Origin of the sequence: Brochothrix campestris FSL F6-1037, from assembly GCF_000525915.1 — a bacterium.
Classification (GTDB): Bacteria; Bacillota; Bacilli; order Lactobacillales; family Listeriaceae; genus Brochothrix; species Brochothrix campestris.
In genome coordinates this window covers 1-52,780 of record NZ_AODH01000019.1, presented here as the reverse complement: position 1 = coordinate 52,780, position 52,780 = coordinate 1, and the positions used below count along the sequence as shown (strand labels likewise).

Here is a 52,780-nt window from a genome sequence, read left to right as displayed (position 1 = left end):
TCAATTGCTATTTTTCGAGTGACATATTCAATGAAGGCAACGCAGGAAATCCATTTGTATTTACGGCCACAATTTTTGCGCTTGAGTTCATAACAAGCTTGTCCCTTTTTATGCGAGTAAGAACGAACAAGAAAGACGGTGCTTTGTTTTTTGTTTACTTTCAATCGAAATCTTTTCGTGATCATTCCCCTTTTAACTTCGTTGTTAATTGTTTGAGGTGACCGATTGAGTAAATAAGCAATTGACCGATGTGATTCTTTCTTGCGGAGTAACATTTGTATCATCCTATGTTCGGCAACAGAAAGGTGTGTATGTTTTGTTTTAAATGTGTCATTCTTTATGAGTGTCATAGCAAAATCATCCTTTATTGTTTGGTGTCGTAACCTCAATAATACATGATTTTTCGCTAAGGCACTTTTTTTATAAATTCAGGTGGCTAACTTGATTATACAATTCGCCATTAGTTTTTTTTTGTCTATCTGTTAGCCAAAAAAGCAGTAAATGTTACAAAATAGTTAAAAATGTAAGCAATTTCATTGTTTTAGCATACACGTTAAATTTGATATGGTACACTATTGGTATAGCTTAAATAAGTCGATTTTTTTTTTCGGAAAAGGAGTGCAGGAATGATTAATAAGATGTCAAAACTGCCGATTTATCAGCAGATTCAAAATGAAATAAAAAAAAGATATTGAAAATAAAAAATGGATGGTACATGAAGCAATACCAGCCGAACGACAACTTGCGCTCCTGTTTAATGTCTCGCGGATGACAGTTCGACAAGCGATTCAAGCACTTGTTGATGAAGGGATTCTCTATCGACGAATTGGTTCAGGTACATATGTGTCTGAAGAAAAAGTGATTGAAAATATGGATGCCGTGACGAGTTTTACAAATTTAATGTTGAAACAAGGCAAACAGCCGACATCGCATATTGTTTCATTTGCAATGAAGCCAGTTACGCGAAGTGAAGCGAAGGCACTCAAACTAGCCGAAGATGCTGAAGTGCTTCGAATTGAGCGAATCCGTTATGGCGATAGCACACCGATATTATTCGAAGTGGCTGCGATTCCGATGAACATCGCCAGTAAATTGACACGGGATGAATTGACCAATTCGTTATTTCAAACTGTTAGTGATAAATTCCACCTAACAATCGGTGATGCACAGCAGACGATGGAAGCGGTCGCTGTTTCTGAAAAAATTGCGCCGTATCTTGAAGTGCCACTCGGCACACCGGTGATGCGTTTGCGTCAAACAACAGCGCTTAGTGATGGAACATTATTTGAATATGTCGATTCGCAATATGTCGGTAACCGCTTTAAATTTTCAACGCGCATACATGCCAATTAATTTAAATAGAGGAGACGATGGACATGAAAGCAATCGTAACAGTAATAGGACGCGATGGTACAGGGATTATTGCAGGAGTGAGTGCGTTGCTTGCAGCTGAAAAAATCAATATTTTAAATGTGTCTCAAACAATTTTGGATGGGAATTTTACGATGATGATGACTGTTGATTTGGTAGAAGCGGACAATACGCTTGAAACAGTGAAGGCGAAAGCCTCCGTTTTAGCCGAAACCTTAAAGGTTCACATTGTGATTCAAAATCAAGCGATTTTTGATCGGATGCATCAAATATAAGGGGGCTAACGCAATGGAAACAGCACAAGTATTAGAAACAATCCGCATGATTGAAGAAGAAAACCTCGATATTCGAACAATTACGATGGGGATTTCTTTGCTTGATTGTATTGATAGCGATGGTGAGAAAGCCCGTCAAAAAATATACGATAAAATTGTGACGAAGGCAGCCAATCTGGTCGCAGTTGGCGAACAAATTAGTGCTGAGTTTGGGATTCCAATTATTAATAAGCGTATTTCAGTTACCCCGATTGCACTTGTAGCAGGCGCTTCAGATGATAGTGACTATGTCGCCTATGCTAAAACATTAGACGAAGCTGCTAAGGCAGTGGGTGTTAACTTTATCGGTGGCTTCTCAGCCCTCGTTGAAAAAGGTTACAGTACGGGCGATCGCAAGTTGATTGCTTCAATTCCTGCAGCATTAGCCCAAACCGAACGCGTATGTTCTTCGGTCAATGTCGGCACAACGCGAGCGGGGATTAACATGGATGCTGTGAAACAAATGGGTGAAATTATTAAAGAAACGGCGGAGTTAACGAAGGATAATCAAGGACTCGGTTGTGCAAAACTCGTTGTTTTTGCGAATGCTGTCGAAGATAACCCGTTTATGGCAGGTGCTTTTCACGGTGTTGGTGAAGCGGATTGTGTCATTCATGTTGGTGTGAGTGGACCTGGTGTGGTCAAACGCGCCCTTGAAAAAGTGAGAGGGGAATCATTTGATGTCGTGGCTGAAACAGTGAAGCAAACGGCCTTCAAAATTACCCGTATGGGGCAGCTGGTAGGCGTTGAAGCCTCTAAACGACTCGGTGTACCGTTTGGGATTGTCGATTTGTCGTTGGCGCCAACACCTGCGATTGGAGATTCAGTCGCACATGTTCTTGAAGAAATGGGACTTGAAGTGGTCGGAACGCATGGAACAACAGCAGCCTTAGCGCTTTTAAACGACGCAGTTAAAAAAGGTGGCGTCATGGCTTGTGGTCATGTTGGTGGTTTGAGTGGGGCCTTTATTCCAGTATCTGAAGATGCGGGAATGATTGATGCAGTCATTAATGGGTCGCTGAGTTTAGCGAAGTTAGAAGCGATGACAGCAATTTGTTCAGTGGGTCTAGACATGATTGCAATTCCAGGTAATACACCATCAGCAACCATCGCGGCGATGATTGCTGATGAGGCGGCGATTGGTGTTATTAACCATAAGACAACAGCAGTCCGTTTAATTCCGGCACCAGGAACAGACGTGGGGGATACGGTGGAATTTGGTGGTCTGTTAGGCTACTGTCCGGTAATGCCGGTCAACCAATTTGCTTCAACTGACTTCATCCAACGGGGCGGTCGTATTCCAGCGCCAATCCACTCGTTTAAAAATTAATGAGGCTATTAAAAAAAAAGAATCAAGAAGTCTGCTTAAAGAGTCGGAAATGTGGTAAAATAATCCTATAGTATCTAGTCTAAATTAAGCGAGGAGGACAGCATGATGAGTAAAAATAGCCAGATAGTCGAAGCTAATCTAAACAGTGTTATTCAAAAACTGAAACAACAGGGGATTTCTGTTGCGAAAACTAAATCTCGTCATGATGTTTGGCAAAGCATCGTTCAAAGAGGAACAGCTTTAGCGATTGTGCCAGCTCGAACAAAATAAGCAGATCGATAAATAATTCATGTTGGGTCAGGTGAGCGTGGGTGGCAAAAAGAGAGCGTAGTAGCGAAGGAAAAATAGTTATCTATTTAGATACGGTAACAAACAGTGTTATTTCTAAAGGAATCTCATTGACTGACTTTATGCATGGAATTGGTAATAAACGGTTGCCGAGTGCACTATTATTATTAAATAGTAAATTTGATGTCGCGAATTTAAATCCGCATACAAAATTCAGTTTTATTGATGAGGGTGAAAAGACGAAAGCGTTGGCAATAGCGTTAGAAAAACAGACAACCGCTTTTTCGTGGCTTGATTTCGAAGAAGAAGAGATGCTTAATCAATTGACCGGGCAAGAAATTGCTGAAATTTTATATTTAGGTCACCGCGGAACACATTTACGTTCGCCTTTTTACTATAAGCTACAAAATGAATATGTATACTTGACCTTAGATGAGGGTGAACGTAATAAGGTCTACTACCGTGATATTACACGTTTTTATGAAATGCTAGCAGCGGTCATTACGATGCGGGTGAACGCAGTCCAACATAAGAAAAGTTTGTTCGGGAAGATTCGTCCGACAAGAGCAAACAAACTACCTGTTGGTTTGATTCGGACATTACGTCCGTTACTAAAAGAGGGCTGTGTTTTTGACTTTGGTTTAAGTGAACGTACTAAAACAGAAGTACGGATACCCATTATTATTAAAAATAGCGATGATGATAGCGCTAGTATTTTTGACGAAGAGATGACAGAGGTAAACATTGAAAAATGGCTTACTTACTCATTGAAAAATGATGAATGGTCATTGAAGTGAGACATAAGTAAAACAGTTGTGGTGGTTTTTGCTACGGCTGTTTTTTTTTTTAGCTATAAACGACGCGGTACCAGTTTATGATAGTACCAGAATTATTAGTTAAAGTGATGATTTTCTTACATATTTTTTAGAAATTCAGGGTGAAACATGGTAAAATAATAAACGTATGTTGGCTCGAAGTCAGCTTCTAGGAGGAATCAGAATGAAACAAACAGTCGTGGTTTTTTATGGTGGGAAATCTGCTGAACATGAAGTGTCGGTTGTGTCTGCTTTTTCAGTAATTAAAGCATTAGATTATAATCAGTATCATATTCAACCGATGTATATTAGTTATGAAGGCGTATGGATAAAAGGGCCGTTATTACTTGAGCCAGTCGCTAACGCTGAACAATTGAAATTTACGATTAGTGATACCGATGAAATGTTATTAGGCGATGGTGTTAAAACAGCCTCAGTGGGCGTTAAAACAACGATTGGTGAGTTAACGAAAATTGCTAACGTGATTGCTTTTCCAGTTTTACATGGACCGAACGGTGAAGATGGAACGATTCAAGGGTTGTTTGAAACGCTAAACATCCCCTATGTTGGGGCTAATGTCATTGCATCAGCAGCAGGAATGGATAAAATCATCTCGAAAGAAATCTTCACAGCTGTGAAGATTCCACAAGTTCCGTATGTTGCGGTCCGTAATGTTGATTGGGAAGATCGTCGTGCGGATATGGTAGCAGCTATCGCGGCATTGACGTATCCTGTTTTTGTGAAACCGGCTAATATGGGATCAAGCGTCGGTATTTCAAAAGTGACCGCAGAGGCTGAATTAGAAGCGGCAATGGCAGAAGCATTTTTATATGACCGTCGTATCGTCGTAGAACAGGGCGTAACCGCACGAGAGGTCGAAGTAGCCGTCTTAGGTAATGAACGACCTGAAGTGTCTGTAGCGGGTGAAATAACCCCAGAAGGAGAGAGTCACTCCTTCTATACGTATAAAGCGAAGTATGCTGATTCATCAACTCAGTTAGTCATACCAGCGCCATTAGATGAAGGCGTTTATGAGCAAATTGTAGCCTATGCAAAAAAAGCCTACATTGCCTTAGATGGTACGGGAGTATCGCGAGCGGATTTCTTTGTAACAGCAGATAACAGTATTTACCTTAATGAGTTAAATACAATGCCCGGTTTTACACCAGTGAGTATGTTCCCATTGCTTTGGGCTGAATCAGGCTTACCTTATGATCAGTTGCTTAATCGGATGATTGAGTTGGCGCAAGCACGGTTTGCGCAAACAGCACAATTGCAAAATAAAAGCGAATAACTAAAACCCCTAAGCCGATGGCTTAGGGGTTTTAGTTATTAAAACAAAAAAAAGAACGTATTTCCGAAGAAATACGTTCCAATCAACAATTAGTCTTTAACAACGTTAGCTGCTTGAGGACCGCGTTGACCATCTTCAACGTCGAAAGAAACTGCTTGTCCTTCGTCTAAAGATTTGAAACCTTCAGATTGGATAGCTGAGAAATGTACGAATACATCATCGCCATCTTCGCGTTCGATAAAACCGAAACCTTTTTCTGCGTTAAACCATTTTACTTTACCGTTTGCCATGTTATAACAAACCTCCTTATGCCTATAGGCGTGTATTGATTCCTGTTGGACATAAATTATGGAAGTGAAACACTTACATATTACTCCTACAAAAATACTATATACCTAGAATAACACACTTTCGCTTGAATTCATAATACATTTTTTAAAATTATACAATAAAAAATTTTAAAATGATTGTTTAGCTGTCACAAATAAAGGTATGAATAAAGGGTAATAGCAGCGATACTAGCCAATATTGGGGCTGCGACGGGTACCCAAGAATATCCCCATTGAGAACTGCCTTTATTTTTCAAACGTAATAAACTATGCAAAATACGTGGCATTAAATCACGAGCCGGGTTCAATGCGGGACCGGTTGATCCTCCGACACATAATACAAGCGCACAGACGAGAAAACCTAGTGCTAGGTGAGCTGTTCCCGCATTGTCAGCGAAAAAGGGTGCTCTGGTAATACCGATGGCACCAAAGAACAGAATGAAACTTCCAATAAATTCATTGATAAATCCATTTACGTTGCTGTTTGCATTATTATTCGTTGCAAAGGTGGCAAAGATTTTTTCGGATTCTTTTGTTTGATCATAATAGGGTTTGAAAGCAGCGACGACTAAAAGTTGTCCGATGAAGGCGCCGGCAAGTTGAGCACAAATATACGGCAATACTTCAGACCAAGGAAACAAATCGTTCATCGCCAACCCAATAGTGAAAGCTGGGTTAATGTGATTGCCACTAATACCACCAAAGATGAGGGCGGGCATCATTACGGCAAAACCATAGCCTAAAGCGATAATAATCCAGCCGGCATTATTGCCTTTAGTACCTTTGAGTTCAACATTGGCAACGGCCCCGTTACCAATAATAATTAAGAGTGCTGTACCAATTAGTTCTGAGATGAGTCGGGTTGTTAAGTCATAGGGCATAATGAAACCTCCAAAGTTATAGTTATCTGACAAATGCTAATTAAAAAAAATAAGCTAAATCGATAAGTTCATCTTACACAATTAGAGCAACAACAAGCATCTATAAAGCCGTTTGTCTAAAAATGGACAAAAGAAAAAGGAAAATTTGTGACAGTTTTCATAAAAACGCTTTCATTTTTACGTAAAATAGTATGAGAAAAAGTATTTTGTGAACGTTATTTATAGGTTATACTGAAATAAATCAAAAAGGAGCGATAAAATTACTATGGCAAACAAAAAACGGACACAAAGATTAACGAAAAAAGAGTTGAAGAAGCTATCGAAGATGAAACGTTCGACATTACTTATTATTATTATACTCGTTGCAATCTTTCAAGGATACAACTATTTTTTTTGAAAAAAAATGAAAAAAACGGATGATACTTCAATCGTTACAGAGCGTACTATAAGTGAATCCACTGTGCATTCAGAAACGGAGACTAAGACAACGACGAGTTCTTCGAGTCGAGCGGCCAAATACGATAAAGCAACAACAGCCAATCATCTCGTTGAAGAAGAAAAAACAACGTTTACAGCGGCAGATTTAAACACCAATCAAGCAAGCTACATCAAATATGGTGAACTGGATCGTTTAGGTCGTGTGACGACAGCTAATGCAGTCTTAACAAAAGAGATGTATGATACAGGTACGAAGGCGGAATATAACATTAAACCAACAGGGTTTATTTCAGGGAATGCTCCCTATAATCACTCACGTGGGCATTTGATTGGTAAACAACTGGGTGGGAGTGGCACTGATCGCCGTAATTTAATGACGATTTATCAATATCCGGTTAATTCGCCAGATATGACAAATTATGAGAATGCGATTCGTCGTTCGTTATTAGCGGGTGATAAAGTACGTTACCGTGTGACACCTGTTTTTGAAGGCGATGACTTGATGCCAGCCTTTGTGAAAATGGAAGGGCAAAGTTTAACTGAAGCTGGTGATATCTTATTTAACGTTACAATAAAAAATGAAAAGTAGGTGGAGCTAATGGACTGGATGGACTACCCGGATACGCTGAGTGCAGATGAGCTACTTGAACAATTAAATCAAGCAAACATTAAGGATTTTAAAGGTTACCTCTTATTTAATGCCTATCATTTTCAAGCAAAACTTGTCTCCATTTATCACGCGTTACAGGCCAGTGACACAATCGTACTCGATTTGTATAATCCCAATACCGATACCGGTGAAGATCTCCTCATTGCAATGACAATTGATGGTGATTATATCATTGAACAAAATAAAACGACACTGGTTGTACCAGTGTCGTTAGAAGCTGTGCAGGTCGAACGTTATCCGTACCCAGCGGTGGTCTTTTTAAAGGCTTATACAGCTAAAAAAATCACGTCAACTATTTTAGCAGACGTTTAAGCTGATTTTGTCCTAATTGCAAGCGTACAGCGACTAATAGCGATGAGGTGTTCTTCTTCATCCACTACACGAACGTCCCATACGTGGCTGCTACGGCCGATATGAATGGGAGTGGCGGTGGCGATCACAGCGCCTGTTCTGACGGATCGCAGGTGATTGATGTTGATTTCGAGCCCAAAGGCAATCTGTGTGGATGCGAGATGACACATTGCACCAACGCTCGCCACTGTTTCTGCTAAGGCAGCTGTTGCACCGCCGTGTAAAAAGCCAAATGGTTGTGTTGTTGCCTCATTGACCGGCATCTTATATATGACAGCTTCTTTCGTCACGCTGACAGCTTCCATTTGTAAGCTTTGCATTAACGTCATCTTAGCACCTCCCACTATTAAGTAAGGCCCCGAATGGGATTCGAACCCACGACACATCGTTTAGGAAACGAATGCTCTATCCGACTGAGCTATCGGGACTAATGCAATTAGTATACCAAAAAAAGACTATCTTTTACAAGAGGCTAACGTGAGCTAGTGTTAAATATTGCTTGAGCGAAGATGACACGAGTGTTATGCTAATAGTGGGATTTGTATACGAGGAGGATTTAAACATGTCAGTAGCCAAAATGATTGACCATACCTTATTAAAACCAGAGGCAACACAAACAGAAATCGAACAATTAATAACAGAAGCCAAGCAACATGATTTTGCAGCGGTGTGTGTGAATGGAGCGTGGGTAAAACTAGCTGCGGCAGCCTTGCAAGAGTCGGAAGTCGCTGTTTGTACAGTCGTTGGTTTTCCATTAGGTGCCACCACAACAGCCGTAAAAAAATTCGAAACAGCAGAGGCCTTAGCTAATGGGGCAGATGAAATCGATATGGTTATTAATGTTGGTGCGCTAAAGGCACAACAGGATGAGGCCGTTAAAGCGGAAATTGCTGCGATTGCTAGCTTAGTACACGAAGAGCAAGCTGTGCTAAAGGTAATCATTGAAATAAGCCTGCTTGATGAGGCTGAAATTGTTCGTGCCTGCCAGTTGGCAGTCAGCGCGGGAGCAGACTTTGTTAAAACATCAACTGGTTTTTCAACGAGTGGTGCGACGGTTGAAGCAGTCAAGTTAATGCGTCAAACAGTCGGTGAAAAAGTTGGTGTTAAAGCCGCTGGTGGTATTCGAACAAAAGAAGATTTACAACAGATGATTGTAGCGGGTGCGAATCGCATTGGTGCAAGCACGAGTGTGATGCTCATCAACTAAAAAAAAAACTTCGTTATCGAGCTTAATCAATCGATAACGAAGTCTTTTTTTTTAGCGTTGCTGCTGTTCTTCACGTTTAAAGACGAGGTAATAAATAACAGCGGCAATCAGTGTTAATAAAGCCATCACAATAAACGTCGGGAAGTAACCAATGCCGACCGATAAGGTCACCATTAACGGTGCCACAACCCGTCCGATGGTATTACGTAAGCCTGAGGCACTAAAGTAGATTGCTCGATTTTCGACCGGGGCAATCCGTGCGACAAAACTTTGTTGGAAACCTACGACCATAACTTCAGCGAAACTAAAGATAACCATCGCGATGAAAAATTGCCAGACAGAGATGGAACTGCCAAAAAGCAGAAGTCCGACAGCATAAAAGGTACAGGACAACACGAAAATCAGCCCTTCTTTATAACGTGCCAGCCATTTGGTCATCACAATGGCGGTTAAGGCAACAATGAAGCCATTAATCGCTAACGAAATGGCGAAAACTTGCTCACCATTTAAGGTTAAACGTAAGAGGTTGACGGTTGTTGGAATAACTTCCTTAATGTAAATCGGGAACAACATGTCGATTTGCATGATTGTTTGGGTCGTTAAAATTCCAGCAACGATAAACCAAAGAAATAATTTGTCGCGTAAAACAACCTTGTAACTACTGAATTGTTCTTTTAAGACAGTAGCAATTGTTTGTTTACCAGCTGGTTGTTTTGTTGCTGTGTGCGGTAAGGTTTCGTGAGTCAACTTCGCGAGTGCAATGAGTAAAATTGTTTCGAAGAAAATAATCGCACAAATTGTTTGCACCGGATAAGTAATGAAAAAGACAGCGCCAAGCAGTGGTCCGACGACGACCGCAATATTTAACATCGTGAAAAAAATCGAGAAGATATAAGCGCGATCTTTTTCGGGAACCACATCAGCAATCATTGCTTGAGCGGCTGGTTGGTATAATGAACCAGAGATACTCACACCAGTAAAAGCGACCAATACAAGAATCGGTGAGTCAATCAAGGAGCTCCGGGCAAAGGCGAATAAAATAAATGACGCGATTTCGCCACTAATCGCCACGAGTAACATACGCTTGCGACCGTATTTATCAGCTAAGAAACCACCGAGTAAACCAGTAAAAGCTGTAATGATTTGCGAAATAATCAGTAAGAGACCAGCAGTCGCTCGGCCTAATGTTTCAGAAAAATATAATGTTAAAAAGGGGAAAATCATCCAAAAAGAGACGTCGACAAATGCTTCGCCGTACAAGCGTACTTTGAGGTTAATATCCCAAGTTGAAAAGCGCATCAAAAACCTCCAATCACGAATGTATTATAGTTAAGCATAAAGTATGAGTCCGACGAATTCGTCGGACTCAAAAAGGGACTTCCTTACGAGAGCACTGCGTTTAAAACGCCCAGTCACCCTTGCGGAAAACAGGAACAACAGTACCATCGGCTTTAATGCCGTCGATGTCCATTTCACCCGATCCAATCATGAAATCAACGTGAACAGGCCCTTGATTGATGCCTTCAGCCTCAAGTTGTTCAGGTGTCATCTCTTTACCACCGTCGATGTTAAACGCATAGGCGCTCCCAATGGCTAAGTGGTTCGCAGCATTTTCATCAAACAGGGTCGTGTAATATAAAATCCCTGATTGTGAAATGGGTGATGGATGTGGTACGAGGGCCACTTCACCAATGTATTTGGCGGCTTCATCAGAATCGATGAGATGGCGTAACACTTCTTCGCCTTGTTTCGCAACAACATCGATAATACGGCCATTTTCAAAGGTCAATTTAAAGTCGTCAATGACTGTTCCACCATAACTAAGTGGTTTCGTACTGCTAACAAAGCCATTAACGGCTGTTTTTTCAGCGGCCGAGAAGACTTCTTCAGTTGGGATGTTGGCAGTGAAACGCGTGCCTTTGGCATTGACACTTCCAGCTGCCACCCAGAGGTGTTTCGCAGGTAAGCCAATCGTTAAATCTGTCCCTGGTGCAGTGTAGTGGAGTGTTTTTAAGTGCAAGTCATTTAAAACAGCGGCCTTGTCGGTCAATGTTTTTTCATGCGCGTACCACGCTTCAATATGATTCTCATTATCGATTCGCATTGTTTTGAAAATCGCTTCCCAAAGCGCCGGAATCTGTTCTTCAGTCGGTAAGTTAGGAAAGACTTTTGCAGCCCAACCAGCTGTTGGTGCACCTAAGACGGTCCAGCTGATTTTGTCAGCTTGTGCCAATTGTAAGAATGGGCGCATCACCTTGCCAGAGGCCTTGTTGTTAGCCGCAATTTTAGCCGCATCGATACCATTTAATAAATCAGGGTCTTGACCAGTAATCGAAATGAAACAGGCATTTTCGTTCGCGAGTTCAATTCGTTCGTTTGCAAAATGCGTGGGTTCTTCTTCGAAAATCGCCAACGGTGCATGTTCATATTTCAAACGAGCTAAGGTTGAATCGACATATTTAACAATGACGTTACTCGCACCTGCTTTATATGCTTCTGCAGCAATTGCATGCGCAACTTCGGTATTTTCGATTGTACACGTTAAGTATACTTTTTGGTTGGGTTGGACATTGACACCAACTTTAACAGCAAGTTCGGCATATTTTTGTAAACGTTCTTTAAAGTTTTTCATCGGTCATTTCCCCTTTTAGTAAATTATTTGTTACTTGTTTTTTCAGGCACAAAGACTTTTAAATGAGAGGGTAGTACTTCTAAGTGGAGCGGCAAGTGATCATCAGGATCGCCGTCGACGTTAGATTTTAAAATCGCATCATCAGAAGCGATGGCTACTTTATTCGTTTGAAACGCGAGTAAGCCTTCATTTTGACTAACTTGTCCACTAAATAATTGTGGTAAAAGTTTCGTCCGTTCAATTAAGGTACTATCAGATACGACAAACACATGGAATAACCCATCATTGACTTCTGCTTCAGGTGCTAGCTTTTCGAAACCACCGACAGAGTTCGTCAATGAAACGATAATTAACTCTGATTCAACCGCGTAGGATTGTTCAGCTGATTCGATATGAAAATGGTATTTTTCTTTACGGGCATAGGCTTTTGCAGCTTCGATGAAGTAAGCCATTGCACCTAGTTGTGTTTTTTTGTTTGACACTGACGCGGTCAACAGCTTCAGGAATACTCCCGATTGCGACCACGTTCATAAAATAATGCCCATTAATTTTACCAATGTCTAAATCAGATTCGTCAGCATGAGCGAGCATTTTAATTGCTTGCTTCGGTTGCTTTGGTATTTTGAGCGCGCGCGCCAAATCGTTGACTGTTCCGAGTGGAATTAAGCCGAAGGTCGGACGGTGTGCTTGATTGGCTAAGCCGTTAATGGTTTCATTAAGCGTCCCGTCACCACCCATTGCGATACAGGCATCGTAATGTTTTTTTGCCGATTCACGGGCAAAAATCGTCGCGTCGCCACCTTTTTCGGTTAAACGGACATCGACCCGGTCAAAGCGTTTTAATAAGGTTTCTTCGGCAAATTTTAAATATTTTTTTCCTTTTTCTTTTCCTGACGATGGATTGACAATCAACATTGCTATTGAACTCATCCAATCACCTCACTTACTCTTTTATTTAGGCATTCACTTGGGCGACAATGGCTTCGCATAATGTTTCGATGGCGGCGATATCATCTGTGTCGGGATCCAAATCAACCTTAATGCCTTCGCCTGCAATCGTCCCCCCTTGCTCTTTAAAGCGGGTTTGAATGAAGTCGACGAGTAAGCAATAGTCATCGTAGAATGTATCACCTGAACCAAATGAAGCACATACTTTACCGCTGAAATCGACTTCTGCCATTTCTTCATAAAAATCAACAAATTCATCGGGAATCTCGCCAAAATCATACGTGTAAGCTCCCACGAGACAAATATCATAATCGAGTAAATCTTCGGGAGAGACAGTGACGCATTCCTCGATATCGACTTCGATTCCATGTTTTTCTAATGTTTCACCGAAAATATCGGCGATTTCTTCCGTATTACCAGTCATACTGGCATAAACAATTTTAGCAGTAGTCATCGAATATCACTCTTTCTTATTTCTATATAGTAATCTGATGTTATTCTAACATACTAGAGCTGTAATTTGACATGTTAATGTTACAAATTGTCAGTTTATTATCAAAAAGATAGTGAAAAAGTTAAAAAAATGACTATGAGATGTTAAAAGATAACGAAATCATTAGAGTTTTTGCAATAGCCTTTTAAAAAGTAATATTTATGTTTATAATATAGTAGAAAAGCAATTGAAAGGATGAATAGAATGATTACAATTAAGTCACCGCGTGAAATCGAAGCAATGCGTCGCTCAGGCGAGTTGTTAGCAAGTATTCACATCAAATTAAAAGAGATGATTAAACCAGGTATTACAACTTGGGAATTGGATAAGTTTGTTGAAAAAGAAATTATTGCCGGTGGAGGGATTCCAGAGCAAATCGGTTTTGAAGGTTATGAGTATGCGACGTGCCAAAGTTTGAATGACGAAATTTGTCATGGCTTTCCAACGAAAAAACCATTGAAAAATGGCGATTTAATTACGGTTGATACAGTCGTAAATCTTGATGGCGCGATGAGCGATTCAGCTTGGAGTTATTTAGTAGGAGATGTCTCAGACGAAGTACAACGTCTGTACGATGTGACACATACAGCGCTTTATAAAGGGATTAAACAAGCTGTTGTCGGCAACCGGATTGGCGATATTGGTCATGCGATTCAATCGTATGTTGAACCCGAAGGTTTTAGTGTTGTTCGTGAATTTATTGGTCACGGTATTGGACCAACAATGCATGAAGCGCCAGAAGTACCGCATTATGGCTTACCTGGCAAAGGCTTACGTCTTAAAGAAGGTATGGTTATTACAATTGAGCCGATGGTAAATACAGGTGCATGGCGTGCTAAAATGGATAAAAATGGTTGGACAGCACGCACAATCGATGGTGGATTAAGCTGTCAATTCGAACATACATTAGCGATTACGAAAGATGGGCCTGTTATTTTAACAGACCAAGGTGAAAAACGTTAAAGTGAATGAAACCGTTTAGAAGGGAATAACTTGGAAGTGAAATGAGAGCGACTATTTTCCGTCGCAAGCATTTAACTGAAAGTTGAGAGCTTCTGGTTGAAGTAACTGGAAAAAATTAAAGTGAATGAAACCGTTTAGAAGGGAATAACTTGGAAGTGAAATGAGAGCGACTATTTTCCGTCGCAAGCATTTAACTGAAAGTTGAGAGCTTCTGGTTGAAGTAACTGGAAAAAATTAAAGTGAATGAAACCGTTTAGAAACCACCCAAGTACCATTAAATGAGTTCATCTTATAGAACTTAGTTTAAATAAAGGAGTCCTCCGTCTAACAGAGGACTCCTTTATTACTTACGAGCGGCTAATAGTTAGCTGACCAAGTTCTTCAGCAATCATATTTAATTCATTGGTACTGAAGGTTGTTCGTTTCATTACAAATGTATAAATATCGTGGAGTTCTTCATAATCGTTCAAATCAATTGTCCGGTGCGCCATGACTTCTGCATTGATCATTTGCAGTTTGGTTGTAATCGTTTGTAACATCACCGTGACGTTTTCTGGTGTAGCTTCGTTCATCGACATAACTCCCCTTCTTAATTAGTATGGGATAAATTGTAGCATAAAAATGTTTTGCTGTGTAATGTGTTGGGAATTATAACAGAAAGAAGGTGTGCAAATGACAAAGGTAAAACTGTTTTTTAGTTATTTTTTTTAAAAATCTAACAAAGGTCGATATTACGGCCGTCGGTGGGCAATTAGCCTATTTCTTTTTTCTCTCATTATTTCCGCTCTTATTATTTTTCTCAGCTTCAATTTCATACTTACATATCAATGAAGAAAGTGTTTATAAAATGATGGCGGAGCTCGTTCCCCATGAAATGTATGATTTAATTCATGGCTTGGTTGAAAGTTTGTTAAATCATCAAAATGCGAGTTTATTATCACTCGGGATTTTAGGGACGATTTGGTCAGCTTCTAATGGTGTAAATGCAATCGGAAAAGCGTTGGATCATATTTATAACACGACTGAACCGCGTCATTTTATTATGCAGCGCATCATGTCGATGGTTTTTATGGTTTTTTCTTTTTTTTCTTAGTCGGTATCGTTGCGATTGTCGGTGTATTCGGTCGACAAATTGGTGTGTTCATCTCGAAACGTTTGCAATTTGATGTTAATATTTTTGAACGCTATGATATTATGCGTTGGGGCATCGTTGTGCTCGGTATTTTTGTAGCCTTAGTTTTATTGTATCGCTTTTTGCCACATCATAAAATTAAATTTAGAGAAACACTAATCGGTTCAGCCTTTACATCGATTGGTTGGTTAGTGTTCTCGTATTTATTCTCAATTTTTATCGATAATTTCAGCAATTACTCAGCAATTTATGGTAGTATTGGAGCGGTCATCATTTTAATGTTATGGTTTTATTTATCAGGCATTATTGTGTTAATCGGAGGGATGATCAATGCAGCCTATGCAACGTATCGCAAAACGTTATTATCTAAAAAACAATTATTTGATGTTAAAACGCATGAATAAAGCGTAAATTTAATGAGATATAAGTCACTTGTTAGTTATGGTTTTAGGAGGAAATGAAAATGAAAGAAGTAAAAACGCAACAATTTAGTGTCGGCCAAAAAATGACAGTTATTATTAAACGAATTGGTATTAATGGCGAAGGGATTGGCTACTTTGATAACACGATTGTGTTTATAAAAGGAGCTTTACCAGGCGAACGTGTCGTTGCTCAAATTAGTAAGGTGTTTCCAAAGTATTTAGAAGCTGAAATGACAACTATCGAACGGGAGTCACCCGATCGGATTCAACCACTTTGTCCCATTTATGAAGAATGTGGTGGTTGTCAGTTGCAACATTTAATTTATGATAAACAGCTTGTAATGAAACGTGACATGATACGTCAAGCGTTTCAAAAGCATACGAAAATTCCAATGGATAAGTTAAAAGTTAAACATACGGTCGGGATGAAAAACCCTTGGGCTTATCGCAATAAGAGTCAGTTCCAAGTGCGTGAAGTTGATGGTGTTATTAAAGCGGGACTTTATCAACAAGAATCGCATCATTTAATTGATATCGAAGAATGTGTTGTTCAGCAACCACATACAACACAAATCACAGCCTTTATTAAACAACAGTTGCAACAATTAAATGTGCCTATTTACGATGAAGAAAAAAACAGCGGCATTGTTCGGACGATTGTTGTACGCGAGGCGAAAAATACGGATGAAATTCAAGTCGTCTTTATTACAAACAGTAAAAAACTACCGCGTAAACGTGAGTTAATTGAAAACTTACGCACAGCTTTTCCGCAAATTGTATCGGTGATGCAAAATGTTAATCAAGAAAAGACGTCGCTTGTATTTGGGGAAGAAACGTTTGTTTTAGCGGGTAAAGAAACGATTTCTGAAACGATGACAGGCATTAGTTACGATTTATCAGCGCGTGCTTTCTTCCAATTGAATCCTGAACAAACTGAAAAGTTATATCGTAAAGTGGCAAATGTCCTCGAACTAAAAGGAACGGAAACAGTCGTGGATGCGTATTGTGGTGTCGGAACAATCGGTCTTTCATTAGCGCACGCAGTTAAAGAAGTACGAGGAATGGATATTGTTGTTGACGCGATTGAAGATGCGCAACGCAATGCCGCTCGTGCCAACATCACGAATGTTCAGTATGAGGCTGGTAAGGCTGAAGAGATTATGCCACGCTGGGTTAAAGAAGGTTTTAAACCGGATGTCGTAATTGTCGATCCGCCGCGTTCAGGCTGTGATGATGCCTTATTAGACACACTCAAGCAAGTACGTCCGCAAAAAATTGTTTACGTTTCATGTAATCCGTCAACCTTAGCGCGAGACGTGCAACAATTAACACATCATTATACGATTAAAGAAGTGACACCGTACGACATGTTCCCGCAAACAGCACATGTGGAGTCGGTGACATTACTCGAATTGAAATAAAGCAGCAACACATCGAAACTTGTTTTCGATGTGTTTTTTTGAATGTGTTGAGCTGTCAAAAAAGACCGTTTAGTTCGCTTTTTTTGAGCTATATGTTATAGTGTTTTTTTGTTATAGTAGATAAATGTTTATTAATAAGGTGCAAGGAGCGGTTAGATGATTAGGTTAGCAACTGAAGCAGATATTAAACCAATTATGATGATAGTGAAAAAGACAATTGCAATGATGCAAGCTGAAAACAATTTACAATGGGATGAGACATATCCAAGCTATGAGGTATTCGAAAATGATATTAGACGAAATGAATTATATGTGTTTGAAGCGGATATGGAAGTGCTTGGATTTATTTGTATTAGTCCAGAGACAGATGATGAATATGCAACGATTGAATGGGCGAGTAAACAGCGCGCAACGGTCATTCATCGTTGCGCGGTTTCGACTAAAAGTCGTAGCCAAGGAATTGCCTCACAGTTATTTGCCTTTGCTGAACAAAAAGCGGTGACAACTAGTCAAGGGTATTTGAAAAGCGATACGTATGTGACAAATGAGAAAATGCGTGCATTTTTTGCCAAGAAGGATTACGATTTCAAAGGCATCATGAAACGTCCAGAATTACCGTTTGAATTTTATTGTTACGATAAGCAGTTATAACGAAAAGCTGTCCTACACATGATTAGGACAGTTTTTTTTATGCCTTTAAAACTTTTAATTCTATTGACCATCGTATATAATTTTAGGAAACGGTAGGTGATATAAAGGAGGCCAATGATGTTTTATGTGTATTGTCAACTTGAAAATGAACGCCTGAATAAAATAATCAATCGCCAAATCATCCAATGGTTTTATTCAATTGATCATCAAGAGGTTAAAATTAGCAAGTTTCCCAATGCATTCTGTTATGGCGATACGGTTATTCAATTTATCGATGAACATCATAGTGAGCAACTAGCTATAAGTTTGGCAAGGTGTTATACGGTTTATGTCTATGAAAAGGAACGTGAGATTTTAGCGTTATTACAGAACAGCCATGAAATATATACAATCATTGATGAAAAAGAAAACGAACAGGTTATAAAGTCAACTGTTGCTTTAGTCGTTGAGAAGTTATTGTGTCAATATGTTTTAGTAGGTGACTTCAATCGACGGAAATTAGCGATTAAACAAGCTAATCATGTGTATTTGGTCGACTTCAATGATATTTTTTATTTTGAGCATGTCATGCATTTACGAAAAATAAAGGTTGTGTGTCGTCAACGGAATTACTTATATCGTACGAGTTTAGCAGCGGTATCTGATAAATTACCCTCCTCATTTTTTAGATGTCATCATGGTGTGATTGTGAACTTAAAACAAATAATGTCGGTTAATCGGCAAGAACAACAAATTTATTTTCCGCAAAATAAAAAAGTACACACATCGGTCCGCGGTTACTATCGTTTGATGAAACGTTTAAAAGAAGAACCATAAACAACAATCCCCAGTCATTGCAATTTCATGACAGGGGACTGTTGTTTATGGAAATGAGCGAGAAGCAACTTAAGCGTGCTGTTATTGTGAAATGATTTGTAATTCTTTTGGATAGGTTGTTAATGAAATAACGCCGTCTTTAGTGACAACAACATCATCTTCAATTCGAACACCGGCAACGTTAGGTAAATAAATACCAGGTTCAATCGTAAAGACCATGTTTTCTTCAAGAATCATTTCGTTGGTATCAGTAATTGACGGGAATTCATGGCAGGTAATACCTAAACCATGCCCAAGTCGATGCGTGAAGTAATCACCGTAGCCGGCATCGGTAATCGTTTGACGAGCAGCCATGTCGATTGTTTTCGCGGAAACGCCAGCTTTAACGGTATTCATTGCAGTTAATTGCGCTTTTAAAACAGTATTGTATATTTCTTCTTGTTCTTGTGTAATCGACCCAAAGGCTACAGTCCGAGAAATGTCGGACGCATAACCTTTGTGCATCACACCAAGGTCGAATAAGACCAAATCACCATTTTGAATTTGTGTTAAGCCGGGATTACCATGAGGCGAAGCGGCGTTAACACCTGTTAAGACCATCGTTGCGAATGACATTTCAGTGACGCCTTTTTTCTTCAATTCATATTCGATTTCAGCAATAATATCAAGCTCAGTTTTACCTTCAGCTAAGGCAGCGACACCAACTTCAACGGCATAATCAGCGAGCGCTGCGGCTTCTTTCATGATTGCTAATTCATCAGGAGACTTAATGACACGCATGCCATTAATCAAGTCATTACCATTACTAAATGTAGCATTTGGAAAAGCGGCTTGTAATTTCAAGTAGCGTTCAACAATCAGATGATCTTTTTCAATCATGATGGCGTTAACATCGGTCGTACGAGATTTAATAAGGTCAGTAATTAAGTCAAATGGTTCTTGGCTATCAGTGTAACCATTAATGTCAAATTCCCAACCGGATGCTTTTGCATCACTAACATCAAGTGCTGGTGCAAATAGTAACGGAATCGTATTTGCGAAAATAAAAAGCGCCAATACGCGTTCGTGTGGATCGCTATGGAAACCTGTAATGTAACCAATGTTATGCGGATTAGAAATATAAGCAAAATCTAAGTTGTTATCTCTTAAGTGTTGTTGGATTGTGTCAAGTTTGTTTAGCATAGTAAGTCCTTTCTTGTTACCTATAATCTGATAAATTACCGTTTCAGTGTACCATAAAATAGAATGTAATGCATTATGTTATGAGCATGCGTCGGACTGCTGTTCTGTGTTATAATTTTAAATAAATCAAACTATAACAGAAACGCGGCAAAAACAAATGAAAACGAGTGTGACGAGAGGGGTTGTTAGTTGGTGACTACGAAACACGAATTGATTATGTCGTATATAGAAAAACTGCCAGTAGGAGACAAGATTTCTGTAAGGAAAGTTGCGCAAAACATGCGCGTCAGTGAGGGGACTGCTTATCGAGCGATTAAGGAAGCTGAAAATGCAGGTTACGTCAGTACGATAAAGCGTGTTGGAACGATTCGAATTGAACGAAAAATCAAAGAAAATATCGAAAAATTAACCTATGCTGAAATTCTGAACATGACTGACGGCCAAGTGTTAGGTGGGCGGACAGGACTCCACAAAACGTTGAATCGTTTTGTGATTGGCGCGATGACGATTGAAGCAATGGAACGTTACGTTGAAGCGAAACATTTGATAATCGTCGGAAACCGTGTCAATGCTCAAAAATTGGCACTCGAAAAAGGCGCAGCAGTTTTAATTACGGGCGGATTTGGCACGAATGATGAGGTCATAAAATTAGCGAATGAACTCGAATTGCCAATTATATCCACCTCGTACGATACTTTTACGGTAGCGACGTTAATCAACCGTGCGATTTATGATCGTCTCATTAAAAAAGAAATTTTGTTTGTGTCTGATATATTAAAGCCGATCACAGAGGTGACCGCGCTTCAAAGTACAAACACGGTGGCGACCTATTATCAATTACAGGAATCAACGGGACACAATCGTTACCCTGTTATTAATAAAAATGGTCGTTTGGTTGGTGTCGTATCACCAAAGGATATTAGTGATCACCCAAGTACAACAGCGATTGATAATTTAATGACACGTCACCCCATTGTCGTTGGTGAACAAATGACGGTGCCTTCAGTTGCGCATATGATGATTTGGGAAGGGATTGAACTAATTCCCGTCGTGAAAGAAAATCAAACGTTAGTAGGGATTGTTAGTCGTGAAGATGTCTTAAAAGCAATGCAATTAATGCAACGTCAACCACAAATCGGCGAAACGCTAGACGATACGATTGTGAATCAATTTATTTTTCCCGAAAGTAGTTACAGCAAAGATGAAACCTTTAAATTTAAAGTAACACCCCAAATGACAAATCATATCGGAACTTTGTCGTATGGTGTATTATCGCAAACGTTATGTGAAGTAGTACAACAAATGATGACAAGTGCGAAACATCAAAATATGATGATTGAATCAATGACAATTTACTTTTTGAAACCGATTCAAATGGATAGTTTATTAGAATTCGAACCCTTGTTACTTGAGCAAAGTCGTAAAACGGCAAAAATAGATATTACTGTTAAAGTTGATAATCAAATTATGAGCAAGGCATTAGTGTCTGTTCAAATTATTGAAAGGTAAGTGAAGCTGATGAAACAACAGATTTTAAATAAAATCAAAGCGTATGATACTATTATTTTACATCGACATGGGAGACCAGATCCTGATGCCTACGGTTCACAATGTGGCTTAGCTGAAATTATTATGGCAAGTTTTCCCTCGAAAAAAGTTTATCGTGTCGGACAGCCTGAAGAATCATTAGCCTTTTTAAGTGATCTTGATGAAATTGATGATAGCATATATCAAGAGGCACTTGTCATTGTACTAGATACAGCGAACGCACCTCGGATAGATGATGACCGTTTTAACTTGGGTAAAGAGTTGATTAAGATTGACCATCACCCAAATAATGATGTCTACGGTGATATCGTTTGGGTCGACACAAACGCTTCGTCGACGAGCGAAATGATTTGTGAATTCCAGGCAGAGTTTGCGGACGAATTACAAATGACAGCGACAGCAGCGCGGTTATTATTTACAGGAATTGTCGGCGACACAGGACGTTTTATGTTCCCAAACACAACATCGCGTACGTTTAGTTATGTCTCAACTTTGGCGTCTTATGATTTTGATCGCTCGGCTATCTTTAATACAATGTATAAAAAAGACATTCGTGTCTTACGTTTCAGTGGCTATGTCTTGCAACATTTTAAGCTGTCTGAAGCAGGAGTTATCTATTTGAAAATTACGCCTGACCTGCTAGAGCAATTCGCGATTAGTTCGGATGAAGCCGCGATGCTCGTTAATTCAGTGGCACAAGTTGAAGGCGTGAAAGTTTGGGCCTTTTTCGTCGAAGAACCAGAACGTATTCGTGTGCGTATTCGCTCTAAAGCGATTACCATTAATGAGATTGCTGCAAAATACAACGGTGGAGGACATAATTTAGCTTCGGGTGCAACAGTCTATTCATGGGCAGAAGCCGATTGCTTAATTGCTGATTTAGAAGCGGTGTGTCAATAACTGTCTGTTTATCCGCTTAAGTTTATAGAATAATTTAAAAAAAAGGCCTCGACGAATTAACGTCGAGGCCTTTTGGATTGTAGACAAAGTCCAAACAGACTTCATTTTCTTTCGAATGCGATTACAGTAATTTTGTGTATCAGATGATGAGATTGAATAGAGATACTGTTATATCCTCTAGCTTAATCAGCCAACAGCTAGTAAGTTTCACTCCCTTACTTGCCGATAGTAAATAATCGGAAAATGCGGTAGTTCTAATTTATACGCGGTTAAACGAGCTGCTATCACTTTCGTTTCTCCAGTTCTATCTGTTTGCTGTCACGTCGATATCTAATTCAACCGGGCAATGATCAGAGCCAAGAACATCGGCGTGAATGGTAGCGGATGTCATCTGTGATTTAAGTGCATCGCTTACTAAAAAGTAATCAATGCGCCAACCAGCATTGTTTGCCCGGGCATTGAAGCGGTATGACCACCAAGAGTAGGCACCGGTTAAATCGGGGTAGAAATGACGGAAACTGTCGGTAAAACCTTGCGCAAGTAAATAGCTAAAACAATGACGTTCATCATCAGAAAAGCCGGGATTATGACGGTTGTTTTTCGGATTTTTTAAGTCGATTTCCTTATGAGCAACGTTTAAATCGCCACAAAGGATAACTGGCTTTTGTTCTTTAAGAGCGACTAAATAGTCGGTTAGGTCATGTTCCCATTTAATGCGGTATTCTAAACGTGCCAACGCTTGTTTGGAGTTAGGTGTGTATACCGTGACGAGATAGAAATTAGCATACTCAAGCGTAATGACACGTCCTTCATGGTTATGTTCATCTTGCTCAATACCGTAACGAACAGAAAGAGGCTCATGCTTCGTAAAGATGGCTGTTCCCGAATAGCCTTTACGATCAGCGTAGTTCCAATAGCTGTGGTAGCTTGGAAAAGAAAGGTCGATTTGACCTTCTTGCAGTTTTGTTTCTTGTAGACAGAAAAAATCGGCCTCACTGTTGATGAAATACGCTTCGAAATTTTTTTTTGACAACCGCTCGTAAGCCGTTGACGTTCCATGAAATAAACTTCATTTTATCACCTCGGTTAATTGTTAATGCAAGACTGCATGTGTTGCTCTTAATATAGCATTTTAAACTTGAAAATTACAATAATCAAAATATCATTTGAACGTCCTTTCCCTTTTGTGAAAATATTGCGTATAATGAAGATGAAAAGGCGGATGGAAACATCGCTCAGAAGATCAGAACGATTAGGAGGCTTTTAACATGACCAATTATACTCATTTGCAGGTGGCAACTGCCTTCGATTTGCTATCGAGCACATTAAAAATAGAAGAACTTGTAAAAACAGCAGCTCAGTTAGGCTATCAATCGCTCGCAATGACCAATCAAAATCACTTATATGGTGCCTTAAGTTTTAAGAAGGCATGTGAAGCTTACGGGATCAAACCGTTATATGGCATGCAGATTGAGGTTGAACAACCAATCGGTGAAGTGGCGTCACTACCGATGCTTGTTATCGCTCAAAATACGGCAGGTTATCACGACTTAATGAAAATGACAAGTGCGTTGCAAACAGAAGAATGCGCTTTTTTACCGAAAAAATGGTTCGATGCTTATGCCGAGAATATGAGTGTTATTTTACCCGTATCACCCGCGCTCGAACAACTCATCGAAGAAGAGCGACTAGCAGTCTTAAGTCAATTTCCAACAGCCTACTTAGGTGTTTCTCAACCGGAAGCTGAGGTTACGCAATGGGCGTTTGCGGCGGAGAGCGATACAGTTGTTGTTAGTGATGTGCGTTATTTAAAGCCGGAGGACGTTAAAAGTTTAGCCGTATTAGAAGCGATTCGTGACAACACGATTATAAATTGGGAAACACTGGCTCCTACAGGAACGCATTATTTTACGAGTCCAACAGAATTAGAAGCGTTATGGCAAACACCAGCACAACGTGAAGCACTTGAACGAACCGCCACAATCGCAGACCTAAGTGAGGTGACGATTGAACTCAATCAAACGTTGTTACCGAAGTTCAAAACGCCAGATGGTCTTGAGGCAAAGGTGTATTTACAACAATTAGCCGAAGAAGGCTTACGCCAACGCTTTAGCAATCCCGCACAACGTTATGTTGAGCGACTGCACTATGAACTCGGTATTATTAATGAGATGGGCTTTAATGATTATTTCTTGATTGTATGGGACCTCATGCATCATGCACAAACAAATGGGATTTTAACAGGTCCAGGCCGAGGGTCAGCAGCAGGTTCACTTGTATCCTATGTATTGCGGATTACCGATGTTGATCCGATTGCGTATCAGTTACTGTTTGAACGTTTTCTTAATCCCGAACGGGTGACAATGCCCGATATCGATTTGGATTTTCCTGATAACCGTCGTGACGAGATGATTGCGTACACAGTTGAAAAATATGGCGTACAGCATGTCGCTCAAATTGGAACATTTGGTACGTTAGCCGCCAAAGCTGCTATTCGTGATACCGCCCGTGTGTTTGGTTTGAACCGGGTTGAATTAAGTGAATGGTCGAATTTATTGCCTCAGCAAGTCGGACTCACTTTAGCGGGTGCGCAAACAGAATCAAAAGCACTGAGTCGCCATATTAATAGTAGTAAGCGCAATGAAGAAATTTGGCGGATTGCACAAACGATTGAAGGGTTGCCTCGTCACATGTCGACTCATGCCGCCGGTGTTATTATTAGTGATGCCCCATTAATTGATTATGTTCCGTTGCAAAAAGGGAGTGCCGATGCGTTACTGACACAATATCCAATGGGTGATCTAGAAGAAATAGGTCTGCTGAAAATGGATTATTTAGGTTTACGCAACTTGACGATGTTGGCAACGATTATTAAAGCGGTCCGTTACGAACAGCCTCAGTTTGATATTGAAAAAATCTCACTCAATGATACGGAGACGTTAAGGGTGTTTCAAGCGGGTGATACAAACGGTGTTTTTCAATTTGAATCGCCTGGTATTCGCCAAGTGTTGCGACGCCTAATCCCGACCTCATTTGAAGATGTCGTCGCTGTGAATGCCCTTTACCGTCCCGGTCCGATGGAACAAATCAGCACGTTTATTGCACGTAAACATGGCAAAGAACAGGTGTCTTATGCACATCCAGCCCTCGAGGATATTTTAGCACCGACTTATGGTGTTATCGTCTACCAAGAGCAAATCATGCAAATTGCTTCAGCCTTAGCTGGTTTTAGCTTAGGTGAAGCGGATATGCTCCGCCGTGCAGTCAGTAAGAAGAAGGCAGCTGTATTGCAACAACAACGTGAGCGCTTTGTCGCCGGTGCGATTGCACAACAGGTAAGTGAAGCGGTTGCCGAGGAGGTGTACGATCTGATTGTTCGGTTTGCCAACTATGGTTTTAACCGTTCACACTCAGTCGCCTATGCCAAAATCGCCTTCCAATTGGCCTATTTGAAAACCCATTACCCAGCTGCTTTTTATGCTGCCTTAATGACGTCTGTGACGGGTGATGAGTCGAAGTTGACAACTTACATAGCGGAAGGACGTAAACGTGATTTGACGATTTTACCACCATCGATCAATCACAGTTATCATTTTTTCTGCAATGAAGCCGGTGCAATTCGTTACAGTCTGAGCAGTATTAAAAAAATCGGATCACAAACAGTGAAGGTGATTGTGGCTGAACGAAAACGAGCGGGAGCCTTTAAAGATTTATTTGATCTATGCCGCCGTTTACCCGCTAAAATAGCAACGCAACCAATTTTAGAAGCGCTTATTTTAGCAGGAGCCTGTGACGAATGGGATAAGACACGTTCGACCTTATTGGCGACGATTGATTCAGCGTTGAATTTAGCCGACCTCAGTCGCAAGGGCGATTCACCAGTTGATCTATTTGATGAAATCGGTGGTTCGACTTTAGCACTCAAACCGAAATATACCGAAATGCCCGAAATGCCAGCCATCGATCGGTTAACTCAAGAAAAAGACTATTTGGGGATGTATTTATCGAAACACCCACTAACAAGTTACCCGCATCAACTGAAACGTGCGCATGTACAACAATTACAAACGGTTAAATTAGAGCAAACAGCCAATTTCGGGGTGTATGTACACCAATTGAAAGAAACTCGAACTAAAAAAGGCGAGTTGATGTGTTTTATTACGGTGAGTGACCCTAGCACTGAACGTTCAGGTGTGGTATTTCCGCAAGCGTATCGTGCAATGAAAGGTGTTCTTGTCGAAAATAAAGCCGTCATTTTAAACGGAAAAATGAGTGAACGTCAAGGTAAGCAACAGCTTGTTGTAAATAGTATGACGTTGTTAGAAGAAGATGATGCGCCGTTTGCCCCAGCCCAACGATTGTATGTTAACTGTGAGTCAACGCAAATTATTGCCCTAAAAGAAATTTTAGCAACGGAGCCAGGAACAGTGGAAGTGATTGTTGTGGATAAAGCAACCCGCCGTGGTATTGCCTTGAATAATTCATTTAATATTGTAATGACAGAGTCGTTAGCGAAGGCGTTAGATACATTATTATCCCCTTCAGGTTGGGTGATGAAGTAATTGACGATTGCTTTAATTAATGATTAGATGAATCGTCAACAGCTTTTTTTTTTTAGTATATTTGCTCATTTAACTATAATAAGGTATAGTTTTTTAGTGAACAATTAACATTGAGCGATAAAATGGTGCTTAATTAAAGTATCTAGGAGGTAGTTTATTTTGCTAGGAGAACTTTTTTTCGAAACCTAAGAAGAAAAAACATATGATGTCGAACAGCGAAGCTGCGGCACAAGACATCCCAGAAGGCATTATGAAAAAATGTCTTGGCTGTCAAAAAATTATGTATGCAAAAGAGCTTGAAAAAAACGAAATGGTTTGTCCACACTGTGGCTACCATCATAAAATACAAGCACGGGCACGGATTACAACCTTAGTGGATCCTGATACATTCGTAGAAACGAATCCTCATATGACAACAACAAATCCGCTTGAATTTCCTGGTTATATGGATAAAATTCAAGCAGATAAAGCAAAGTCAAGTCTTGATGAAGCCGTTGTAACAGGCTATGGTGAAATTGAAGGCAACGGCTGTATGCTTGCTGTGATGGATTCAAGTTTCCGAATGGGGAGTATGGGGAGTGTCGTTGGTGAAAAAATCACACGTGCGATTGAAGACGCGCAAAAAAGAATGGTACCGGTCATTATTTTCACAGCATCAGGTGGGGCACGTATGCAAGAAGGCATGCTCTCGCTAATGCAAATGGCTAAAACATCTGCCGCCTTAGAACGTTTAAGCGCAGCTGGAGGGCTGTCAATTATCGTGATGACCTATCCGACTACTGGGGGTGTATCAGCCAGCTTTGCGTCATTGGGTGATTTCAACTTGGCTGAACCGGGTGCCTTAATTGGCTTTGCAGGTCGTCGTGTGATTGAACAAACCGTCCGTGAAAAACTGCCGAAAGATTTCCAAACAGCTGAGTTCTTACTCAAAACAGGTCAGCTTGATGCAGTGGTGCCACGTCTTGAAATGCGTTCGAAACTAGGTTTCCTTGTGTCATTCCATCAGAAAGTGAGTGATAAATAATGGGAGCAGATTTACAGTTCGAAAAGCCGATTTTAGAACTTCGTAAAAAAATAAGTGAATTAAAACAATATACAAAAGATAATGATGTGGACTTAACCGCAGAAATCGTTAAATTAGAGTCGCGTCTAGCGAAGGTCGAAACAGAAGTTTATAGCCATATGACTTCATGGGACCGTGTGCAAGTTGCACGTCATCCAGAACGTCCAACAACATTGGATTATATTCCGTTATTATTTACCGATTTTATGGAGTTGCATGGCGATCGTCGTTTTGGTGACGATGCAGCGATTGTCGGGGGAATTGCCCGTTATAAAGGTATGCCTGTCACAGTCATTGGTCATCAACGTGGGAAGGATACAAAAGAAAACCTTGCTCGTAATTTTGGCATGCCACATCCTGAAGGTTACCGTAAGGCTTTGCGTTTAATGGAACAGGCAAATAAATTCAAGCGTCCGATTATCACGTTTATTGATACAAAAGGGGCTTATCCTGGTAAGGCGGCCGAAGAACGTGGCCAAAGCGAAGCGATTGCTCGTAACTTATTTGAGATGGCTGGTTACGAAGTGCCGATTATTTGTATCGTTATTGGTGAAGGTGGTAGTGGTGGCGCCTTAGGTATCGGTGTTGGTAACCGTGTCTTAATGCTCGAAAACAGCACTTATTCTGTTATTTCACCTGAAAGTGGTGCGGTTATTTTGTGGAAGGATGCTTCCTTAGCGAAGAAGGCGGCGGAACATTTACACATTACATCACCTGACTTATTGGAACTCGGTGTGATTAACGGTGTTATTCCTGAAGTTAAGGGTGGTGCGCATCATGATCAAGTGCAACAAGCACAATTGATTGATGCTGCGATTGCAGCAAACTTAGCCGAATTGCTGGCTTTAGACGGTGTAACATTACGTGAACAGCGTTATGAACAACTACGCAAAATTGGGCAGTATACTGAAAATTAAGCAAACCACCTTGTCTCGATAAAATGGGGCAAGGTGGTTTTTGAAATGCTACTGAAGAAGTAAGTGAGATAATCGTCGAATTCGTGACGTAGCAACTCTTATTGCATTTTTTATCTGGGCGATAGATTGCTCAAAGTTGTTAATTATACTATAATAGTTGTGAAAGATAGCAGGTCGTTTACATAGAATTGTTATCCAAGTAGCACATAAGAGAGGACGATGAAAAAAATGAAACGCATTGCAGTATTAACAAGTGGTGGAGATGCTCCGGGGATGAACGCCGCAGTCCGCGCCGTTGTACGTAAAGGAATCTATGAAGGTCTAGAAGTTTATGGTGTTAAATATGGTTTCCGTGGTTTAGTTAACGGCGATCTTAAAAAAATGGAATTAGGCGATGTAGGTGACTACATTCAACGTGGGGGAACTTTTTTACATTCTGCCCGATACCCTGAATTTGCGTCTGAAGAAGGCCAACTTAAAGGGATTGAACAACTCAAAAAATTTGGGATTGATGCCTTAGTTGTTATTGGTGGCGACGGTTCTTATCATGGTGCTGAAGCCTTAACTAAACGTGGTTTTAATGCGATTGGTTTACCAGGAACAATTGATAACGATATTTCAGGGACTGACTTCACAATCGGTTTTGATACGGCATGTAATACGGCTTTAGATGCAATTGACCGTATTCGTGACACAGCTTCTTCGCATGACCGTACATTCATTATTGAAGTGATGGGTCGTAACTGTGGCGATATCGCACTTTATGCGGGTATTGCTGGTGGTGCTGATGCAATTATCGTTCCTGAAGAAAAATTTGATATTCACAAAATCGTTGAACAATTAAACGTTCGTCGTGCACGTGGTAAAGCGCATAGTATTATCGTTTTAGCTGAGGGCGTTATGTCTGGTCCAGAATTTGCAGCTGAACTCGATAAATATGGTGATTTTGATAGTCGTGCGTCTGTCTTAGGACACATTCAACGTGGTGGTAACCCTACAACAGCTGACCGTGTGTTAGCAAGTCGTTTAGGTGCTCGTGCAGTTGAATTATTACTTGAAGGTAAAGGTGGTTTAGCTGTCGGTATTGTAGCAAACCAAATTGTTGAAAATGATATTACAGCAGTTCTTCAAAACAAAAGTGAAATGGACCACCGTCTCTTTGAACTTTCAAAAGAACTTTCAATCTAGTCTCAAAACTCGAAGTTTAAGTACTTCGGGTTTTTTGTCGTCTTTATGAAAATTAATGAAAGTGAAAAGATAACTTTTGAAAAAAGATGAAAAAAATCCCGAAGTAGGTTATAATGGTAGAGGCGTAATTATTAATTTAAGGTTACATAATATATTTTAGGAGGATTTTATTTATGAAAAAAACGAAAATTGTTTGTACAATTGGACCTGCAAGTGAATCAGTCGAAAAATTAGTAGAGTTAATGAACAACGGTATGAACGTTGCTCGTCTTAACTTCTCACACGGTGACTATGCAGAACACGGTGCTCGTATCGAAAGCATTCATGCAGCAGAAAAAATCTCTGGTAAATCAGTTCCGATTCTTTTAGATACAAAAGGTCCTGAAATCCGCACACATAACATGGGTGGAACTGGGATTGTTGAATTTGAAACAGGTGACGTTGTTCGTGTCTCAATGACAGAAGTAAGCGGAACACGTGAAAAATTCTCAGTTTCATACGATGGTTTAATCAACGACGTTGAAATTGGTGGCCTTATCTTATTAGATGATGGTTTAGTTGCTTTAGAAGTAACTGAATTAGATCACGCTAATGGCGATATCGTAACTAAAGTATTAAATCCTGGTATCCTTAAAAGTAAAAAAGGTGTTAACGTACCAAACGCTAGCATTAAATTACCTGGTATCACTGAAAAAGATGCTGAAGATATCCGTTTTGGTGTTCGCAATGGTGCAACATTCATCGCTGCTTCATTCGTACGTACTGCCAGCGACGTTTTAGAAATCCGCAAAATTCTTGATGAAGAAAAAGCAGATCACGTTGCAATCATTCCTAAAATCGAAAACCAAGAAGGCGTTGATAACATCGACGAAATCTTAGCTGTATCTCAAGGCTTGATGGTTGCTCGTGGTGACCTTGGTGTTGAAGTACCTGCAGAAGAAGTTCCAGTTATCCAAAAAGCGTTAATCAAAAAATGTAACCTTTTAGGTAAACCTGTTATTACTGCAACTCAAATGTTAGATTCAATGCAACATAACCCACGTCCAACACGTGCGGAAGCAAGTGATGTTGCCAACGCTATCTTTGATGGTACTGACGCAATCATGCTTTCAGGCGAAACTGCTGCTGGAGCTTATCCTGCAGAAGCTGTTGCAACAATGGCTCGTATCGCTGAACGTTCTGAACATGCATTAGAAGATCAAGATAAAGCGTTCTTGAAAATCAACGTTCAATCTTCAACTACAGAAGCAATCGGTAACTCAGTTGCACACACTGCCCGTAACTTAGGCGTTAAAGCAATCGTTGCTGCTACTCGTGGTGGACATACTGCACGTATGATTTCTAAATTCCGTCCTAAAGCACCAATCTTAGCATTAACATTTGATCCAAAAACATATAACAACTTAGCAATTTCTTGGGGTGTTTATCCTAAATTAGTTGAAGCGCCATCTAACACAGATGAATTATTCGAACTTGCAGATAAAGAAGCAGTAGCAAGTGGTCTTGTTGAAAAAGACGACTTAGTAATTGTAACTGCTGGTATCGTTGGTTCAAACGGTGAAGCTGGAACAACTAACTTACTTAAAATCTCAAAAATCTAAGATATCGTCAGTTTGTGAGCACTTACCCTTGGGTAAGTGCTTTTTTCAATGGTTATTAAGCTGAAATAAGATGCGAATATGATATAATGACACCATTAAACAGAGGTGAGAAAATGAAAAAATTATTGAAATATTGGTTGGGATACTGTGTGATTGAAACAATTGGTTATGTCATCGCAGGACAGTATTTGCCATTTAGCAAAATCTTTTTAATCGAGTTTATCTCAACTGTGATTGGGATTGTCATTATCGTCCGACAATGGCGTTCGTTGCAATTTTTTGTAAAGGATATTAAAAAGACGACATCAGTAACGAGTGGATTGGCACAACAATTAGGTGTTTTTATCGCAGGTCTCCTCTTAATTATTCCAGGCTTAGTGACTTCGGTTATTGGTGTGCTACTTTTAATGCCATTCGTTCGTTCGCTAATCGCACCCGTCATTGTTGCCAGAGGAACTCAAGTTCTGACGCAAAAATTCACGATGCATACAGCTACAACGCAGCGACAAAACACAGTGAAAAAAGAGACGTTTGATTACAAAGAATAAGGAGAGTGTAAATGTTTACTCAAGCTTTTTTTATTTTTTAAGTTGTATATTGGTGATTGCACTCGTTGCCAAAAATCAATCCTTATTAATTGCAGTGGCAGCAGTAATGATATTGAAATTATTTTTTGACGGTACAAAGCTGATGGCGCTCATTCAAACGAAAGGGATTCATTGGGGTGTCACCATCATTACAATTGCGATTTTGATTCCGATTGCAACGGGTCAAATAGGCTTCAAAGACCTATACGAAGCGTTTAAAACACCAGTTGGGTGGGTTGCGCTTGCCTCCGGTATTGCAGTTGCGATTTTAAGTGCTCGAGGCATTAAATTGATGGGAACAGATCCGCAGGTGACGGTCGCGCTCGTGATGGGAACGATTTTAGGCGTTGTTTTCTTAAAAGGTGTAGCCGCAGGGCCTGTAATTGCTAGTGGGATTACATATGTTATTATGCAGGGGCTTTCTTATTTTATAAAGTAACAGTTCTATGCAACTATTAAGCCTTATCATCTTGTAGACAAAGGAGTTTAATGCGACTTTGCCTACAAGCTAACACGATTCCTAAAGGAATCGTGTTTTTTCGTATAATCATAAAAACTTTAAAATAATGCAGAATTAGATAAGTATAACTTATGTTACAATGGAATTAACCTAAGTTATTGTAAAGTACCGTTAATTACTGTACTATTATAATTATAATATTTAGAATATTCGAACCATTGCTTATTAGCAAAGGGAGAGACATAGAGGAGGTATTACCCCATGACTGAAATGAATAAAGGCTTAGAAGGCGTTATTGCCAGTCAAACAAAAATAAGTTCAATTATTGATGACCGTCTCACGTATGTCGGTTATGATATCGGTGATTTAGCAGAACATGCATCATTTGAAGAAGTGATTTATTTATTGTGGTATTACCGTTTACCTAACAAACGGGAATTGGCGATTTTTCAAGAACAACTAACAAAAGAAATGAAATTGGGACATAAAATTATTGCTAGTTTGGCAGTGATTGCACATGAAAAGGTTCATCCAATGAGTGTGATGCGCACGATGGTCTCGATGCTTGGTGTGTACGATAAGGATTCAGAGGGTGATTCGAATTTATCGAACTATTCAAAGGCGATGAAACTTGTTGCCAAAATGCCGACGTTAGTGGCAGCCTATGCGCGCATGCGTAAGGATGAAGTTCCACTGCAACCTCGTGGGGACTTATCACTCGCGGGTAATTTTTTATACATGCTCACAGGTACAGAACCAACGCCTTTACATGTGAAGGCAATGAACCGTGCGTTAGTGCTACATGCCGAACATGAGATGAATGCCTCGACGTTTTCGGCGCGGGTATGTGTCGCGACATTATCAGATATTTATTCGGGTGTGACCGCCGCAATCGGTTCGTTAAAAGGGGCTTTGCATGGTGGCGCAAATGAACAAGTCATGGTGATGTTAGCTGAAATTGGCGATGAGAGTAATGTGGTGGCGTATCTTGATGCGAAGCTTGCTAAGAAAGAGAAAATTATGGGGTTTGGGCACCGTGTCTATGAAAATGGTGACCCACGAGCGCAATATTTACGTGATATGTGTGAAGAATTGACGACGGTAACCGGTGATACGAAATGGTATGACATTAGTCGCGCGGTTGAACAATATGTCTGGGATAAAAAGCAATTGAAACCGAACGTCGATTTTTATTCAGCGACCGTTTATCATTGTCTTGGTATCGATCAAGACTTGTTTACCCCGATTTTTACTGTTAGTCGTATTGCCGGTTGGTCGGCTCATATTTTAGAACAGTACGAAGATAACCGCTTAATTCGCCCACGGGCAGAATATGTTGGTGAAACGAATAATACATACATACCAGTTGAAGAACGTTAATAAGGGGGAGTATCATGGGAGCAACAACAGTGAAAATGACAGCAACAGGTTTACACGTACCAGATGAGGTAATCGTGCCCTATATTGAGGGAGACGGTATTGGCCCTGATATTTGGCGTGCGAGTCGACGTGTAATTGAAACAGCGGTAAAGATTGCCTACAATGGGCAGCGACGGATTGAATGGGAAGAAATACTAGCAGGGGAGAAAGCGTTTAAGGCAACAGGTGAATGGTTGCCGGCTGCGACAGTTGCGACGATTAACGAAAAGTTAGTTGCCTTAAAAGGACCATTGACCACACCGATTGGTGGTGGGATTCGTTCGTTAAATGTGGCCTTACGCCAGCAGTTGGATCTATACGTTTGTTTACGACCGGTCACTTATCTGAAAGGGGTACCGTCGCCATTAAAAGAACCTGAGAAAACAGACATCGTTGTCTTTCGTGAAAACACAGAAGATATTTATGCGGGCATTGAATTTAATGTCGGCACCGCTGAAAATGACAAGTTGAAACGTTTTTTAATCGATGAGTTAGACGTGAAATCGATTCGTTTTCCTGAGACATCTTCGTTCGCGATTAAACCAATTTCACGTGAAGGCTCTGAACGTTTGGTTAAGGCGGCGATTGAGTATGCGTTAGCGCACAATCGTAAAAGTGTTACCCTCATCCATAAAGGTAATATTATGAAGTATACAGAGGGCGCTTTTAAACAATGGGGTTATCAATTGGCTGAACGCGAGTATGGCGAACAGGTCTTTACGTGGCACCAGTATGAAACAATTAAAGCTGACACCAATCAGGCAGCGGCAGAAGCCGCTTTAACGGCGGCGGTTTTGGCCGATAAATTAATTATCAACGATATTATTACCGATAATTTTCTCCAACAAATTGTTTTGAAACCCGAACAATTTGACGTCGTGGCAACGATGAACTTAAATGGCGACTATGCTTCAGATGCTTTGGCGGCACAAGTTGGAGGAATTGGTCTATCACCAGGCGCGAATATCAATTATCAAACAGGCCATGCGCTCTTTGAAGCAACACATGGCACAGCACCCACCTTTGCTGATCAAGACCGTGCTAATCCAAGTGCAATGCTCCTATCCGCTGTGATGCTGTTGCAACATTTGAACTGGCATGAAGCAGCAGAACTGATTTTGTTAGCGCTACAACAGACGATTTCTCGTAAGGTTGTTACTGAAGATTTAGCTGAACTTATCAACGTGAATCCTGTGTCTACAAGTGAATTTGCAGACGAGTTAGTCAGTTATCTCACAAACAAAAACAATTAGATAACGTCGCTGCAATAAAATGAAGTCTTTCTGACTTTGTCTACAAGCTGGAGCAATCACACGAATGAAACGTGTGATTGCTTTTTTGTCGTTGTAATTAAAGTGTGTTTAGGGCTAATAAATGCTAAAATGATACTAGATATCCATATAAACGAGGAGCGATTGAATTGAAAAAATTAGTATTGTTTGATGGCAACAGTTTGGCCTATCGTGCCTTCTTTGCACTGCCACTTTTAAATAATGATAAAGGTGTTTATACAAACGCTGTGTATGGCTTTGCGATGATGTTGACGAACGTAATGAAAAAAGAACAACCGACCCATGTGATGGTGGCGTTTGATGCAGGAAAAACGACGTTTAGACATGCCCAGTATCAAGACTACAAAGGTGGACGTTCAAAAACACCGAGCGAGTTAGGTGAGCAATTTCCCTTTATTAAAGAATTGTTAGAGGCGTATCAAGTGAAACACTACCAACTGCCAAACTATGAAGCCGATGATATTATCGGTACATTGGCACAACAGGCTGAACGCGATGGCTTTGATGAAGTGCTCATTATTACTGGAGACCGCGATTTAACTCAACTTGCTAGTGATAAAATTACTGTCAATATTACGAAAAAGGGCATCACAGAAGTGGAGGCGAATACGCCAGCTTCATTGCGTGAAAAATATGACCTCACACCGCAGCAAATCATTGACTTAAAAGGCCTGATGGGCGATAGCTCTGATAATATTCCAGGTGTTAAAGGCGTTGGAGAGAAAACAGCCCTTAAATTATTACACCAATACGACACCGTTGAAAACGTCTTGGCGCACATCGATGACGTATCAGGTAAAAAGTTAAAAGAAAACTTAACCACCTATCGCGAAGATGCCATAATGAGTAAGGCATTAGTGACGATTAAGGTCGACACACCGATTGAAATCACACTCGATGAAATTGCATACAGCGGTTATGAACCGAATGATGTCATCCCAACCTTACGCGAATTAGGTTTTAAGGCCTTGCTCGAAAAAGAACTCGGTGACCAACCAGAGGCCAAAAAAGAACCATTGGCAACGCTAGTCGTTGAAACGGTTAGTGATATTCCTGTGGAACAATTGACGACAGGCATGGCTGTGTATGCCGAAACAAAAACCGACAACTATTTAGCCTCAGCTTGCTTAGGGTGGAGCTTTTATAACGGAGAGACTGTCTACTATATGAGTCATGAGGCTGTACTTGCTTCCATAGCAGTGACGCAGTTTCTGACGGATGCGTCGCTTTCAAAAAAAAGTATATGATGCCAAACGAGTGGTGGCACTGTTAAGTCGTGATGGTGTTGCCGTAAAGGGGATTACCTTCGACTTAATGCTTGGTTCTTATTTGTTAGATCCTTCGTTTGCAATTACTGATTTTGCGAGTGTCGCCCGTTTACATAGTTACGAAGCGATTGAAAGTGACGAGGCGATTTATGGTAAGGGCGCGAAATGGGCGCTGCCAGAAACAGCGATTGTGGCGCAACATTTAGGACGGAAAGCTACGCAATTGCAGCGCTCGAAGAAGCAGTGCGGATTGCCTTAACCAATAATGAACAACTGGACCTCCTAACAGAATTGGAGCTGCCCTTATCACTCGTACTCGCACAGATGGAAGTGCAAGGAGTGGTCGTTGATACACAGGCATTAGAAAAGATGAAAACCGATTTGCAAGGTCGCTTAGATACGTTAGTGGCGGATATTCATGCCGCAGCGGGTGAGCCTTTTAACGTCAATTCACCGAAACAACTCGGAGTGGTCTTGTTTGAAACGCTCCAACTACCCGTCATCAAGAAAACAAAGACAGGGTATTCGACCTCTGTTGACGTGTTAGAGCAATTGAAAGACCAACACCCAATCATTGAGTTAGTCATGACGTATCGAACGCTAGTGAAGCTACAATCAACCTATATTGAAGGCTTGTTGAAGGTGACTGACCAACAGACGCAAAAAGTGCACACCCGCTTTAACCAAACATTAACGCAAACCGGCCGACTCAGTTCAGTCGATCCAAACTTGCAAAATATTCCCGTGCGTCTGGAAGAGGGGCGTCGCATTCGTTCTGTCTTTAAAGCCTCGCAACCGGGATGGAAAATTTATGCGGCCGATTACTCGCAAATTGAATTACGTGTTTTGGCACATATTGCCCAAGACGAGAACTTGATTGCAGCCTTTAAGGCAGACATGGACATTCATACGAAAACAGCGATGGATGTTTTTCATGTGGCAGCGGCGGATGTGACAAGCAACATGCGTCGCCAAGCGAAAGCCGTTAACTTTGGAATTGTGTATGGTATTAGTGATTATGGATTGTCACAAAACTTAGGCATTACTCGCGCTGAGGCTCAAACCTTTATCGACCGCTACTTTGAAAGCTATCCAAAGGTTAAAAGCTTCATGGAAGATGTTGTCATTGAAACGCGTCAACGTGGTTATGTTGAAACGATTCTCCATCGCCGCCGCTATATTCCTGAAATTACAAGCAAAAACTTCAATATACGTGGTTTTGCTGAGCGCACAGCGATGAACACACCGATTCAAGGGAGTGCCGCTGATATTATCAAAGAAGCAATGGTCTTACTCGCCGCTGAATTAGCTGTCTCAAACCTTGCCGCTAACTTATTGTTACAAGTACACGATGAGCTTATCTTTGAAGTGGCCGAAGGCGATCTTGCCCAACTTGATACACTCGTTAAAACAGTGATGGCAAATGCGGTTGAACTCGATGTACCGCTAAAAGCTGACAGTGCCTTTGGTGAGTCGTGGTACGACGCAAAATAACCAAATTGAACGAACTGAAGATAGAGGGGGAAACACAGTGCCAGAATTACCAGAAGTAGAAAATGTCCGAGCAACACTTGCCGAATTGGTGGTCGGACGTACGATTAAAGCCGTCGACATCGGTGTACCAAAAATGATTCGTGGCATCGAAGCCGATCAGTTTGCGACTGATTTAACGAATGAAACCTTTGTGGCGATTCGCCGTCGTGGCAAATTTTTATTGCTAGATACGACGAATTATACGATTTTGTCGCATTTACGGATGGAAGGCAAGTATCGTTTAGCGCCTCAAACAGAAGCGCGGACGAAACACACACACATCGTTTTTCAATTAACAGATGAGGACGAACTGCGTTATTTGGATGTGCGTAAATTTGGAACAATGGAACTGGTTGCCCGCGGTGATGAAGGCAGTACGCGTGCGATTCAAAAACTGGGGCCAGAACCGTTCGGTGATGACTTTCAATTAGCAGCATTTAAGGCGGCATTAGCACGTTCGACTCGCGGTATTAAAAATGTCTTACTTGATCAAAAAGCAGTCGTCGGCTTAGGGAATATTTACGTCGATGAAGTGTGTTTTCAAGCGCAGGTGCATCCAACAAAAGCGAGCAACAGCCTAACAGCAGCAGAGGTAACCCGTCTTTATGATGTGACCCGGTCCATCTTAACTGAGGCGGTACGACTCGGCGGTTCCACAATCCGGACGTACGTTAACTCACAAGGGAAAATCGGCAACTACCAAGATAAACTGCTTGTTTATGGTCATAAGGGTGAGCCGTGCCCGCATTGTGGGAGCTTGATTGAAAAAATCCAATACCATGGTCGTGGCACGCATTATTGCCCGTCGTGTCAACCGAAATAGGGATGTGAGCGTATGACCGTCATAATTGGCTTAACAGGAGGCATCGCTAGCGGCAAAAGTTTGGTAAGCACTTATATCGCGGCAAAAGGCATCCCAGTCATCGATGCCGACCAAGTGGCCCGCGAAATAGTTGCTCCCGGTGAACCGCTCTTATTACACTTACAGGCTCAATTTGGCACTGCAATTGCAACGACTGCCGGGTTGAATCGTGCCGCATTAGCAGCCGTGATTTTCAACGATGCACACCAACGTCAGACACTTAATAACCTGATGCATCCGGCTATTTTTGAACGGATGAATGCCCAATTAACAACATACCGTCAACAAAACGAAGCGGTTGTTTTTCTTGATGTACCTCTGTTATTTGAAAACAATCAACTCGATCGCTACGATGCGATTTGGGTCGTCAGTGTCAGTGAAGCGCTCCAACTGGAGCGCTTAATGGCACGAAACCAGTTGACCAAACGAGCAGCACTCCAACGAATACAAGCGCAACTATCACTTGCGCAAAAACAGGAACAGGCTGACGTCATCATCGACAACAGTGGCACGAAGCAACAAACCTTTGCCCAAATTGACCATCACTTACAACAACTCTAAAAAAGTGGTGTAATCGTGTCTGTCCGTAAGAATTACCGTATAGGTTGGCTCGTTATCTATGATATAATGACGATATAAAAACATTCGAATATTTAAAGGAGGTAAGTCAATGCGTTGTCCATCTTGTCAATCAAATGATACAAAAGTTATTGACTCACGACCAACAGACGAAAACCGTTCAATTAGACGTCGTCGGGAATGTGAAGACTGTTCATTTCGGTTCACAACATTTGAAAAAGTCGAAGAAAGTCCGCTAATTATCGTCAAAAAAGACGGTGTCCGTGAAGAGTTTTCACGTGATAAAGTATTGCGTGGCTTGGTGCGCGCATGTGAAAAACGTCCTGTTTCATTAGAAAAATTAGAGACAGTCGTGAACGAAGTCGAACATGACATTAGAGCACAAGGTACGAGTGAGATTGAGTCGACCATTATTGGTGAATTTGTGATGAATAAACTGGCTGATATTGATGAAGTATCATACGTGCGTTTCGCCTCAGTTTACCGTCAATTCAAAGACCTCAGTGTGTTCATTGACGAATTAAAAGAAATTATGGAGAAACAAAAATAAATGATGTGTATAAAGAAGGTGCGATTATGAGACAACAGCAATTAGAAGGAAGCCATCAGCCCGATCCAGGCGATAGCTATGTGGTAGAAACAACGGGATTGTTAACAGCGGTCGATCGTCGTGTGTTAACCCAACTGTATCTGCCCTTGATTAATGTTGATGCTTATACGCTCTACCAAACACTATTCGACCATCTGCCAATCATGGGAACGCAATCAGAGCAACACACCCATTACCAACTCCAAACCTTACTTGGGGACATGAGCCAGCAACGGCTAGTGCAAGCACGTCTGATTTTAGAAGGTGTGCGGTTGCTGAAAAGTTATGTGGTTGATAAAGGGGAGTCGCGTCATTACGTCTATGAACTGGCGGCACCGATGAACCCGCAGGCCTTTTTCACGGACGGTGTGCTTAACTTGTTCTTATACAGCGCGATTGGCGAACGCCGTTATAACGAGTTAAAAAAAGGCTGGTTCCGTGAGGTGACAGATAAAACAGCAATGACTGAAATTACAACCTCGTTTACTGAAGTGTTCCAATTTCCGAAAACAAAGGTGAGTGATCGCGCGAAAGCAGATACCGATAAGATCGTTACACGCGTGCAACCATTGCAGTTTGAAATTCCTGATTCATACTTCGATTTTGAACGCTTTTATAATGAGTTATCACCGACATTCGTAACGTTAACTGCGATTACTGACGAGGTGAAAGAAACGATTCGTAAACTGTATGCCGTCTATCATATTAATGAAGACGACATGGTGAGCCTTGTTTATCGTTCGGTGCAGTCAGATGGTAATATTAACCAAGCACAATTACGGAAAGTAGCCCGCGACTTTTATCAATTGAATATGGGCGAAGGCGCCTATCCAACCCTCAAATTAAAAGCAGCGCCAACTACGCAGGTTAATGTGGTGCAATCAATTGGTGATATTCAAAGTGAAGAACAGTTAATCGCCTTTTTAACACAGATTGATACCTTCAATCTCATTAAAGAATTATCAACCTATGGTGCTGACCCAACGGCTAAAGAATTAGCCGCAGTTGAAACGGTGATGGCGAAACGAAAAATGCCATTACCCGTCATGAACGCATTAATCTATTACACACGTCTACAAGGCAATAGCATTGATAGCCCCGAATACATGGAGAAAATTGCCCGTGATTGGGATATGAAAGGTGTTGTTACAGTCGCCGATGTGTTGCAGTCAACCAAAGCCTTCGTTGATAAAAAACAAGAAGATTATGAAAAATGGCAACAACGACAAAACAAATCGTATCGCAAAGTTGATGGCAAAGCCAACGATATTATTCCTGACTGGCTCCAAAAACAATTGGCAGTTGAAGATGGTAAAACAGTTGCAGAACCTGAGGGCGTGGCCGACAAAGTCATCGTCCCTGAAATTATTAAGAAAAAACCCGAAATCACAACAGATCCGGCAATGCTCGAAAAAATTGCCCAGTTCCGTAAAGATTTAAAGGAAGGTAGGTGATAGCATGGACCCCATACAGCAGTCTTTAAAAGGCTTAGCAGCCAAAAACAGTCGTTTAACAGCACTCTATGAAGAAACATTAATGACCGTCATGAATTACGAAGCGATTAAGGTCTTTCAACAAGAAAATCCATCGTTAACGCCCGAAGTCATTAAGCAAAATATTACGAAACTGTATGAATTTGTGACAGAACATCAAAAATATGAGAAAAAAGAAAAAGGGTTGTTGCCTGGCTATCGCCCGGAACTGTCTTTAACAAAGGATATCATTGAAGTTCGTTATGCTGCGACGCCTGAAAAAATTCGTGCCGATCGTGAACGCGAACGCCGCAAACGGATTCACTCGTTGCACATGCCAAAACAAATTCTGAATGCGAGCATGGAAAATCTCGATATGAATACACCACAGCGAATGGAACTCGTTAATGCCATGTTCCCATTAGTAAAATCGATTAAACAAGCCGGTGATACAATGGTACAGGGTTGGTACATCCACGGCTCATACGGCACTGGTAAATCATACATTTTAGGGACGATTGCGAACATGTTAGCCGATAATGACGTTGAAACAACGATGATTTATGTGCCTGAGTTTATGCGTGAAATCAAACAAGCGATTAACGATAACTCCGTGGGAGAAAAAGTCCAGATTGCGAAAGAAACACCCGTGCTCATGTTGGATGATATTGGGGCTGAGTCGTTAACGAGTTGGACCCGTGACGAGGTGCTCGGTGCAATTTTACAATATCGGATGCAAGAAGAGTTGCCGACCTTTTTCTCTTCGAACATGGATTTCAAACAACTCCAAAAATATTTGATGGTCAACAATCGTGGCGATGAAGAAACGATGAAGGCGACCCGAATTATGGAGCGAATTCGTTTTTTAGCACAACCGATTGAACTGTCCGGTAAAAATTACCGCCAATAAAGTTGCATTTTTATCAAAAAAAGCTATAATATAGTCATATACAAAAAGTATTGAGAAGGACAACGCTAACAAGCAGTCGTTTCCAGAGAGATGGGCAAAGCTGAGAGCCTATTAACCCCACACTTGTTACCTACCACCTTTGAACTGCGTCTCTGAATTAAGTAAGAGACGACGGAACCTTATCCGTTACCAAGGCCCATGAGAATAGCTATTTGCTATAAAATGAGGGTGGAACCACGTCTGTTAATTCAAACGTCCCTTTGTATACTACTAAACCAGTGTACAAAGGGACGTTTTTTGTATTACAAAACTAAGAAATAAAGGAGAACTGACTTATGAACATTACATTTCCTGATGGCGCAATCAAAGAATTTGAAAAGGGTTTAACCACGGCTGAAATTGCAGGCTCAATTAGTTCAAGCTTAAAGAAAAAAGCAATCGCTGGGAAGGTGAACGGTCAAATCGTTGAATTGACAACACCAATTAACGAGGATGCAGCATTTGAAATCATTACACCTGACCACGAAGATGCCTTAACTGTTATTAATCACTCGACTGCACATACAATGGCGCAGGCGATTCGTCGTTTGTATCCCGATGCGCAATTTGGTGTTGGACCAGCGATTGATGGCGGTTTCTACTACGATTTTGATACAGCAGAAGAGGTATCGGATGAGTCATTTAAAGCGATTGAAAAAGAAATGAAAAAAATCATCAAACAAAATATTAAAATTGAACGTCAAGAAGTATCACGTGACGAAGCCAAAGCTCGTTTTGCAGATGATAAATACAAATTAGAATTAATCGATGCCATTCCAGCAGATCAACAGGTTACTTTATATGCCCAAGGCGAATATGCGGATCTTTGCCGTGGGGGTCATTTACCATCAACTGGAAAAATCAAAGCGTTTAAATTATTAAGCCTTGCGGGTGCGTACTGGCGTGGCGATAGCAAAAATAAAATGTTACACCGTATTTACGGAACAGCTTTCTTCTCACAAACAGACTTAGATACGCATTTAGCGTTACTTCAAGAAGCGAAAGAACGCGATCATCGTAAAATTGGTAAAGAATTAAATCTCTTTATGATCAGCAACTTAATTGGTCAAGGCTTACCAATGTGGTTGCCAAAAGGCGCAACTGTTCGTCGTCAAATCGAACGATACATCGTTGACCTAGAAGTGTCTAAAGGTTATGATCATGTTTACACACCAGCCTTAGCTAACGTTGATTTATATAAAACAAGTGGTCACTGGGAACATTATCAAGATGACATGTTTCCACCGATGAAAATGGACGAAAATGAATCGCTCGTTTTACGTCCAATGAACTGTCCACATCACATGATGATTTACAAAAATGATATTCATTCATACCGTGAATTACCAATTCGTATAGCTGAATTAGGCTTAATGCACCGTTATGAAATGAGTGGGGCCTTATCAGGCTTGCAACGTGTACGTGCGATGACGCTTAATGACGCGCATGTATTTGTTCGTCCTGATCAAATTGCAGACGAGTTTAAACGTACCGTTGAATTATTGCATAAAGTATATCAAGACTTTAACATTACAGATTACTCGTTCCGCTTAAGTTATCGTGATCCCGAAAACACCGAAAAATATTATGATGATGACGACATGTGGAACAAAGCGCAAGCGATGCTTAAATCAGCAATGGATGATCTCGGTTTAGATTATTTTGAAGCTGAAGGCGAAGCTGCCTTCTACGGTCCAAAACTTGATGTGATGGTTAAAACAGCGATTGGGAAAGAAGAAACATTATCAACAATCCAATTGGATTTCTTATTGCCAGAACGCTTTGACTTAAACTACATTGGTGAAGATGGTGAGAAACATCGTCCAGTCGTTATTCACCGTGGGATTGTATCGACAATGGAACGTTTTGTTGCATACTTAATCGAAGAATACAAAGGTGCCTTCCCAACTTGGTTAGCTCCAGTTCAAGTTCAAATTATTCCGGTTAACTTAGACGCACATGCTGATTATGCTTTTGCCGTAAAAGAAGAATTGAAACAGGCTGGTTACCGTGTTGAAGTCGACATGAAAAATGAAAAATTAGGCTATAAAATCCGTGAAGCTCAAATGCAAAAAATTCCGTTCCAACTCGTTGTTGGCGATGAAGAAGTGGCAAACAATGCCGTTAACGTACGCCAATACAGTAAAAAAGAATCAAACACTGTCTCACGTGAAACATTTATCGAACAATTAGCAACAGTAGTGCGTGAGAAAAAATAAACGGCGAAGTTAGAACACTATTTATCTTCAGTTTCAAAAACCACCTAGCAGAGGTCAAGCGCTAGGTGGTTTTTTTTTTATGCAACGACGTGTCGGGCGGCTTGGTTCAAATGACCAAAGTGCAATTCACTAAAAAAATCTGTTGAAAATGACAATGTCTATTTCAGTTGAAAGGAGTATGGTTAAAACATAAGGTGTTATTGAACTGAAAATATCATGAAAGAAAGGATGATGAACACATGTCTGTCGAACAAAAGACGGTAAGTTTACCTTTCAAAATCAAATTTTCATATTCAATGGGTCAAATTGGGGATGCGTTAGGCTATAATATTTATTTCTTCTTTTTCCTCTTCTTCTTGACGGATTATGTCGGTGTTCCCCCGGCTTTAGCAGGAACAATCTCACTGATTGCGATTATATGGGATGCGATTTTTGATCCAGTAGCGGGTCATATTTCTGATAATATGCGTTCGCCGTATGGCCGTCGCCGTCCCTTAATGATTATGGCGGCACTCCCGTATTCAATCTTTGCCTTCTTAATTTTCAACAGTATCGCATTAGGCACACAGGCAACCTTTATTTATTTCTTAGTGATGACCATCTTATTTTGGAGTAGCTATAAATTTTTTGTTATTCCGTATTTTGCCCTTGGTGCCGAACTCACCGATGACTTTAATGAACGTACAACCTTACGTGCGTGGTCAAGCGTTGGTTTGTATATTGCGGTCATGTTAGCCTCGGCTTTGCCACCATATTTGTTAGAATATTTCGAAAACAGCGGTATGTCTGGTCAAAATAGCTGGCGTATTATCGGGGCGATATTTGCTAGCGGTATTTTATTAAGCGCTGTTATTTGTTGGAATTTCACCCGTGGCAAAGAAATTTATCAACACGATCAACAAGCCAAACAAAAGATGGCGCGCTCGTCACTGTTTAAGGCGATTGGTCAAATTATCAAATTAAAACCCACAAAGTATTTAGCAGGCTCGGTCTTCTTTTGGGCAATTGCCTCAACCATGGCGATGGGGGGACTTATTTACTTGATGAAATATAACCTCGGCTATGGGGCAGACCGGCAATCGCTTTATTTTATTATTAATAGTTTAGTCTGTATTGCGTGGTTGCCATTTATTAATATGGCGGCTCGTCGTTACGATAAAAAAATGGTTTATGCTTGTTTCTTAGGGATCGGCTCCTTAGGATTGCTCTTTTTTAGCCTAACCGGATTCCCACTCTTTGCCATTTTACTCATTTTTTGTGTCATCTTCTGCTTAGGCGATAGTACGTATTGGACCTTGTACTATTCGATGATGTACGACATTTGTGAAGTCGATGAGTACGTTAATAATCGCCGTCGTGAAGGGGTGGTGACTGCCGTTATGTCATTCTCTCAAAAAATTGGGGCTGCTTGTGCGACGTGGTTTACCGGTTTGTTACTAGCCTTTGGTGGCTACGAAGGAACAGTTGAGACACAGACAGACAGTGCGCATCAGATGATTTTATACGTTAACACGCTTGTTCCCGGTGTTTTTGGGGCATTAGCAGTATTAGCTGTACTCTTTTATCCAGTGACTAAAAAACGCTTTGATAGCATGATGGTTGCCTTAAATGCGAAGCGTGAAAATAAGGCCTATGATGACACCGACTTTAAAGAGATGCTATAACAGCGGCTAAGCGAAGGAGAGGACAATAATGGAAAGTGAGGGAAACACAGCACGATTAACCGTTAAAGTGAAGACGGGCTATGCAATTGGTCAGTTTGTTGACTCAATCGGTTTTAATATATACTACTTTTTCTTCCTTTTTTTCCTAACCGATTTTGTGGGGATTCCACCAGCGATTGCTGGCACCGTCTCATTAATTGCCATCTTATGGGATGCGATATTTGATCCCGTCGCCGGATATTTATCCGACAATCTCAAATCGCAGTATGGGCGACGTCGGCCGTTGATGATTGCGGCGGTCATTCCTTATTCAATTGCCTTATTTTTAATTTTTAATAACGTCTCATTTAGCAGTCAAGGTGCGTTTATTTACTATTTGGCGATGGCGATTGTTTTTTGGAGCTGCTATAAATTTTATGTCATTCCGTATTTTGCTTTGGGCGTCGAGTTAACGGATGACTTTAATGAACGGACAACCTTGCGTGCTTGGGCAAGTGTCGGCATTTATATTTCAGTATTGCTTACTTCGGCCTTGCCACCTTATTTATTAGCTGTCTTTCAGCAGCAAGGGATTAGCGGTGCTAATGGTTGGCGTTTGATTGCAACACTCTTTAGTTTGATGCTGTTGCTATGTGCCTTTATTTGTTGGCATTTCACCCGCGGTAAGGAGAAGTTTAGTCAAAATGAGGCTCAGGCGCAACCGCAACAGTCACTGCTTAAATCATTCGTTGAAATTTTCAAACTAAAACCAACGAAGTTTTTGGCTGGATCGGTCTTTTTATGGGCGATAGTATCGACGATGGGAACCGGTTCACTCATTTATTTAATGAGTTATACGCTAGGCTATAGTGCCGATCGCCAGTCGCTCTTTTTCATCATTAATAGTGTGGTCTGTATTTTATGGTTACCGCTTATTATTTGGGTTTCGAAGTATGTCGATAAAAAGAATATTTATGCAGTCGCCTTGGCCATTGGAACACTTGGCTTATTGGCCTTTGCCTTTATCGGGTTTCCAAGTTTCGCTTTCCTTATTCTTTTTTGTATCGTCTTTTGCTTAGGAAACAGTACGTATTGGACCATCTATTATTCAATGATGTATGACGTTTGTGAGGTAGATGATTACGTGAATCAGCGCCGTCGTGAAGGTGCGATTACAGCTTTAATGTCCTTTTCACAAAAATTAGGAGCGGCAATCGCCACGTGGATGATTGGCTTTATGTTGTCTGTTTCTGGCTATAACGGTGCTTTAGACGTGCAAACGGCAGCGGCTAATAAAATGATTTTATATTTAAACACCTTATTCCCAGGACTCTTTGGTATCTTTGCAGTGTTAGTGATTTTGTTTTATCCGATTACAAAAAAAACGGTTTGATGCTTTAATAGTAGCGCTTAACGCAAGAAAAAAAACAGCAACAGCATACGCATGATGCGTTCAAGAAACTATTGTAGAGGAGGAAGAAGAGATGAACAAACACCGTTTTCGTGAAGCAGGCTATCTATTTCCCGGGAAAACAGGGATTAATAATGCAATCACCGACGTTGCGGGCATCGAAGTAGGTTATAAAACGATTAATATCGGTAAACCTACAGATTATACTGGGCCCGGATCAGCATTTGCTCGCACAGGTGTCACCGTCATTTTACCAAAGGGACGGGCGAAAAGTGCCTTATACGTCGGTCGGCATAATTTAAATGGCAATGGCGAATTAACAGGCACACATTGGATGGATGATTCTGGTTTTTTGCACGGGCCGATTGCAATTACAAATACGAATAGTGTGGGGATTGTCCGTGATACGTTAGCAAAATGGATGATTGATAATGACTATTACTATCCGTATGTCTTAAACGGGCAACCTTTAAAAGGGATTGGTTATTTCTATCCTGTTGTCGGTGAAACATGGGATGGCTTAATGAATGATACAAACGGCTTTCATGTGACGGCTGACGATGTTTATGATGCGATTGATGACGCACGATCAGGGCCCATCGCTGAAGGAAACGTCGGTGGCGGTAATGGAATGCAGTGTCACGAGTTTAAGGGTGGCTCGGGAACAGCTTCACGTGTGTTAGCAGAAGCTGACGGTGGTTTTACAGTTGGGGTATTCGTCCAAGCAAATCACGGCACACGTGAGCATTTTGAAATATTTGGTTTGCCAGTAGGGAAATTGTTAACAGGGAATGAAGCAGTGCTCAACAGTTTTGCACCGAAACCGGGGACGGGTTCGATTATTGCGATTGTTGCGACAGATGCCCCGGTGATGCCGATTCAACTGCAAAAAATTTGCAAACGGATACCGATTGGCATTGGGCGACTGGGTGCAGGTTATGAAAATGATTCAGGTGATATTTTCTTAGCTTTTTCAACAGTGAATGAAGAGGCTTATGAAAAGGAAGCAGCCTGCTTACTCAGTGATGACCGACTCGATCCAATTTATAAGGCAACGGCAGAAGCAGTCGAAGAAGCCATTTTAAATGCGATGTTTGCGGCTGAGGATATGATAGGACAATCAGCGAATCAATTTTATGCCTTGCCACAGGAACAGCTAAAGGGATTGCTAAGTGAGAAACGTCCTGATCATTGTCAATAACAGTAATCGCTAGGGCTTTTCATTGCTGTTGTCCATCGTAATGTGGTTTACTGTAAGAGAGGAATCCTTTTGGGAGGTTAACTATGATTACAGTAGCCGAGTTATTAGCAAACGAACGATTTAAATTTTTAGAGTGTCACACAAAAAAGGTCGGATTAAATGCTGCGATTACGAGTGTGAATCGCATTGATAATGTTAATTTTAAAAAATTGATTCATAAAAATGAGTTGATTATAACAACTGGTGTTGGTATGACCGACGATGTTAAAGACTGTTGTGAATTAATCGATGAAATCAAACAACAAGGGGCCGCAGCGTTAGTTATTAATTGTGGACCCTATTTGTCGATGATACCATCAGCATTAGAGCAGTACGCCGAACAACAGGGCATCATCTTACTGAGTATGCCTTGGCGTATTCGGATTGCCGACATGACAAAGGCGATTTTCGAGCAGGTGCTACAACAAACGGGCACCACGACTACCATTGAACAATTCATCGATGATTTGTTAGCGCAACGGTTGTATGACTCGGACGTGCCGTTGGAAATTATTACAATGTTAGGGGCGAATGCACTGTTCGATGGCACAGTCCTTATCGTAAAACAAACAGGTGCGGTGAAACAAGAAATGTCGCTTTTTCATGACTTAGTACGGACGTTATTTTCGCATAAATACGATACGTATGTCTCGTGTGTCATCGGTAAAATGGTTGTTTTCATTGTCAACCGCGTCGCGCAACCGACTGCCGTGGCTTTTGCTGATTTTGCGAAAGAACTTTATCAAGTCTTTGCTAAAAAAAAAGGTCACAATCGCAATAGGAATCGGTTGTGGCTATGATAAAATCAGTCAGTTAGTCAAAAGTTATCACGAAGCGTTGCAAGTCATTGCGATTGTCCAACATCAAAAGAAGGTGTGGCTTTACAAATATAAGGATTTAGGGGTTTATCAGTTTTTATTCGCCCATCGCGGCTCACCATTATTAAAGACATTTTGTCAGGAAACGCTCCGTACCCTGTGGGAGTATGATCGTTGCAACAATAAAAAATACTATGAATTTTTACGGGTTTATTTAGAAGAAGATGGTCATACGAATGCAATTGCAAATCGCTTGTATATTCATCGCAATACGGTTAATTATCGGGTGCAACGGATTGAAAAAAATTTTGGATCGAAGCCTAGTAAATAATTTGGATAAGACCAGTTTATCATTAGCCTTACTAATCGCTGATATTTCAAGTAGTAATCGTGCAGATGACTAAAAAGATTCGGTTAAATAACCAATGTTCAAGTGCTTGTTGTTTCAGTATGCTTAAGGTATCAAAGTGAAGGGGGCAAGTGAGATGGATAGTACAACAATCAAACAATTAGATCAACAATTTGTTATTCAATCATGGTCAAAGCAGGCGAATCGAGATGCTAAGGTCGTGACGCACTCAGATGGGATTTATTTTTGGGATCAAAATAATAAAAAATATTTTGATATGAATGCCCAATTAATCTATGCGAATCTCGGTCATAAACACCCACGAATAATGAATGCATTGGCCAAAATTAATCAGTTGGAAATTTCAGCACCTGGTTTTGCCTCAGCTTCAAAATCAAAATTGGCCAAGAAAATTGTCGAGTTAGCGCCGGCTAATATGGCAAAAGTTTATTTTACAACTGCAGGAGCAGAATCAAATGAGCAGGCAATGAAAATGGCGAAAGCAGTTACCGGTGGCTATAAAATATTTTCACGTTACCGTTCTTACCATGGCAGCACTTTTGGCGCGGGTAATTTAACGGGTGAGTCGAGACGTCTAGGGTCAGAACCAAGTCCGCCAGGATTTGTGAAATTTGATATGCCTTACGTTTATCGTGAATACCAACAGTATACGAGCGAACAAGAATTAAGTGCACAGTATTTAACGCGGTTAGAGCGTCAAATTAATTGTGAAGGACCGGAAACAATTGCTGCCTTAGTAATTGAAACAATTCCAGGCAGTAATGGGGTGTTGCTGCCGCCAGATGGCTACATTAAAGGAATAGAAACATTATGTCGTCGTTATCACATCATGATGATTTGTGATGAGGTGATGTCTGGGTTCGGGCGTAGTGGTGAGTGGTTTGCTTGTAACCACTATGATGTCGAACCTGATTTAATCACCTTTGCGAAAGGTGTCACCGGTGGCTATTTACCATTGGGAGGGGTTATTTTAAGTGAACAGGTCGCCAAGCATTTTGATACGAATCATTTTTCATCTGGCGCAACCTATAGTGGGCACCCGCTTGTTTGTGAAATCGGAAATGCAGCGATTGCCGCTTATGAAGAATTGGACACGATTAATCATGTTAAACGGATGGAAAAGGTGTTGGGAGAACGGTTGCAGCGTTTACTTGCCTATAAATATGTCGGTGATGTTCGGATTAAAGGTTTGTTTGCGGCTGTTGAATTAGTGAAAAATAAAGTGACAAAAGAACCGATTATTGATTACGGCAGTGACTATGGCAAAGATACCCAAGGTTACATGGGCGCCTTTACAAAACTGTTGAGTGAAGAAGGTTTTTCGACATTTAACCATGAATCAAATGTGTTAATTACGCCACCGTTAACGATTACGACAGCTGAAATTCATGAGGCAATGGACCTGTTTGAAAAAGCGTTAGTTGCCTTTGAAGAACTATATCCTGAAATGGAAGAAGGGCACGCACTGAACCTTTAACAGTGATCATAATATCAAAAAAAGAGAAATGAGTTAGGGGAATGCAACTACTTTTTGACACAATTTAAAAAGAGCATCTCATTAGGTCATCTTTTTCCGGTAATCTACTGGTGAAAGATGACCTAATTTCGTTAAGACGCATTTGTTATTCCAAAATGTAATGTAGTTTTCAACACTATCGATTACAATGTTATTAGAACCAATCGGTTCTTTGTTAATATAGAATGTTTCAGACTTTAACGAGGAATGAAACAATTCTATTGGTGCGTTATCTGAAGGCGTCCCCTTACGGGACATACTTCGGATAACGTTTTTTTTCGGCCTACTTCAAAAAAATATTTTGAAGTGTAGGTTGAACCTTGCTCACTATGCAAAATGCCTCCTTTGGGAAATTTACCAATCTGCTTTAAGGTAGCTACGGCTAATTTAGTATCTGGATGATTTGTAATTTTATAGGCTACAATCTCACTATTAAAGGTATCCATGATAGTTGATAAATAGAGCATAGATTTACCCAAAGGTAGCTAAGTAATATCCGTTGTCAATTTACAAAGAGGTCTAGTTATTGCCCAATCTTTATTAAGGATATTTTCAAAAAAATTCATATGGATTACCAGGCTTCTTAAATTTTTTCTTCTTAGCAATACAATTCCATCCATATTTACGCATAATCCTAGCTCCTTTATTAATACCTACAGAAAACGCGTTACTGATAAGTGCATGAATTTTCCGATAGCCATAGAGAAAGTGATTTTCTTTCGTTAGTTTTTGAATCCTTTGCTCTAGATAGGAAAATTTAAATGTCTCTTTATTTTGGTGACGATAATAAAAAACTTCTAGATATTCCAAATAATTCCGTTAATTT

At 40.6% G+C, this 52,780-nt stretch carries 49 protein-coding genes, 1 tRNA gene, 4 pseudogenes and 1 other annotated feature; of the genes and pseudogenes, 39 read left to right on the top strand and 15 right to left on the bottom strand.

Annotated elements, in window-relative coordinates; all coding sequences use genetic code 11:
* The coding region (locus BCAMP_RS04960) for a helix-turn-helix domain-containing protein (RefSeq protein WP_232217917.1) at positions 1-275 on the bottom strand (275 nt) is incomplete at its 3' end.
* 433 nt (positions 276-708) lie between these two features.
* Between BCAMP_RS04960 and BCAMP_RS04955 the strand changes: the two genes are divergently transcribed.
* From BCAMP_RS04955 to BCAMP_RS04935, 6 genes are all read left to right on the top strand, one after another.
* Positions 709-1,353 carry a GntR family transcriptional regulator gene (locus BCAMP_RS04955; protein ID WP_232217916.1) on the top strand — a complete coding sequence of 215 codons (645 nt, stop codon included), beginning with the start codon at positions 709-711 and terminating at the stop codon, positions 1,351-1,353.
* Positions 1,354-1,376: 23 nt separating this feature from the next.
* Positions 1,377-1,646, top strand: coding sequence for an ACT domain-containing protein (locus BCAMP_RS04950; RefSeq protein ID WP_035314154.1), 270 nt, complete (start codon positions 1,377-1,379; stop codon positions 1,644-1,646).
* A 13-nt stretch (positions 1,647-1,659) separates the two neighbouring features.
* Positions 1,660-3,015 (top strand): PFL family protein, encoded by a 1,356-nt coding sequence (locus BCAMP_RS04945; protein WP_035314153.1) that lies wholly within the window; start codon positions 1,660-1,662, stop codon positions 3,013-3,015.
* Between the two features lie 102 nt (positions 3,016-3,117).
* Entirely contained in the window at positions 3,118-3,285 is a 168-nt protein-coding gene (locus BCAMP_RS13450) for an Lmo0850 family protein (RefSeq protein WP_156921143.1), read from the top strand.
* A gap of 41 nt (positions 3,286-3,326) precedes the next feature.
* Positions 3,327-4,100: a hypothetical protein gene (locus BCAMP_RS04940; RefSeq protein ID WP_051456898.1), complete on the top strand. Its 774-nt coding sequence runs from the start codon at positions 3,327-3,329 to the stop codon at positions 4,098-4,100.
* A 202-nt stretch (positions 4,101-4,302) separates the two neighbouring features.
* A complete protein-coding gene (locus BCAMP_RS04935) occupies positions 4,303-5,412 on the top strand; it encodes a D-alanine--D-alanine ligase (protein WP_035314152.1) in 1,110 nt (369 codons plus the stop codon).
* Between the two features lie 89 nt (positions 5,413-5,501).
* Here the strand turns inward: BCAMP_RS04935 and BCAMP_RS04930 are convergent, their stop codons facing one another.
* On the bottom strand, positions 5,502-5,702 hold the full coding sequence (locus tag BCAMP_RS04930; protein WP_035314151.1) for a cold-shock protein: 201 nt from the start codon (positions 5,700-5,702) through the stop codon (positions 5,502-5,504).
* Between the two features lie 188 nt (positions 5,703-5,890).
* The gene (locus BCAMP_RS04925; protein WP_035314150.1) at positions 5,891-6,622 is read right to left on the bottom strand and encodes an MIP/aquaporin family protein; all 732 of its coding nucleotides are present in this window, start codon (positions 6,620-6,622) and stop codon (positions 5,891-5,893) included.
* A gap of 460 nt (positions 6,623-7,082) precedes the next feature.
* Between BCAMP_RS04925 and BCAMP_RS04920 the strand changes: the two genes are divergently transcribed.
* Together BCAMP_RS04920 and BCAMP_RS04915 are read left to right on the top strand one after the other, a co-directional pair.
* A complete protein-coding gene (locus tag BCAMP_RS04920) occupies positions 7,083-7,649 on the top strand; it encodes a DNA/RNA non-specific endonuclease (protein WP_051456897.1) in 567 nt (188 codons plus the stop codon).
* 9 nt (positions 7,650-7,658) lie between these two features.
* On the top strand, positions 7,659-8,042 hold the full coding sequence (locus BCAMP_RS04915; protein WP_035314149.1) for a hypothetical protein: 384 nt from the start codon (positions 7,659-7,661) through the stop codon (positions 8,040-8,042).
* On the opposite strand, the gene BCAMP_RS04910 is transcribed toward BCAMP_RS04915, so the two are convergent.
* Positions 8,039-8,410, bottom strand: a complete 372-nt coding sequence (locus BCAMP_RS04910; RefSeq protein WP_035314148.1) for a PaaI family thioesterase — start codon at positions 8,408-8,410, stop codon at positions 8,039-8,041. The genes BCAMP_RS04915 and BCAMP_RS04910 overlap by 4 nt on opposite strands.
* A 25-nt stretch (positions 8,411-8,435) precedes the next feature.
* Positions 8,436-8,509 (bottom strand) — tRNA-Arg (locus tag BCAMP_RS04905).
* A 134-nt stretch (positions 8,510-8,643) separates the two neighbouring features.
* On the opposite strand from BCAMP_RS04905, the gene deoC reads away from it, so the two are divergent.
* Positions 8,644-9,288 (top strand): deoxyribose-phosphate aldolase, encoded by a 645-nt coding sequence (gene deoC, locus BCAMP_RS04900; RefSeq protein WP_035314147.1) that lies wholly within the window; start codon positions 8,644-8,646, stop codon positions 9,286-9,288.
* 51 nt (positions 9,289-9,339) lie between these two features.
* Here the strand turns inward: deoC and BCAMP_RS04895 are convergent, their stop codons facing one another.
* From BCAMP_RS04895 to BCAMP_RS04880, 4 genes and pseudogenes are all read right to left on the bottom strand, one after another.
* A complete protein-coding gene (locus tag BCAMP_RS04895; protein ID WP_035314146.1) occupies positions 9,340-10,587 on the bottom strand; it encodes an MDR family MFS transporter in 1,248 nt (415 codons plus the stop codon).
* Positions 10,588-10,687: 100 nt separating this feature from the next.
* Positions 10,688-11,920, bottom strand: a complete 1,233-nt coding sequence (locus BCAMP_RS04890; RefSeq protein ID WP_035314145.1) for an aminopeptidase — start codon at positions 11,918-11,920, stop codon at positions 10,688-10,690.
* Positions 11,921-11,943: 23 nt separating this feature from the next.
* Positions 11,944-12,850 (bottom strand): annotated as a pseudogene (locus BCAMP_RS04885) (diacylglycerol/lipid kinase family protein).
* Positions 12,851-12,875: 25 nt separating this feature from the next.
* On the bottom strand, positions 12,876-13,322 hold the full coding sequence (locus tag BCAMP_RS04880) for a flavodoxin (protein ID WP_035314143.1): 447 nt from the start codon (positions 13,320-13,322) through the stop codon (positions 12,876-12,878).
* A gap of 243 nt (positions 13,323-13,565) precedes the next feature.
* Here BCAMP_RS04880 and map point away from each other — a divergent pair, with 243 nt between their 5' ends.
* A complete protein-coding gene (gene map, locus BCAMP_RS04875) occupies positions 13,566-14,324 on the top strand; it encodes a type I methionyl aminopeptidase (protein WP_035314140.1) in 759 nt (252 codons plus the stop codon).
* Positions 14,325-14,671: 347 nt separating this feature from the next.
* On the opposite strand, the gene BCAMP_RS04870 is transcribed toward map, so the two are convergent.
* Positions 14,672-14,896, bottom strand: a complete 225-nt coding sequence (locus BCAMP_RS04870) for a DUF1128 domain-containing protein (protein ID WP_198015711.1) — start codon at positions 14,894-14,896, stop codon at positions 14,672-14,674.
* Between the two features lie 128 nt (positions 14,897-15,024).
* Here BCAMP_RS04870 and BCAMP_RS13035 point away from each other — a divergent pair, with 128 nt between their 5' ends.
* The 5 genes from BCAMP_RS13035 to BCAMP_RS04850 all read left to right on the top strand — a co-directional run bounded on the left by BCAMP_RS13035 (position 15,025) and on the right by BCAMP_RS04850 (position 18,766).
* Positions 15,025-15,417, top strand: coding sequence for a YihY/virulence factor BrkB family protein (locus BCAMP_RS13035; protein ID WP_084038556.1), 393 nt, complete (start codon positions 15,025-15,027; stop codon positions 15,415-15,417).
* 5 nt (positions 15,418-15,422) lie between these two features.
* Positions 15,423-15,860, top strand: a complete 438-nt coding sequence (locus BCAMP_RS12525; RefSeq protein WP_084038554.1) for a YihY/virulence factor BrkB family protein — start codon at positions 15,423-15,425, stop codon at positions 15,858-15,860.
* Positions 15,861-15,919: 59 nt separating this feature from the next.
* The gene (gene rlmD, locus BCAMP_RS04860) at positions 15,920-17,299 is read left to right on the top strand and encodes a 23S rRNA (uracil(1939)-C(5))-methyltransferase RlmD (protein WP_035314136.1); all 1,380 of its coding nucleotides are present in this window, start codon (positions 15,920-15,922) and stop codon (positions 17,297-17,299) included.
* Between the two features lie 156 nt (positions 17,300-17,455).
* Positions 17,456-17,950, top strand: coding sequence for a GNAT family N-acetyltransferase (locus BCAMP_RS04855; RefSeq protein WP_035314134.1), 495 nt, complete (start codon positions 17,456-17,458; stop codon positions 17,948-17,950).
* A 114-nt stretch (positions 17,951-18,064) separates the two neighbouring features.
* Positions 18,065-18,766 carry a LytR/AlgR family response regulator transcription factor gene (locus BCAMP_RS04850; protein ID WP_084038552.1) on the top strand — a complete coding sequence of 234 codons (702 nt, stop codon included), beginning with the start codon at positions 18,065-18,067 and terminating at the stop codon, positions 18,764-18,766.
* An 81-nt stretch (positions 18,767-18,847) separates the two neighbouring features.
* Here BCAMP_RS04850 and BCAMP_RS04845 read toward each other — a convergent pair whose 3' ends face one another.
* Positions 18,848-19,948 carry a M24 family metallopeptidase gene (locus BCAMP_RS04845; protein WP_035314130.1) on the bottom strand — a complete coding sequence of 367 codons (1,101 nt, stop codon included), beginning with the start codon at positions 19,946-19,948 and terminating at the stop codon, positions 18,848-18,850.
* Positions 19,949-20,140: 192 nt separating this feature from the next.
* Here BCAMP_RS04845 and BCAMP_RS13795 point away from each other — a divergent pair, with 192 nt between their 5' ends.
* Both BCAMP_RS13795 and BCAMP_RS13790 read left to right on the top strand, forming a co-directional pair.
* On the top strand, positions 20,141-21,457 hold the full coding sequence (locus tag BCAMP_RS13795; RefSeq protein ID WP_035314160.1) for a DRTGG domain-containing protein: 1,317 nt from the start codon (positions 20,141-20,143) through the stop codon (positions 21,455-21,457).
* Positions 21,458-21,466: 9 nt separating this feature from the next.
* The gene (locus BCAMP_RS13790; protein WP_035314129.1) at positions 21,467-22,396 is read left to right on the top strand and encodes a DHH family phosphoesterase; all 930 of its coding nucleotides are present in this window, start codon (positions 21,467-21,469) and stop codon (positions 22,394-22,396) included.
* A gap of 304 nt (positions 22,397-22,700) precedes the next feature.
* Here the strand turns inward: BCAMP_RS13790 and BCAMP_RS04830 are convergent.
* Positions 22,701-23,469, bottom strand: a pseudogene (locus tag BCAMP_RS04830) (exodeoxyribonuclease III).
* A 195-nt stretch (positions 23,470-23,664) separates the two neighbouring features.
* Here BCAMP_RS04830 and dnaE point away from each other — a divergent pair.
* The 22 genes and pseudogenes from dnaE to BCAMP_RS04720 all read left to right on the top strand — a co-directional run bounded on the left by dnaE (position 23,665) and on the right by BCAMP_RS04720 (position 51,915).
* A complete protein-coding gene (gene dnaE, locus BCAMP_RS04825; RefSeq protein WP_035314127.1) occupies positions 23,665-26,958 on the top strand; it encodes a DNA polymerase III subunit alpha in 3,294 nt (1,097 codons plus the stop codon).
* Positions 26,959-27,160: 202 nt separating this feature from the next.
* Positions 27,161-27,982 carry an acetyl-CoA carboxylase, carboxyltransferase subunit beta gene (gene accD, locus BCAMP_RS04820; protein WP_051456894.1) on the top strand — a complete coding sequence of 274 codons (822 nt, stop codon included), beginning with the start codon at positions 27,161-27,163 and terminating at the stop codon, positions 27,980-27,982.
* Positions 27,982-28,938: an acetyl-CoA carboxylase carboxyltransferase subunit alpha gene (locus BCAMP_RS04815; RefSeq protein WP_035314125.1), complete on the top strand. Its 957-nt coding sequence runs from the start codon at positions 27,982-27,984 to the stop codon at positions 28,936-28,938. The genes accD and BCAMP_RS04815 overlap by 1 nt, the downstream gene beginning before the upstream one ends.
* Positions 28,939-29,166: 228 nt before the next feature.
* Complete coding sequence (gene pfkA / locus BCAMP_RS04810; RefSeq protein WP_035314156.1) at positions 29,167-30,126, top strand: 6-phosphofructokinase; 960 nt, start codon at positions 29,167-29,169, stop codon at positions 30,124-30,126.
* A 173-nt stretch (positions 30,127-30,299) separates the two neighbouring features.
* A pseudogene (pyk, locus tag BCAMP_RS04805) lies at positions 30,300-31,724 on the top strand (pyruvate kinase); the annotation flags it as partial.
* A 116-nt stretch (positions 31,725-31,840) separates the two neighbouring features.
* Positions 31,841-32,275, top strand: a complete 435-nt coding sequence (locus BCAMP_RS04800) for an FxsA family protein (protein WP_035314121.1) — start codon at positions 31,841-31,843, stop codon at positions 32,273-32,275.
* On the top strand, positions 32,262-32,753 hold the full coding sequence (locus BCAMP_RS04795) for a DUF441 domain-containing protein (RefSeq protein ID WP_084038560.1): 492 nt from the start codon (positions 32,262-32,264) through the stop codon (positions 32,751-32,753). Before BCAMP_RS04800 ends, BCAMP_RS04795 begins: the two co-directional genes overlap by 14 nt.
* Positions 32,754-33,035: 282 nt before the next feature.
* Positions 33,036-34,154 carry a citrate synthase gene (gene citZ / locus BCAMP_RS04790; RefSeq protein ID WP_035314117.1) on the top strand — a complete coding sequence of 373 codons (1,119 nt, stop codon included), beginning with the start codon at positions 33,036-33,038 and terminating at the stop codon, positions 34,152-34,154.
* A gap of 14 nt (positions 34,155-34,168) precedes the next feature.
* The gene (icd, locus tag BCAMP_RS04785) at positions 34,169-35,446 is read left to right on the top strand and encodes an NADP-dependent isocitrate dehydrogenase (RefSeq protein ID WP_035314114.1); all 1,278 of its coding nucleotides are present in this window, start codon (positions 34,169-34,171) and stop codon (positions 35,444-35,446) included.
* Positions 35,447-35,613: 167 nt separating this feature from the next.
* Positions 35,614-38,247, top strand: a pseudogene (gene polA, locus BCAMP_RS04780) (DNA polymerase I).
* 37 nt (positions 38,248-38,284) lie between these two features.
* A complete protein-coding gene (gene mutM / locus BCAMP_RS04775) occupies positions 38,285-39,109 on the top strand; it encodes a DNA-formamidopyrimidine glycosylase (RefSeq protein ID WP_035314112.1) in 825 nt (274 codons plus the stop codon).
* Positions 39,110-39,121: 12 nt separating this feature from the next.
* On the top strand, positions 39,122-39,709 hold the full coding sequence (gene coaE / locus BCAMP_RS04770) for a dephospho-CoA kinase (protein WP_035314110.1): 588 nt from the start codon (positions 39,122-39,124) through the stop codon (positions 39,707-39,709).
* Between the two features lie 109 nt (positions 39,710-39,818).
* Positions 39,819-40,277 carry a transcriptional regulator NrdR gene (gene nrdR, locus BCAMP_RS04765; RefSeq protein ID WP_035314108.1) on the top strand — a complete coding sequence of 153 codons (459 nt, stop codon included), beginning with the start codon at positions 39,819-39,821 and terminating at the stop codon, positions 40,275-40,277.
* 26 nt (positions 40,278-40,303) lie between these two features.
* Positions 40,304-41,770, top strand: a complete 1,467-nt coding sequence (locus tag BCAMP_RS04760) for a replication initiation and membrane attachment family protein (RefSeq protein ID WP_035314107.1) — start codon at positions 40,304-40,306, stop codon at positions 41,768-41,770.
* A 4-nt stretch (positions 41,771-41,774) separates the two neighbouring features.
* Positions 41,775-42,698, top strand: coding sequence for a primosomal protein DnaI (gene dnaI / locus BCAMP_RS04755; protein WP_035314105.1), 924 nt, complete (start codon positions 41,775-41,777; stop codon positions 42,696-42,698).
* A 41-nt stretch (positions 42,699-42,739) separates the two neighbouring features.
* Positions 42,740-42,961 (top strand) — a binding site (T-box leader).
* Between the two features lie 72 nt (positions 42,962-43,033).
* Positions 43,034-44,956, top strand: coding sequence for a threonine--tRNA ligase (gene thrS, locus BCAMP_RS04750; protein ID WP_035314102.1), 1,923 nt, complete (start codon positions 43,034-43,036; stop codon positions 44,954-44,956).
* A gap of 239 nt (positions 44,957-45,195) precedes the next feature.
* Complete coding sequence (locus BCAMP_RS04745) at positions 45,196-46,620, top strand: MFS transporter (RefSeq protein WP_035314100.1); 1,425 nt, start codon at positions 45,196-45,198, stop codon at positions 46,618-46,620.
* Between the two features lie 28 nt (positions 46,621-46,648).
* Positions 46,649-47,992 carry an MFS transporter gene (locus BCAMP_RS04740; RefSeq protein ID WP_035314098.1) on the top strand — a complete coding sequence of 448 codons (1,344 nt, stop codon included), beginning with the start codon at positions 46,649-46,651 and terminating at the stop codon, positions 47,990-47,992.
* Between the two features lie 91 nt (positions 47,993-48,083).
* Complete coding sequence (locus BCAMP_RS04735; protein WP_051456893.1) at positions 48,084-49,211, top strand: DmpA family aminopeptidase; 1,128 nt, start codon at positions 48,084-48,086, stop codon at positions 49,209-49,211.
* Between the two features lie 83 nt (positions 49,212-49,294).
* Positions 49,295-50,050, top strand: coding sequence for a PucR family transcriptional regulator ligand-binding domain-containing protein (locus BCAMP_RS04730; RefSeq protein WP_035314095.1), 756 nt, complete (start codon positions 49,295-49,297; stop codon positions 50,048-50,050).
* Positions 50,001-50,399 carry a PucR family transcriptional regulator gene (locus BCAMP_RS04725; RefSeq protein WP_035314094.1) on the top strand — a complete coding sequence of 133 codons (399 nt, stop codon included), beginning with the start codon at positions 50,001-50,003 and terminating at the stop codon, positions 50,397-50,399. Before BCAMP_RS04730 ends, BCAMP_RS04725 begins: the two co-directional genes overlap by 50 nt.
* Positions 50,400-50,553: 154 nt before the next feature.
* Complete coding sequence (locus BCAMP_RS04720; RefSeq protein ID WP_051456892.1) at positions 50,554-51,915, top strand: aminotransferase class III-fold pyridoxal phosphate-dependent enzyme; 1,362 nt, start codon at positions 50,554-50,556, stop codon at positions 51,913-51,915.
* An 81-nt stretch (positions 51,916-51,996) separates the two neighbouring features.
* On the opposite strand, the gene BCAMP_RS15010 is transcribed toward BCAMP_RS04720, so the two are convergent.
* The 3 genes from BCAMP_RS15010 to BCAMP_RS15000 form a co-directional block, all read right to left on the bottom strand.
* Entirely contained in the window at positions 51,997-52,212 is a 216-nt protein-coding gene (locus BCAMP_RS15010) for an IS3 family transposase (RefSeq protein ID WP_084038546.1), read from the bottom strand.
* A complete protein-coding gene (locus BCAMP_RS15005) occupies positions 52,173-52,421 on the bottom strand; it encodes a DDE-type integrase/transposase/recombinase (RefSeq protein ID WP_084038544.1) in 249 nt (82 codons plus the stop codon). The genes BCAMP_RS15010 and BCAMP_RS15005 overlap by 40 nt, the downstream gene beginning before the upstream one ends.
* 85 nt (positions 52,422-52,506) lie before the next feature.
* The gene (locus BCAMP_RS15000) at positions 52,507-52,764 is read right to left on the bottom strand and encodes an IS3 family transposase (RefSeq protein ID WP_084038542.1); all 258 of its coding nucleotides are present in this window, start codon (positions 52,762-52,764) and stop codon (positions 52,507-52,509) included.
* Between the last annotated feature and the right edge of the window lie 16 nt (positions 52,765-52,780).

Coding starts and splice junctions, on each gene's coding strand:
- BCAMP_RS04955 (WP_232217916.1), top strand. CDS start 709: ATGGTACATGAAGCAATACCAGCCGAACGACAACTTGCGCTCCTGTTT.
- BCAMP_RS04950 (WP_035314154.1), top strand. CDS start 1,377: ATGAAAGCAATCGTAACAGTAATAGGACGCGATGGTACAGGGATTATT.
- BCAMP_RS04945 (WP_035314153.1), top strand. CDS start 1,660: ATGGAAACAGCACAAGTATTAGAAACAATCCGCATGATTGAAGAAGAA.
- BCAMP_RS13450 (WP_156921143.1), top strand. CDS start 3,118: ATGATGAGTAAAAATAGCCAGATAGTCGAAGCTAATCTAAACAGTGTT.
- BCAMP_RS04935 (WP_035314152.1), top strand. CDS start 4,303: ATGAAACAAACAGTCGTGGTTTTTTATGGTGGGAAATCTGCTGAACAT.
- BCAMP_RS04930 (WP_035314151.1), bottom strand. CDS start 5,702: ATGGCAAACGGTAAAGTAAAATGGTTTAACGCAGAAAAAGGTTTCGGT.
- BCAMP_RS04925 (WP_035314150.1), bottom strand. CDS start 6,622: ATGCCCTATGACTTAACAACCCGACTCATCTCAGAACTAATTGGTACA.
- BCAMP_RS04915 (WP_035314149.1), top strand. CDS start 7,659: ATGGACTGGATGGACTACCCGGATACGCTGAGTGCAGATGAGCTACTT.
- BCAMP_RS04910 (WP_035314148.1), bottom strand. CDS start 8,410: ATGACGTTAATGCAAAGCTTACAAATGGAAGCTGTCAGCGTGACGAAA.
- deoC (WP_035314147.1), top strand. CDS start 8,644: ATGTCAGTAGCCAAAATGATTGACCATACCTTATTAAAACCAGAGGCA.
- BCAMP_RS04895 (WP_035314146.1), bottom strand. CDS start 10,587: ATGCGCTTTTCAACTTGGGATATTAACCTCAAAGTACGCTTGTACGGC.
- BCAMP_RS04890 (WP_035314145.1), bottom strand. CDS start 11,920: ATGAAAAACTTTAAAGAACGTTTACAAAAATATGCCGAACTTGCTGTT.
- BCAMP_RS04880 (WP_035314143.1), bottom strand. CDS start 13,322: ATGACTACTGCTAAAATTGTTTATGCCAGTATGACTGGTAATACGGAA.
- map (WP_035314140.1), top strand. CDS start 13,566: ATGATTACAATTAAGTCACCGCGTGAAATCGAAGCAATGCGTCGCTCA.
- BCAMP_RS04870 (WP_198015711.1), bottom strand. CDS start 14,896: ATGAACGAAGCTACACCAGAAAACGTCACGGTGATGTTACAAACGATT.
- rlmD (WP_035314136.1), top strand. CDS start 15,920: ATGAAAGAAGTAAAAACGCAACAATTTAGTGTCGGCCAAAAAATGACA.
- BCAMP_RS04855 (WP_035314134.1), top strand. CDS start 17,456: ATGATTAGGTTAGCAACTGAAGCAGATATTAAACCAATTATGATGATA.
- BCAMP_RS04850 (WP_084038552.1), top strand. CDS start 18,065: ATGATGTTTTATGTGTATTGTCAACTTGAAAATGAACGCCTGAATAAA.
- BCAMP_RS04845 (WP_035314130.1), bottom strand. CDS start 19,948: ATGCTAAACAAACTTGACACAATCCAACAACACTTAAGAGATAACAAC.
- BCAMP_RS13790 (WP_035314129.1), top strand. CDS start 21,467: ATGAAACAACAGATTTTAAATAAAATCAAAGCGTATGATACTATTATT.
- dnaE (WP_035314127.1), top strand. CDS start 23,665: ATGACCAATTATACTCATTTGCAGGTGGCAACTGCCTTCGATTTGCTA.
- accD (WP_051456894.1), top strand. CDS start 27,161: ATGATGTCGAACAGCGAAGCTGCGGCACAAGACATCCCAGAAGGCATT.
- BCAMP_RS04815 (WP_035314125.1), top strand. CDS start 27,982: ATGGGAGCAGATTTACAGTTCGAAAAGCCGATTTTAGAACTTCGTAAA.
- pfkA (WP_035314156.1), top strand. CDS start 29,167: ATGAAACGCATTGCAGTATTAACAAGTGGTGGAGATGCTCCGGGGATG.
- BCAMP_RS04800 (WP_035314121.1), top strand. CDS start 31,841: ATGAAAAAATTATTGAAATATTGGTTGGGATACTGTGTGATTGAAACA.
- citZ (WP_035314117.1), top strand. CDS start 33,036: ATGACTGAAATGAATAAAGGCTTAGAAGGCGTTATTGCCAGTCAAACA.
- icd (WP_035314114.1), top strand. CDS start 34,169: ATGGGAGCAACAACAGTGAAAATGACAGCAACAGGTTTACACGTACCA.
- coaE (WP_035314110.1), top strand. CDS start 39,122: ATGACCGTCATAATTGGCTTAACAGGAGGCATCGCTAGCGGCAAAAGT.
- nrdR (WP_035314108.1), top strand. CDS start 39,819: ATGCGTTGTCCATCTTGTCAATCAAATGATACAAAAGTTATTGACTCA.
- BCAMP_RS04760 (WP_035314107.1), top strand. CDS start 40,304: ATGAGACAACAGCAATTAGAAGGAAGCCATCAGCCCGATCCAGGCGAT.
- dnaI (WP_035314105.1), top strand. CDS start 41,775: ATGGACCCCATACAGCAGTCTTTAAAAGGCTTAGCAGCCAAAAACAGT.
- thrS (WP_035314102.1), top strand. CDS start 43,034: ATGAACATTACATTTCCTGATGGCGCAATCAAAGAATTTGAAAAGGGT.
- BCAMP_RS04745 (WP_035314100.1), top strand. CDS start 45,196: ATGTCTGTCGAACAAAAGACGGTAAGTTTACCTTTCAAAATCAAATTT.
- BCAMP_RS04740 (WP_035314098.1), top strand. CDS start 46,649: ATGGAAAGTGAGGGAAACACAGCACGATTAACCGTTAAAGTGAAGACG.
- BCAMP_RS04735 (WP_051456893.1), top strand. CDS start 48,084: ATGAACAAACACCGTTTTCGTGAAGCAGGCTATCTATTTCCCGGGAAA.
- BCAMP_RS04730 (WP_035314095.1), top strand. CDS start 49,295: ATGATTACAGTAGCCGAGTTATTAGCAAACGAACGATTTAAATTTTTA.
- BCAMP_RS04720 (WP_051456892.1), top strand. CDS start 50,554: ATGGATAGTACAACAATCAAACAATTAGATCAACAATTTGTTATTCAA.
- BCAMP_RS15010 (WP_084038546.1), bottom strand. CDS start 52,212: ATGTCCCGTAAGGGGACGCCTTCAGATAACGCACCAATAGAATTGTTT.
- BCAMP_RS15005 (WP_084038544.1), bottom strand. CDS start 52,421: ATGCTCTATTTATCAACTATCATGGATACCTTTAATAGTGAGATTGTA.